46 protein-coding genes (1 of these 46 only partly in view) are annotated in these 57,441 nt (G+C 70.7%); 23 read left to right on the forward strand and 23 right to left on the reverse strand.

What is annotated here, in order from left to right:
- Positions 1–38: the beginning of a murein biosynthesis integral membrane protein MurJ gene (gene murJ / locus OG310_RS17995; protein WP_329456893.1), read on the reverse strand. It extends 2,158 nt beyond the left edge of the window; only the first 38 of its 2,196 coding nucleotides appear in the window; its start codon is at positions 36–38; the stop codon falls past the left edge of the window.
- A 46-nt stretch (positions 39–84) separates the two neighbouring features.
- Complete coding sequence (locus OG310_RS18000) at positions 85–2,469, reverse strand: DUF6049 family protein (RefSeq protein ID WP_329460236.1); 2,385 nt, start codon at positions 2,467–2,469, stop codon at positions 85–87.
- Positions 2,470–2,713: 244 nt separating this feature from the next.
- Between OG310_RS18000 and OG310_RS18005 the strand changes: the two genes are divergently transcribed.
- Positions 2,714–4,183 carry a CCA tRNA nucleotidyltransferase gene (locus OG310_RS18005; RefSeq protein ID WP_329456894.1) on the forward strand — a complete coding sequence of 490 codons (1,470 nt, stop codon included), beginning with the start codon at positions 2,714–2,716 and terminating at the stop codon, positions 4,181–4,183.
- Positions 4,184–4,477: 294 nt separating this feature from the next.
- Here the strand turns inward: OG310_RS18005 and OG310_RS18010 are convergent, their stop codons facing one another.
- Positions 4,478–5,560, reverse strand: a complete 1,083-nt coding sequence (locus OG310_RS18010; protein ID WP_329456895.1) for an inositol-3-phosphate synthase — start codon at positions 5,558–5,560, stop codon at positions 4,478–4,480.
- A 55-nt stretch (positions 5,561–5,615) separates the two neighbouring features.
- Entirely contained in the window at positions 5,616–6,371 is a 756-nt protein-coding gene (locus OG310_RS18015; RefSeq protein ID WP_329456896.1) for a PadR family transcriptional regulator, read from the reverse strand.
- Between the two features lie 447 nt (positions 6,372–6,818).
- Between OG310_RS18015 and OG310_RS18020 the strand changes: the two genes are divergently transcribed.
- Complete coding sequence (locus tag OG310_RS18020; RefSeq protein WP_329456897.1) at positions 6,819–9,557, forward strand: transglycosylase domain-containing protein; 2,739 nt, start codon at positions 6,819–6,821, stop codon at positions 9,555–9,557.
- A gap of 291 nt (positions 9,558–9,848) precedes the next feature.
- Positions 9,849–11,429 (forward strand): glycosyltransferase family 87 protein, encoded by a 1,581-nt coding sequence (locus OG310_RS18025; protein WP_443078674.1) that lies wholly within the window; start codon positions 9,849–9,851, stop codon positions 11,427–11,429.
- Positions 11,430–11,666: 237 nt separating this feature from the next.
- Here OG310_RS18025 and OG310_RS18030 read toward each other — a convergent pair whose 3' ends face one another.
- The 3 genes from OG310_RS18030 to OG310_RS18040 form a co-directional block, all read right to left on the reverse strand.
- Entirely contained in the window at positions 11,667–12,698 is a 1,032-nt protein-coding gene (locus OG310_RS18030) for an alanine racemase (protein ID WP_329456899.1), read from the reverse strand.
- Positions 12,699–12,873: 175 nt separating this feature from the next.
- Positions 12,874–14,010, reverse strand: a complete 1,137-nt coding sequence (locus OG310_RS18035) for a lipid II:glycine glycyltransferase FemX (protein ID WP_329456900.1) — start codon at positions 14,008–14,010, stop codon at positions 12,874–12,876.
- Between the two features lie 529 nt (positions 14,011–14,539).
- Positions 14,540–14,848, reverse strand: a complete 309-nt coding sequence (locus tag OG310_RS18040) for a hypothetical protein (RefSeq protein WP_329456901.1) — start codon at positions 14,846–14,848, stop codon at positions 14,540–14,542.
- A gap of 259 nt (positions 14,849–15,107) precedes the next feature.
- Here OG310_RS18040 and rpsF point away from each other — a divergent pair, with 259 nt between their 5' ends.
- From rpsF to rplI, 4 genes are all read left to right on the forward strand, one after another.
- Positions 15,108–15,398, forward strand: a complete 291-nt coding sequence (gene rpsF / locus OG310_RS18045) for a 30S ribosomal protein S6 (protein ID WP_225017753.1) — start codon at positions 15,108–15,110, stop codon at positions 15,396–15,398.
- A 131-nt stretch (positions 15,399–15,529) separates the two neighbouring features.
- Positions 15,530–16,138 carry a single-stranded DNA-binding protein gene (locus tag OG310_RS18050; protein WP_329456902.1) on the forward strand — a complete coding sequence of 203 codons (609 nt, stop codon included), beginning with the start codon at positions 15,530–15,532 and terminating at the stop codon, positions 16,136–16,138.
- A 70-nt stretch (positions 16,139–16,208) separates the two neighbouring features.
- Complete coding sequence (gene rpsR, locus OG310_RS18055; protein WP_003967857.1) at positions 16,209–16,445, forward strand: 30S ribosomal protein S18; 237 nt, start codon at positions 16,209–16,211, stop codon at positions 16,443–16,445.
- A gap of 16 nt (positions 16,446–16,461) precedes the next feature.
- Positions 16,462–16,908, forward strand: a complete 447-nt coding sequence (gene rplI / locus OG310_RS18060; protein WP_329456903.1) for a 50S ribosomal protein L9 — start codon at positions 16,462–16,464, stop codon at positions 16,906–16,908.
- Positions 16,909–17,176: 268 nt separating this feature from the next.
- Here rplI and OG310_RS18065 read toward each other — a convergent pair whose 3' ends face one another.
- Positions 17,177–18,526: an MATE family efflux transporter gene (locus OG310_RS18065; protein WP_329456904.1), complete on the reverse strand. Its 1,350-nt coding sequence runs from the start codon at positions 18,524–18,526 to the stop codon at positions 17,177–17,179.
- A gap of 422 nt (positions 18,527–18,948) precedes the next feature.
- Here OG310_RS18065 and dnaB point away from each other — a divergent pair, with 422 nt between their 5' ends.
- Complete coding sequence (gene dnaB / locus OG310_RS18070; protein WP_329456905.1) at positions 18,949–20,424, forward strand: replicative DNA helicase; 1,476 nt, start codon at positions 18,949–18,951, stop codon at positions 20,422–20,424.
- A 267-nt stretch (positions 20,425–20,691) separates the two neighbouring features.
- On the opposite strand, the gene OG310_RS18075 is transcribed toward dnaB, so the two are convergent.
- Positions 20,692–21,258 carry a dihydrofolate reductase family protein gene (locus OG310_RS18075; protein ID WP_329456906.1) on the reverse strand — a complete coding sequence of 189 codons (567 nt, stop codon included), beginning with the start codon at positions 21,256–21,258 and terminating at the stop codon, positions 20,692–20,694.
- Between the two features lie 622 nt (positions 21,259–21,880).
- Between OG310_RS18075 and OG310_RS18080 the strand changes: the two genes are divergently transcribed.
- The 3 genes from OG310_RS18080 (at position 21,881) to OG310_RS18090 (ending at position 24,772) form a co-directional block, all read left to right on the forward strand.
- Positions 21,881–22,462 (forward strand): GNAT family N-acetyltransferase, encoded by a 582-nt coding sequence (locus OG310_RS18080; protein WP_329456907.1) that lies wholly within the window; start codon positions 21,881–21,883, stop codon positions 22,460–22,462.
- Between the two features lie 113 nt (positions 22,463–22,575).
- Positions 22,576–23,103 (forward strand): maleylpyruvate isomerase N-terminal domain-containing protein, encoded by a 528-nt coding sequence (locus OG310_RS18085; protein WP_329456908.1) that lies wholly within the window; start codon positions 22,576–22,578, stop codon positions 23,101–23,103.
- A gap of 253 nt (positions 23,104–23,356) precedes the next feature.
- Entirely contained in the window at positions 23,357–24,772 is a 1,416-nt protein-coding gene (locus tag OG310_RS18090; protein WP_329456909.1) for a serine hydrolase domain-containing protein, read from the forward strand.
- Positions 24,773–24,948: 176 nt separating this feature from the next.
- Here OG310_RS18090 and OG310_RS18095 read toward each other — a convergent pair whose 3' ends face one another.
- Both OG310_RS18095 and OG310_RS18100 read right to left on the reverse strand, forming a co-directional pair.
- Positions 24,949–25,407: a GNAT family N-acetyltransferase gene (locus OG310_RS18095; protein WP_329456910.1), complete on the reverse strand. Its 459-nt coding sequence runs from the start codon at positions 25,405–25,407 to the stop codon at positions 24,949–24,951.
- Between the two features lie 123 nt (positions 25,408–25,530).
- A complete protein-coding gene (locus OG310_RS18100; protein WP_329456911.1) occupies positions 25,531–26,418 on the reverse strand; it encodes a GNAT family N-acetyltransferase in 888 nt (295 codons plus the stop codon).
- Between the two features lie 130 nt (positions 26,419–26,548).
- On the opposite strand from OG310_RS18100, the gene OG310_RS18105 reads away from it, so the two are divergent.
- The gene (locus OG310_RS18105; protein WP_329456912.1) at positions 26,549–27,184 is read left to right on the forward strand and encodes an HAD family hydrolase; all 636 of its coding nucleotides are present in this window, start codon (positions 26,549–26,551) and stop codon (positions 27,182–27,184) included.
- 27 nt (positions 27,185–27,211) lie between these two features.
- Here OG310_RS18105 and OG310_RS18110 read toward each other — a convergent pair whose 3' ends face one another.
- From OG310_RS18110 to OG310_RS18120, 3 genes are all read right to left on the reverse strand, one after another.
- Positions 27,212–27,697 (reverse strand): NUDIX hydrolase, encoded by a 486-nt coding sequence (locus OG310_RS18110; protein WP_329456913.1) that lies wholly within the window; start codon positions 27,695–27,697, stop codon positions 27,212–27,214.
- 52 nt (positions 27,698–27,749) lie between these two features.
- A complete protein-coding gene (locus OG310_RS18115; RefSeq protein WP_329456914.1) occupies positions 27,750–28,643 on the reverse strand; it encodes a LysR family transcriptional regulator in 894 nt (297 codons plus the stop codon).
- Positions 28,644–28,856: 213 nt separating this feature from the next.
- Positions 28,857–30,047 carry a cystathionine gamma-lyase gene (locus OG310_RS18120; protein ID WP_329460237.1) on the reverse strand — a complete coding sequence of 397 codons (1,191 nt, stop codon included), beginning with the start codon at positions 30,045–30,047 and terminating at the stop codon, positions 28,857–28,859.
- Between the two features lie 94 nt (positions 30,048–30,141).
- On the opposite strand from OG310_RS18120, the gene OG310_RS18125 reads away from it, so the two are divergent.
- The 4 genes from OG310_RS18125 to OG310_RS18140 all read left to right on the forward strand — a co-directional run bounded on the left by OG310_RS18125 (position 30,142) and on the right by OG310_RS18140 (position 32,381).
- The gene (locus tag OG310_RS18125) at positions 30,142–30,459 is read left to right on the forward strand and encodes a cupin domain-containing protein (RefSeq protein WP_329456915.1); all 318 of its coding nucleotides are present in this window, start codon (positions 30,142–30,144) and stop codon (positions 30,457–30,459) included.
- Positions 30,460–30,627: 168 nt separating this feature from the next.
- Positions 30,628–30,843 carry a DUF5326 family protein gene (locus OG310_RS18130; RefSeq protein ID WP_329456916.1) on the forward strand — a complete coding sequence of 72 codons (216 nt, stop codon included), beginning with the start codon at positions 30,628–30,630 and terminating at the stop codon, positions 30,841–30,843.
- Positions 30,844–31,032: 189 nt separating this feature from the next.
- A complete protein-coding gene (locus OG310_RS18135; protein WP_329456917.1) occupies positions 31,033–31,848 on the forward strand; it encodes an IclR family transcriptional regulator in 816 nt (271 codons plus the stop codon).
- Between the two features lie 98 nt (positions 31,849–31,946).
- The gene (locus tag OG310_RS18140; RefSeq protein ID WP_225014206.1) at positions 31,947–32,381 is read left to right on the forward strand and encodes an SsgA family sporulation/cell division regulator; all 435 of its coding nucleotides are present in this window, start codon (positions 31,947–31,949) and stop codon (positions 32,379–32,381) included.
- 223 nt (positions 32,382–32,604) lie between these two features.
- On the opposite strand, the gene OG310_RS18145 is transcribed toward OG310_RS18140, so the two are convergent.
- Positions 32,605–34,125: a YibE/F family protein gene (locus OG310_RS18145; protein WP_443078676.1), complete on the reverse strand. Its 1,521-nt coding sequence runs from the start codon at positions 34,123–34,125 to the stop codon at positions 32,605–32,607.
- Between the two features lie 200 nt (positions 34,126–34,325).
- Here OG310_RS18145 and thiC point away from each other — a divergent pair, with 200 nt between their 5' ends.
- Positions 34,326–36,089, forward strand: coding sequence for a phosphomethylpyrimidine synthase ThiC (thiC, locus tag OG310_RS18150; protein ID WP_329456919.1), 1,764 nt, complete (start codon positions 34,326–34,328; stop codon positions 36,087–36,089).
- Between the two features lie 370 nt (positions 36,090–36,459).
- On the opposite strand, the gene OG310_RS18155 is transcribed toward thiC, so the two are convergent.
- Positions 36,460–37,077, reverse strand: coding sequence for a DUF4291 domain-containing protein (locus OG310_RS18155; protein WP_329456920.1), 618 nt, complete (start codon positions 37,075–37,077; stop codon positions 36,460–36,462).
- Positions 37,078–37,103: 26 nt separating this feature from the next.
- Positions 37,104–38,075 (reverse strand): SDR family NAD(P)-dependent oxidoreductase, encoded by a 972-nt coding sequence (locus tag OG310_RS18160; protein ID WP_329456921.1) that lies wholly within the window; start codon positions 38,073–38,075, stop codon positions 37,104–37,106.
- Between the two features lie 263 nt (positions 38,076–38,338).
- Between OG310_RS18160 and OG310_RS18165 the strand changes: the two genes are divergently transcribed.
- Entirely contained in the window at positions 38,339–39,343 is a 1,005-nt protein-coding gene (locus tag OG310_RS18165; protein ID WP_329456922.1) for a helix-turn-helix transcriptional regulator, read from the forward strand.
- Between the two features lie 195 nt (positions 39,344–39,538).
- Here the strand turns inward: OG310_RS18165 and OG310_RS18170 are convergent, their stop codons facing one another.
- The 3 genes from OG310_RS18170 to OG310_RS18180 form a co-directional block, all read right to left on the reverse strand.
- Complete coding sequence (locus OG310_RS18170; protein ID WP_329456923.1) at positions 39,539–40,603, reverse strand: hypothetical protein; 1,065 nt, start codon at positions 40,601–40,603, stop codon at positions 39,539–39,541.
- A 156-nt stretch (positions 40,604–40,759) separates the two neighbouring features.
- Positions 40,760–42,016, reverse strand: a complete 1,257-nt coding sequence (locus OG310_RS18175) for a metallophosphoesterase (RefSeq protein ID WP_329460238.1) — start codon at positions 42,014–42,016, stop codon at positions 40,760–40,762.
- A gap of 553 nt (positions 42,017–42,569) precedes the next feature.
- The gene (locus tag OG310_RS18180) at positions 42,570–43,691 is read right to left on the reverse strand and encodes a LacI family DNA-binding transcriptional regulator (RefSeq protein ID WP_329456924.1); all 1,122 of its coding nucleotides are present in this window, start codon (positions 43,689–43,691) and stop codon (positions 42,570–42,572) included.
- A 612-nt stretch (positions 43,692–44,303) separates the two neighbouring features.
- On the opposite strand from OG310_RS18180, the gene hisC reads away from it, so the two are divergent.
- The 5 genes from hisC to OG310_RS18205 all read left to right on the forward strand — a co-directional run bounded on the left by hisC (position 44,304) and on the right by OG310_RS18205 (position 54,260).
- Positions 44,304–45,383 (forward strand): histidinol-phosphate transaminase, encoded by a 1,080-nt coding sequence (hisC, locus tag OG310_RS18185; RefSeq protein WP_329456925.1) that lies wholly within the window; start codon positions 44,304–44,306, stop codon positions 45,381–45,383.
- 619 nt (positions 45,384–46,002) lie between these two features.
- A complete protein-coding gene (locus OG310_RS18190) occupies positions 46,003–47,517 on the forward strand; it encodes a cytochrome ubiquinol oxidase subunit I (RefSeq protein ID WP_329456926.1) in 1,515 nt (504 codons plus the stop codon).
- A 14-nt stretch (positions 47,518–47,531) separates the two neighbouring features.
- Entirely contained in the window at positions 47,532–48,650 is a 1,119-nt protein-coding gene (cydB, locus tag OG310_RS18195) for a cytochrome d ubiquinol oxidase subunit II (RefSeq protein ID WP_329456927.1), read from the forward strand.
- A 19-nt stretch (positions 48,651–48,669) separates the two neighbouring features.
- The gene (gene cydD, locus OG310_RS18200) at positions 48,670–52,551 is read left to right on the forward strand and encodes a thiol reductant ABC exporter subunit CydD (protein ID WP_329456928.1); all 3,882 of its coding nucleotides are present in this window, start codon (positions 48,670–48,672) and stop codon (positions 52,549–52,551) included.
- A gap of 143 nt (positions 52,552–52,694) precedes the next feature.
- Positions 52,695–54,260 (forward strand): GAF domain-containing protein, encoded by a 1,566-nt coding sequence (locus OG310_RS18205; RefSeq protein WP_329456929.1) that lies wholly within the window; start codon positions 52,695–52,697, stop codon positions 54,258–54,260.
- A 181-nt stretch (positions 54,261–54,441) separates the two neighbouring features.
- Here the strand turns inward: OG310_RS18205 and OG310_RS18210 are convergent, their stop codons facing one another.
- The 3 genes from OG310_RS18210 to OG310_RS18220 all read right to left on the reverse strand — a co-directional run bounded on the left by OG310_RS18210 (position 54,442) and on the right by OG310_RS18220 (position 57,314).
- On the reverse strand, positions 54,442–55,326 hold the full coding sequence (locus OG310_RS18210) for a Cof-type HAD-IIB family hydrolase (RefSeq protein ID WP_329456930.1): 885 nt from the start codon (positions 55,324–55,326) through the stop codon (positions 54,442–54,444).
- A 76-nt stretch (positions 55,327–55,402) separates the two neighbouring features.
- A complete protein-coding gene (locus tag OG310_RS18215) occupies positions 55,403–56,242 on the reverse strand; it encodes a helix-turn-helix transcriptional regulator (RefSeq protein ID WP_329456931.1) in 840 nt (279 codons plus the stop codon).
- 250 nt (positions 56,243–56,492) lie between these two features.
- Positions 56,493–57,314 (reverse strand): SDR family NAD(P)-dependent oxidoreductase, encoded by an 822-nt coding sequence (locus tag OG310_RS18220; protein ID WP_329456932.1) that lies wholly within the window; start codon positions 57,312–57,314, stop codon positions 56,493–56,495.
- Positions 57,315–57,441: the final 127 nt, after the last annotated feature.

A 57,441-nucleotide genomic window follows, 5' to 3' on the forward strand; every position in this document is an offset into this window, starting at 1 on the left:
GTGCCCGGGCCACGCTCACCGTCGTACGGCGCGTTCATGGATTACCCCACCTCATCGTCCCCGGCCGACCGGCCACGACATCGCTCAACGGTCCACTTTCTCACCTGAGCCCGACGGCGCCGGGTTCCCCGGTCCGGTGTCCACTGCGGGGTCACTCGGCTGCTCGCCACCGGACCCGTTCCCCGGGCCGTCGCCGGAGCCGTCCGCGGGGCCGCCGTCCGGCCCGCCGTCGGGACCGTCGCCCCGCGCCGCTACGGCGGCCGCACGGCGGGCTGCCGTGCGCTTGCGCCTGCTGTACATCTTGACGCCCGCGAACACGAGCAGCAGCACACCGCTCGCGATGACGAGCATGGCGGTCGGGGTGATCTCGGAGACCCTGACCTGGAAGGTCATCTTCTGGCTGTAGGGGTGGCCGTCCTCGGTGAACAGCTGCGCGCTCACTTCGACCGGACCGTTCGCGTTGCCGGTCCCGGTGAACTTCACGGACTGACTGTGGCCGCCGCCGACCTTGATCGGCTGGTCCGCCACCGCCTTGTCACCGTCGAGCTTGAGACGGGTGGGCTTGCTCGACGAGAGTCGCAGCACCAGGTGCTGGACATCCTGCAGCAGCTTGTTCTGGACGGTGACCGGGATGGTCGCGCTGGCACCGGACAGGGTCAGGTCGGACTTCGGTACGAGCAGTACCTCGCCCTTCAGCCCGGTCAGGTAGTTCCTGACCGCCCCCCGGTACGCGGACGCGCCCACCTGGTCGCCGCGCCAGGACGTCGACATCGACCGTTCCTGGGCGTTCGCGAACGGGGCCTCGACCCGGTCGGGGGCGCTGAGGACGTCCGTGAACCTCGTCAGGAGGTCCTGGGTGTCCTGGATCTCCTGGAACGCCGAGGTCGGCAGCTCCTGCCTGCGCAGGCTCCGCGGGTAGTGGGACGCGGAGGGGATCCGGGTGTTCGCGTCGGGGTCGGGGGTGGCGGCGGCCGCGTCCGTCAGGTCCTGCGACTCGGTCCAGCGCTCCGGGTCCAGCCCGTGCAGCGCCGCGGCCATCGCCTGGACCTGCCCGGCGTTCGGCATCCGCTGCGGTGCGACGACGATGCTGCGTTCCTTGTCGGGCTCCTGCTGGGACAGGGCGAGCGACTGGGCGAGGAACCGCTGCACCGCGAGCGTGGAGGACGCCGCCGTCGTCAGGTCGCCCTGGAAGGCCGTGGAGAGCCTGCTGTCCGCGACGACGGCCGTGGTGCCGCCGCCGATGGGACGGGCGCCGGTGGGCGTGTAGGGGAGGTTGTCGCTGAGGCTGTCGCTGCGGGTGATGACCTTGTCGGCGCCCGCGGAGGTCGCCACGTCGACGATCGAGGGGTCGATGGCCCCGTTGACCGGCCAGGCGAAGTCAGTGGACGGCGTCACGTGGAGGATGGTGTCGACCGTGGTCGCGGCGACCTGGGTGGCCGGCTGGAGATGGCTCAGAGACCCGGACACGCTCCGCCCGGTGTGTGCCAGGGACGCCAGGTCGGGGTCGGCGAACGGGAGCGCCACCACCGGATGGTGCTGCACGGCCTTCTCCAGCGAGTTCAGCCACTGGTTGGCGAGCTGCTGGTTCTTGCCGGGGACGGTGGTGTTCCCCTTCTTGACGCTGTATTTGTGCGTCATCGCGTCGACCGTGGCCAGCAGGTCCGGGTCGATGACCCAGGTCACCGGCAGCTGACTGCCGAGAGACACCATCTGCTGGAGCCGTCCGCCCGGCGCCAGGTCGGCCGCGAGGTCGTCGTTGTCGAAGACCGGGGTCTGCTGCTCGTCGGCCCCCGTCTGCGCCGACAGGTGGATCTTCGAGATGAGCGGCCACAGGAAGGTGAGCTTGGTCTTCTTGTCGGCGGCATCGGGCTGCCAGGGCAGAAACGTCCGCTGTATCCCGAGCACGTGGTCCCAGGGTTCCTGCGCCGTCTCGCCCGAGAGGGAGACGCCGAGCTGGTACACGCCGTCCTCGTCCAGACCCAGGTCACTCACGGGCACCGAGAGGGCGAAGTCCTGGCGGGCCTTCGGGGCCAAGCGCGCGATCTTGACGCGGTACTTGCCGCCCAGCGGCGCGACCTGGACGGCCGTGCTCGCGGAGGCGGCCGCCGCGTCGTCGATGGCGCTGCGCCCCGCGAGGCGGGGGCCGACCCGAAGGTCGACGCCGGCATCCGTGACGGTCGCCCGGCTCCGGTTGGTGACGGTGCCGGAGATCGTCAGGGTGTCGCCCTTCACGGGGGCGCTCGGTGAGAGTGTGTTGAGCGCCACGGCGACGGTGCTGTCCCCGCTGGCCTTCGTCGGCGCGAACGCCTCCACGGCACCCGGCGAGGGCGCCGCCTGGGCTACCGGAGCCGCGGTGCCCGCCAGCAGACCCGCGAGGAGCGGGGCGCCCGCCACCACGGATGCCGTGCGTCGCAGCCACCGACGGGCAGCCCAGTGGCCCGTCCCCCGGATGTGTGCCGCATCGGCCACGCGCTCGTCCGTCCTTCGTCCTTGTTGCTTGCCGCTGGTGGTCAGTCGTTCGGTGCGTCCACGCATGGTAACGATGAGCGCTGTGGCGAAGTGCTGGGGACCGCTCCACCAGATCGTGAAGAGTCTCATGGACTGGCGGGGAACCTCACACCGGAGCCGTGGAGGGTGAATGAAACCTCCAGATGTCCGGGATGCCGGAAACCGGGGCGGCCCGCGCGGCCTGCGGCACGTACGCTTTCCTGTTGTGCCGAACGCCAACAATGACAACCCCAGTGCACTGAATCAGGTGCAGAGCCGCGCGGTCAGTGAACTGCTGCGGGTATCCCCCGTCGCCGACGTCCTCGCGCTCCGGTTCGAGGAGGCAGGCTTCTCGCTCGCCCTGGTGGGCGGGTCGGTGCGGGACGCACTGCTCGGCCGGCTCGGCAACGATCTGGACTTCACGACGGACGCGCGCCCGCAGGACATTCTCAAGATCCTCAGGCCTTGGGCGGATGCCGTGTGGGATGTGGGGATCGCGTTCGGCACGGTCGGCTGCCACAAGGACGCAGTCGTCGACGGCGTGGCCCAGAGCTTCCAGATCGAAGTCACGACCTACCGCTCCGAGGCGTACGACCGGACCTCGCGCAAGCCGGAGGTGTCGTACGGGGACTCCATCGAGGAGGACCTCGTGCGCCGTGACTTCACGGTGAACGCGATGGCGCTCGCCCTCCCGCGCAAGGAGTTCATCGATCCCCACGGGGGCCTCGGCGACCTCGCGCAGCGCGTCCTGAGGACGCCGGGCACGCCTCAGGACTCGTTCTCCGACGATCCGCTGCGGATGTTCAGGGCCGCGCGCTTCTCCGCTCAGCTCGACTTCGAGGTCGCTCCCGAGGTGGTCGCGGCCATGAAGGAGATGGCCGACCGGATTGAGATCGTCTCCGCCGAGCGGGTCCGGGACGAGTTCAACAAGCTTCTGCTGTCCCAGCACCCCCGTAAGGGACTCGCGCTGCTCGTCGACAGCGGCCTCGCCGCTCGGGTGCTGCCCGAGCTGCCCGCGCTGCGGTTGGAGAGCGACGAGCACCACCGGCACAAGGACGTCTACGAGCATTCGCTGACCGTCCTGGAGCAGGCCATCGACCTGGAGGAGGACGGCCCTGATCTGGTGCTGCGGCTGGCCGCCCTCCTGCATGACGTGGGCAAGCCGAGGACACGGCGCTTCGAGGGGGACGGCCGGGTGTCCTTCCACCATCACGAGGTGGTGGGCGCCAAGCTCGTCAAGAAGAGGATGACCGCGCTCAAGTACGCGAACGACATGGTCAGGGATGTCTCCCGGCTCGTGGAGCTCCATCTGCGCTTCCACGGTTACGGCGCAGGCGAGTGGACGGACTCGGCCGTGCGCCGCTACGTGCGGGATGCGGGTCCGCTGCTCGGCCGTCTCCACAAGCTGACGCGTTCGGACTGCACCACGCGTAATAAGAGGAAGGCCACCGCACTGTCCCGCGCGTACGACGGCTTGGAAGAGCGCATCGCGCAGCTTCAGGAACGCGAGGAGCTCGACGCGATCCGGCCCGATCTCGACGGGAACCAGATCATGGAGATCCTGGATATCACTCCGGGACCGGTGATCGGCGCGGCATACGCGTTCCTGCTGGAGCAGCGACTGGAGAACGGGCCCATGGAGTTCGATGACGCTGTCGCGGCGCTCAAGGAGTGGTGGGCCACCCAGGAGGCCTGAGGGGCGGTCCGGGTGGAGCGTTCGAAGCCGGAGCGCCGTCGGTGCGGTGATGTTTCACGTGAAACATCACCGCCGGCGGGAGGCGCGAGGTGTGACGTGCGAGGCGGTGTGAAGCGACGTCGGGCGTGAGGCGACGTCGATGTTTCACGTGAAACATGAGCTGGGACGACTGCGAGGCATGGCGAAGGCCCCAGGGACACTGTCCCTGGGGCCTTCGCCATGCATTCCCCCGTCCGAGTCCGAGCGGAAGCAGGTCCGCTCAGTCCCGGTCCGTCAGTCTGATCAAGCGCGGACTCAGCGCTCGACCTCGCCGCGGATGAACTTCTCCACGTTCTCGCGGGCCTCGTCGTCGAAGAACTGGACCGGCGGCGACTTCATGAAGTAGCTCGACGCGGAGAGGATGGGACCGCCGATGCCGCGGTCCTGGGCGATCTTCGCGGCGCGCACGGCGTCGATGATGACGCCGGCGGAGTTCGGGGAGTCCCAGACCTCGAGCTTGTACTCCAGGTTCAGCGGGACGTCGCCGAACGCGCGACCCTCAAGGCGGACGTACGCCCACTTGCGGTCGTCGAGCCAGGCCACGTAGTCGGACGGGCCGATGTGGACGTTGTCGGCGCCCAGGTCGCGGTCCGGGATCTGGGAGGTGACGGCCTGCGTCTTGGAGATCTTCTTGGACTCCAGGCGCTCGCGCTCCAGCATGTTCTTGAAGTCCATGTTGCCGCCGACGTTCAGCTGCATCGTGCGGTCCAGGACGACGCCGCGGTCTTCGAACAGCTTCGCCAGCACGCGGTGCGTGATGGTCGCGCCGACCTGCGACTTGATGTCGTCACCGACGATCGGGACGCCGGCCTCGGTGAACTTGTCCGCCCACTCCTTGGTGCCCGCGATGAACACCGGCAGAGCGTTGACGAACGCGACCTTCGCGTCGATGGCGCACTGGGCGTAGAACTTCGCGGCGGCCTCGGAGCCCACCGGCAGGTAGCAGACCAGGACGTCGACGTTGCGGTCCTTGAGGGTCTGGACGATGTCGACGGGGGTCGCGTCGGACTCCTCGATGGTCTGGCGGTAGTACTTGCCCAGACCGTCCAGGGTGTGACCACGCTCGACCGTGACGCCCGTGGACGGCACGTCGCAGATCTTGATGGTGTTGTTCTCGCTGGCACCGATCGCGTCCGCGAGGTCGAGGCCGACCTTCTTCGCGTCGACGTCGAACGCGGCGACGAACTCGATGTCCCGTACGTGGTAGTCGCCGAACTGCACGTGCATCAGACCCGGCACTTTGCCCGCCGGGTCGGCGTCCTTGTAGTACTCGACGCCTTGCACCAGCGACGAGGCGCAGTTGCCGGCGCCAACGATGGCTACGCGAACCGAACCCATTCCGGTTGCTCCCTGTTGATCTCGATGTTCCGTTGAGGCCGCCGTGAAGCGGGTCTCACTTGGTCCTGTCGTCGGACGGATCCGGCGTGGCGGGGTGCCGCGAGGGCGAACCCTCGGCAGTTGCGGCACCCCCGCGCCGGGGCAGACCGTCCATGTGGTCGGTGTCGTGGGGCGTCCGGTGCTCGGCGGCCGGTGGGCCGGGGTCGCCGGCTCGCTCGGTGTCGCCGGGCTCGGACGTACCCCGCCGGTCCCGCCCGGCCCGCTCGCTCTCGATGAGCTCGTTGAGCCAGCGCACCTCGCGCTCCACGGATTCCATCCCGTGGCGCTGGAGCTCCAGCGTGTAGTCGTCGAGACGCTCGCGGGTGCGGGCGAGTGAGCCGCGCATCTTCTCAAGGCGCTCCTCAAGACGGCTGCGGCGGCCTTCGAGGACGCGCATCCGTACGTCGCGCTCGGTCTGCCCGAAGAAGGCGAACCGTGCAGCGAAGTGCTCGTCCTCCCAGGCGTCGGGGCCGGCGTGGGCGAGTAGCTCCTCGAAGTGTTCCTTGCCGTCGGCCGTCAGCCGGTAGACGATCTTGGCCCGCCGTCCGGCGAGGGACGCCGCGAGGGCGTCCTCCGGGGCACTGCCCGGCTCCTCGATCAACCAGCCCGTGGCGACCAGCGTCTTCAGGCACGGGTACAGCGTCCCGTAGCTGAAGGCCCGGAAGATGCCCAGTGACGTGTTGAGCCGCTTTCGCAGCTCGTACCCGTGCATCGGGGACTCGCGCAGCAGGCCGAGTACGGCGAACTCAAGGATTCCCGAGCGCCTGCTCATCCTTGCCCCTTTCGCCGTCCTCTGTGGCTGTCTGTCCGGCTCACTGTGTGCTTATCTCGCGTTGACATGTCGCGCTGATGTATCGACTCGATACATCACGACGATAGAGGTGTGGGGCGGTTGCGACAAGAGGGGAACTCGTGAACGCCATCACATCCTCAATTCACAGCAGGCAAGTTGCCTGATTTGGGGTGAACTTCGGGCCTCAGAGGGTTTTGACCGTGCGTAGTCTGTGCGGCATGCAGACCACCGGGAGCCCAGTGACGCAAGGGGCGTCGAGCATGTGGGCCTATCAAAGCCCTGGGGACCACGGCCACGGGAGTCACGAGAGCAGCGGCAGCCGCGTCGAGCGCGCTCCGCTGCCAGGGCTCCCCGAGGCCAGCACGGGGGACCGGAACTCACCTGCCGCTTCCAGGCGCCCGCGCCTGCCCGAGGAGTAGTCGTTCGATGAGCGAGCACCGTCGCAAACTGCCACCGCCGCAAGGCGGCGGACGTGCCGCGTCCCGGCGGGCAGCCCAGCAGCCGCCCGGCCGCCGCGCTGCCCCCTCCCGAGGCGACGCCTCGGGATCACACACAGACCCCGCCGGAGATACGGGCGCCACGAGCCGCTCGGGTCCGCACGGCGAGGACGAGCAGTCGTACGGCGGCCGCGCGGCCGCCCGCAGAGCCGCCCAGCGCGGCGGCCGCAGGCGCGGTGCCGAGCCGGCACCGGGCGGCGGGCGGGGGCGTGGGGGCGGCGGCCGGGGACCCGGCAAGAAACGCTTCATCGACTACCCGCGGTTCGACAAGTACGGCTGGCGCCGCTGGGTCCCGTCCTGGCGCCTCACGAGCGCCCTCACCGTCGCGTTCCTCGGTTCGCTGCTGGCCGCCGGGTCCGTCGCGTACGCGCTCGTCCAGCTGCCGGACCCGAGCCTGGCGTCCAAGGCGGAGAACAACGTCTACTACTGGTCGGACAAGACTCCGATGGTGTCGACCGGTGGCGAGAACAACGTCAATCGGCAGATCATCTCCATCGACCAGATCCCCAAGGCGATGCAGGACGCGGTCGTCTCCCAGGAGAACAGGTCCTTCTACACGGACTCGGGCATCGACCCGCAGGGCATCGCGCGCGCCGTGGTCAACATGGCGAAGGGCCAGGAGACGCAGGGTGGCTCCACCATCACCCAGCAGTACGTGAAGAACGCGCTCCTCGGTGACCAGAGCCAGACCGTGGACCGCAAGGTCAAAGAGATCTTCATCGCCCTCAAGGTCGGCACGAAGCAGTCCAAGCCGAAGATCCTTGAGGGATACCTCAACACCTCGTACTTCGGCCGTGGTGCGTACGGCATCCAGGCGGCGGCTCGTACGTACTTCGGGGTGGACGCGAAGCAGCTGAATCCGAGCCAGTGCGCGTTCCTCGCCGCACTGCTCAAGGGCGCCACGCTGTACGACCCCGCGGGCAACACGGACCTCAACGCGCAGGCCACCCCGCAGGCGAACACCGCGCGCATCACGTTCCGCTGGAAGACGACCCTGGACCAGATGGTGAAGGACGGCCATCTCTCCGCGACGGAACGCGCCAAGTACAAGACGCTGCCGGTATCGCAGCCGCTGAAGAAGTCCGCCCAGCTCAGCGGGCAGGTCGGCTACCTGGTCGACCTCGCCAAGTCGTACTTCGCGAACAACAACTCCGAGGGCATCACGTCGGACGACCTCTCGAAGGGCGGTTACGAGATCTACACGACCTTCGACAAGAAGAAGGTCAATCAGCTCTCCGCCGCCGTCGAGAAGGTGCGCAAGGAGAACATCAGCACCAAGAAACGGCCGACGAAGGACTCCTTCGTCCAGTTCGGCGGCGCGTCGATCGAACCGCAGAGTGGGAAGATCGTCGCGATCTACGGCGGTGAGGACGCGACCAAGCACTTCACCGACAACGCCGACGTCACGGGCGCCCAGGTCGGTTCGACGTTCAAGCCGTTCGTCCTGGCCGCGGCAATGGAGCACGGGAAGCGCGATCCGAACCTCGGGATCGACCAGCCGGACTCCGAACGCACGGCGGTCAACCCCGACACCAGCCGCTACCCGGGCAAGAACAACCTGAAGATCAAGGACTACACCGGCCAGGTCTGGATGGACAAGGAGGGCAAGGAGTGGCTGCAGCCGAACGACGAGGGGTACAACCAGCCCTCCATCACGCTGCGTGAGGCGATGCGGGAGTCCGTGAACTCCGCGTTCGTCCAGCTCGGCATGGACGTCGGCATCCCGACCGTCCGTACCGAGGCGGAGAAGGCGGGCCTCTCCTCCGACCAGCTGATCAAGTCCGACGTGCCGTCGTTCTCCATCGGCATCTCCGACCCGAGCGCCATCCGCATGGCGGGCGCGTACGGGACCTTCGCTCAGCACGGCGAGCAGCGCGACCCGTACTCGGTCGAGAAGGTCCTCCGGAACGGCAAGGAGATCTTCAAGCACGACGACAAGGTCACGCGGGCCATGCCGGCCCAGGTCGCCGACAACGTGACGGACGTCCTGCGGACCGTCGTCACCAAGGGCACCGGCACGAACGCCCAGGTGGCGGGGCACGAGGTCGCCGGTAAGACCGGTACGACCGACGAGAACAAGTCCGCCTGGTTCGTGGGCTACACCCCGCAGTTGTCGACGGCCATCGACATGTACCGGCTGGACGACAACGCGAAGAGCAAGGACCGCAAGTTCCTGTCGATGTACAACACCGGCGGGCAGAAGACGATCCAGGGTGCTTCGTTCCCCTCGTCGATCTTCAAGGACTACATGACGGCCGCGCTCAACGGGCAGCCCGCCCTGACGTTCACGAAGCCCGAACCGATCGGTAAGGCCGTGTTCGGAGGCGGCCTGCACTCGCCGGCGCCCTCGCCGTCCGTGACGCCTTCGAACTCCCCGTCGTCGTCACCGTCCACTTCGCCGAGCCCGTCGAACACGCCGCAGCCGCCTCCTTCGCCGAGCGACTCCTGCTCCTCGTTCTTCGGCTGCTCCGGCGACGGCGGTCAGAACGGCGGCAACAACACCGGCGGTGGCAACGGAGCCGGGGGGGCCGATACCGGCGGCACCGACGCGGGCACCACCGGCGGCGAGTCGCCGTCCTCCTCGCCGGGCACCGACGCCGGCACGACGAACGGGAACGGCAACGGAGGGACCGATACCGGCGGAGGCTTCATCGGCGGCCCCGGCTAGCAGGACCGTGGCGCCCGTGTCCGTCTCCGGGCCGGGCGCCACGCCGGGGCCCGACGCCGGGCCCGGGTGCCGGAACTCCCGCAGAGCGGGAGGCGGGCTCCTGGGCCGGTCGCCCCGCAGAATCCGAGGCAGGTCCATGGGCCGGTCTTCGCGCAGCACCCGGGATCGGCCCCGCGCCGACCTCGACGCGGACCCTGACGGGGGCCGTCGCACCGGTTCCGTACCCCAGGTACGGGCCCGGATGCGGCGGCCCCCGTCGCGTTGCCAGTTCCGTACGGCAGGATGGGCGCCATGCCGAGCGCAGAAGACACCTCCGTACCCCCCGGTACGTCCCTCGGGCCCCAGGAGACGCCGGACGTCGCTCCCACGCGCCGTGACCGGATCTCCGCGGCGGGCAGCGAGCTGATCGGCGGCCCGCTGGGACGCTGGGCCCTGTCCGGGACGAGCCGGCTCACCCCGGTGCGGGTCATCGCCCTGGTGGCGATCGGCATGTTCGCGCTCGGTATGGCGCAGAAGCTCCCCTGCTACGACTGGGCGTGGTTCCGCGGCGCGAGCTCCCAGTACACCCGCGCCTGCTATTCGGACATTCCGCATCTCTTTCAGGCCCGCGGTTTCTCCGACGGCCTCGTGCCGTACTTCGACCGTCTCAACGGCGACATGGACTACCTGGAGTACCCGGTACTCACCGGCCTCTTCATGGAGGTCGCCTCCTGGATCACGTCCCTGTTCACGTCCAGCAACGGGGACCTGATGGGCCGCGAGCAGGCGTACTGGATGGCCAACGCGGCCATGCTGCTCGTCTGCGCCGTGATCATCGCCGTGTGCACGGCCCGCACCCACCGCCGCCGTCCCTGGGACGCGCTGCTGGTCGCCCTCGCCCCGGCGTTCGTGCTGACCGCCACGATCAACTGGGACCTGCTGGCGGTCGCCCTGACCGCGGCGGCGATGCTGATGTGGACCCGGGGCAGGACGCTCGCCTTCGGCATCCTCATCGGTCTCGCGACCGCCGCGAAGCTGTACCCGGTGCTGATCCTCGGCCCGTTGCTCGTGCTGTGCTGGCGGGCCGGCAAGATGCGCGCGTTCGGATCGGCTCTGCTCGGCGCCGCCTGCGCCTGGCTCGTGGTGAACCTGCCGGTGATGCTGCTGGCGCCTGAGGGCTGGAAGAAGTTCTACACGTTCAGTCAGGTACGGCCGGTGGACTTCGGCTCGTTCTGGCTGATCATCAGCCAGCGCACGGGCGCGTTCAGCACCGATGTGCACCCGGTCAACACGTACTCCATCGTGCTGATGGCGCTGGCCTGCGCGGGTATCGCGGCGCTGGCGCTGATGGCCCCGCGCCGGCCGCGCTTCGCGCAGCTCGCGTTCCTCGTCGTCGCCGCGTTCATCCTCACCAACAAGGTCTACTCGCCGCAGTACGTGCTCTGGCTGGTGCCGCTCGCGGCGCTCGCCCGGCCGCGCTGGCGGGACTTCCTCGTGTGGCAGGCGTGCGAGGTCATGTACTACCTCGGCATCTGGATGTACCTCGCGTACACGACCAGCGGTGACGCCCACAAGGGGCTGCCGGCCGAGGGCTACCAGCTGGCCATCGCGCTGCATCTGGCGGGCACGCTGTACCTGTGTGTGCTGGTGGTGCGCGACGCGATGCTGCCGGAGCGGGACCCGGTACGGGCCGACGGCGCGGACGACCCGTCAGGCGGCGTCCTGGACCACGCGCCCGACGTGTTCGTCCTGGGCGAGGCGGCGCGCTCCAAGGCCGTCGGGGACGGCTCCGCAGCCGAGGGGAGGGGCGGCGGGCGGGTCACGTGGGGCAGCGACGAGTGGGAGCCGGAGACGGACCCCGAGACGGTCGGGGACCGGCGCCACGGCGCTTAGCGGTCAGCTCGGGGCCTTCCGGCCGCGGGGCCGGAGTCCGGCGGGGGTCCCGGTCTGGCCGGTCGGGCCCCGAGAGACACCGGGGCGGGCCCGCCGGGGAGCGGTCCGGGGCCCGCGCTGACCGGAGCCCGGTCCGGCCGTCACGTGCCCCTGTGCGCGGGACGCGGACACGCCGGCGTGCCCGGGGCCCCGCCCCTGCCCCGTTCGAGGGCCGGGCGAGAGCCGCGGACAGGTTGCTCAGCGGTCGACGATCCGGTCGAACTGGGTCGTGGTGTGCCGCAGGATCGCCACCAGTTCGTCGCCCACCTTCGGCTCCTCGGCCTCCGACGGGACGAACAGGATCGACACCTGCATGTGCGGCGGCTCCGCGAACCACCGCTGCTTGCCGGACCAGACGAACGGCGACAGGTTGCGGTTGACCGTCGCGAGACCGGCCCGTGCCACGCCCTTCGCACGGGACGTCATGCTGTGCAGCGCCTTCGGCGCCTCCAGTCCGACACCGTGCGACGTACCGCCCGCCACGACGACGAGCCAGCCGTCGGACGCGGCGCGCTGCTGCCGGTAGCCGAACCGGTCGCCCTTGACGACCGGGGTGACGTCGAGGACCGCGCCCCGGTACTCCGTCGCGTCATGGTCACCGAGCCACAGCTTGGTGCCGATGCGCGCCCTGAACCGGGTCTGCGGGAACTGCTGCTGGAGCCGCGCGAGCTCGTCGGCCTTCAGGTGGCTCACGAACATCGTGTGGAGGGGGAGCCGGGCGGCGCGCAGCCGGTCCATCCAGGCGATGACCTCCTCGACCGCGTCCGAGCCGTCCGTACGGTCCAGCGGAAGGTGCAGCGCGAAGCCTTCGAGCCGTACGTCCTCGATGGCGGCGTGCAGCTGGCCGAGCTCCTCCTCCTTCACGCCGTGGCGCTTCATGGAGCTCATGCACTCGATGACGACGCGTGCGCCGACCAGCGCGTACACGCCGTCGACGGACGAGACGGAACGGATCACCCGGTCCGGCAGCGGCACCGGCTCCTCGCCGCGTCTGAAGGGCGTCAGGACCAGGAGGTCGCCGCCGAACCAGTCCTTGATCCTGGCGGCCTCGTAGATCGTGCCGACGGCGAGCATGTCGGAACCGAAGCGGGTCGTCTCGTCGGCGAGCCGCTCGTGCCCGAAGCCGTATCCGTTGCCCTTGCAGACGGGGACGATGCCGGGGAACTGGTCGATGACCGACTTCTGGTGCGCCCGCCAGCGCGCGGTGTCGACGTAGAGGGAGAGCGCCATGCCGGTCCTGAACCTTTCTCGCGGCTGCCGTTGCCGTCAGCTGATCCCGATGAAGCATATGAACGGCTCGTAGGGTTTCGAACGCGCGGGGGTCCGGAGGGCCGCGGTACGCGTCGTGCGCCCGCATGCCCGCCCGGAGGCCGGCCGACGCCTCCCGGCGCCCGCCGATCCGCCCTCAGCGCCGCGACATATACATGTCGAGCGCCTTGTGGAGCAGCTTGTTCAGGGGGAAGTCCCACTCGCCGATGTACTCGACGGCCTCGCCGCCCGTGCCGACCTTGAACTGGATGAGGCCGAAGAGGTGATCGGTCTCGTCGAGCGAGTCGGAGATGCCGCGCAGGTCGTAGACCGTCGCACCCATCGCGTACGCGTCCCGCAGCATCCGCCACTGCATCGCGTTCGAGGGCCGCACCTCACGCTTGTGGTTCGCGGAGGCACCGTACGAGTACCAGACATGGCCGCCGACGATCAGCATCGTCGCCGCCGCCACGTTCTCGCCCTCGTGCCGGGCGAAGTAGAGCCGCATACGGTTCGGGTCCTCGGTGTTCAGGACCGTCCACATACGTTCGAAGTACGACTGCGGGCGCGGCCGGAAGTGGTCGCGCTGGGCGGTGACCTCGTACAGCCGCTGCCACTCGGCGAGGTCGTTGTAGCCTCCCTGGACGACCTCGACGCCGGCCTTCTCGGCCTTCTTGATGTTGCGGCGCCACAGCTGGTTGAAGCCCTTGAGGACATCGTCGAGTGAACGGTTCGCCAGCGGGACCTGGAAGACGTAGCGGGGCTGCACGTCGCCGAAGCCCGCGCCGCCGTCCTCACCCTGCTGCCAGCCCATCTTGCGCAGCCGGTCCGATACCTCGAAGGCGCGCGGCTCGATGAGCGTGGCCTCCACGTCGCGCAGCCGCTTGACGTCGGGGTCCTGGATACCGGACTTGATCGCGGCCGCGTCCCAGCGGCGGATCACCACCGGCGGGCCCATCTTCACGGAGAAGGCGCCCTGCTGCTTGAGGTGGGCGAGCATCGGCTGGAGCCACTCGTCCAGGTTCGGCGCGTACCAGTTGATGACCGGGCCCTCAGGCAGGTACGCGAGGTAGCGCTTGATCTTGGGCAACTGCCGGTACAGCACGAGCCCCGCCCCGACGAGCTGGCCGCTCGCGTCGAACCAGCCGAGGTTCTCCGAGCGCCACTCCGTCTTCACGTCAGCCCATGCGGGGACCTGGCAGTGGCTGGCGGACGGCAGGCTCTGGACGAACGCCAGATGCTGCTCACGGCTGATGGTCCTGAGGACCAGGCTCTTGCTCTGCGGCAGACTCATGCGGGGGCGCTCCTCGGCGGGTGTGTCCCCAGCGGGTATGTGGGGCTCCGGGTCACGCGCCGAAGCCTACTGCGCCCGGGGAGCACCCCGACTGGGCCGTGTCCCGTAGGCCGCGCGTCGGGGGCCGCGTCACGCGAACGGTCCGTACCCGGGCGGGGTACCGGTTCACGCCCGCGCGGGCCGTGTCGCGTCCCGGCAGCGCGCCGGACCCGGACCCGGACGGGCGCACCAAAGGGACCCCGGGAGCCCTGTGCGGCGCCGCACAGGGCGCCGGAGCGGGCGGGCAGGGCCGCCGTGGGTGCCGCGGGGGTATGCGGCGGCCCCGCCGTGTGCAAGGGACCTCGCGGTCCTGGGGCCGGGGCCGACCCCGCGGCGAAGGCCGCGAGGTACGAGCCCGGTCGGCCGCCCCGCCCGGCCCGGAACAAGGGCCGGTCAGGCCCGGCCAGACCCGGGACGGGCCGATCCGGGCCGGGGAGAGGCTGGTCCGGGCCGGGGAGAGGCCGGTCCCAGGCCCGGGGAGGGGCGCTGGTCAGGCCACGAAGAGCCCGCCGTGCGCCATACCGAGGAAGAAGCCGACCGCGGAGGCGCCGAGACCGAGAATGGTCAGGAAGCGTTCTCGGGTCGTCACGGAGATGTACTGCGTGTACGCGCCGACGAGGATGCCGACGAGGCCGACCCACGACGTCGCCAGGCTCAGGCTGTGGAACCAGCACGTGACGAAGGCGAAAATTCCCAGCACCAGGGTCGCGACCATCAGGCCGTCCTGGAGCGGGTGGCTCTTTCCGTCCGAGGCGAAGAGGGAGCCGCCCGACGTCTTCGGATGCATTGCCTGTGCCATGAGGTACCTCCTGGCTGACGGGCGGCGCATCGTAGCGCCGCACGTACCCGATGTACTCAGATTGTGCCCGCGGACGGGCGGATTTCAACCGGACGCATATGTCCGGGTAGCCTGTACGGTCTGCGGCGGTGTCTGCCCAGGTCTGCCCGAGCCGGTTCCCCGGCCGATTGTCAGTGGCGGCCGATACCGTTGCTACGCATCACGACCCTCCTGCCACGGAACGACCGTGGCCGCTGAGTCCAAAGGAGGTGGGTTTTACATGCGTCACTACGAGGTGATGGTCATCCTCGACCCCGATCTCGAGGAGCGAGCAGTCTCCCCGCTGATCGAAACGTTCCTTTCTGTTGTCCGTGAGGCCAACGGAAAGGTCGAGAAGGTCGACACCTGGGGCCGTCGTCGTCTCTCCTACGAGATCAACAAGAAGCCCGAGGGCATCTACTCGGTCATCGACCTGCAGGCCGAGCCTGCGGTCGTCAAGGAGCTCGACCGGCAGATGAAGCTGAACGAGTCGGTCCTCCGGACCAAGGTCCTCCGCCCCGAGACCCACTGAGCCACGGCTCAGCAGGTCCGGCCCGCTGAGTCCGGCCACCGGCCGGGTTCGAAGGCCCATCGGGAGCGAGCAGTACACGAGTAGCAGCACGCCAAGCAATCCCGCTCAATCCCCGCCGAGAGGTTCCATCCATGGCAGGCGAGACCGTCATCACGGTAGTCGGCAACCTTGTCGACGACCCCGAGCTGCGTTTCACGCCGTCGGGTGCCGCGGTCGCGAAGTTCCGCGTCGCGTCGACGCCCCGTATGTTCGACCGCCAGACCAATGAGTGGAAGGACGGCGAGAGCCTGTTCCTGACCTGCTCGGTGTGGCGTCAGGCTGCGGAGAACGTCGCCGAGTCGCTGCAGCGCGGCATGCGCGTCGTCGTCCAGGGCCGCCTGAAGCAGCGGTCCTACGAGGACCGTGAGGGCGTCAAGCGGACGGTCTACGAGCTGGACGTCGAGGAAGTCGGCCCCAGCTTGAAGAGCGCCACGGCCAAGGTCACCAAGACCGCGGGTCGTGGTGGCCAGGGTGGTTACAGCGGCGGGGGCGGCGGTCAGCAGGGTGGCGGCGGCGGAGGCGGTGGCTGGGGCGGCGGCTCCGGCAGCGGTTCCGGCGGCGGCGCTCCTGCCGACGACCCCTGGGCGACCAGTGCGCCGGCCGGCGGTGGCCAGCAGGCGCCGCAGGGCGGCGGAGGCAGCTGGGGCGGTAGCTCCGGCGGTGGCTCCGGTGGCGGCTACTCGGACGAACCCCCCTTCTAGAAAACCCCGCTTCGGGGTCTTCGAGGAGAGGGTTCGTACCCACACTTCTTGATCACACAGGAGAAACACCATGGCGAAGCCGCCTGTGCGCAAGCCTAAGAAGAAGGTCTGCGCATTCTGCAAGGACAAGACCCAGTACGTGGACTACAAGGACACGAACATGCTGCGGAAGTTCATTTCCGACCGTGGCAAGATCCGTGCCCGCCGGGTCACCGGCAACTGCACTCAGCACCAGCGCGATGTCGCCACGGCCGTGAAGAACAGCCGTGAGATGGCGCTGCTGCCCTACACGTCCACCGCGCGATAAGGGAAGGGTGACCGCAATGAAGATCATCCTCACCCACGAAGTCAGTGGTCTCGGTGCCGCGGGCGACGTCGTCGACGTCAAGGACGGCTACGCCCGTAACTACCTGGTCCCTCGCGGGTTCGCGATCCGCTGGACCAAGGGCGGCGAGAAGGACGTGGCGCAGATCCGCCGCGCCCGCAAGATCCACGAGATCGCCACGATCGAGCAGGCCAACGAGATCAAGGCCCGCCTCGAAGGCGTGAAGGTGCGCCTCGCTGTTCGCTCCGGCGACGCGGGCCGCCTCTTCGGCTCCGTGACCCCGTCCGACCTCGCTTCGGCGATCAAGTCGGCCGGCGGCCCCGAGGTCGACAAGCGTCGCATCGAGCTCGGCACCCCCATCAAGACCCTGGGCTCGCACCAGGTCTCGGTGCGGCTGCACCCCGAGGTCGCCGCGAAGCTCGGCATCGAGGTCATCTCCGCCTGATCGGCGGCGATGTCTCGGGGCGCGGAACGTGCCTGTGCATTGTGCTGCGTGACTGTCGTACGTGAAAGGGCCGTGTCCCCTCGGGGACGCGGCCCTTTCGCATGCGGTACTTCCACCGGTGGCCGGAGGCTCCTGTGCCGGCGGGGTGTTGTTCTGTGTGCCGGCGGGCTGATGGTTCCCCTCCCGTGGCTGACGACGGCGATGTTTCACGTGAAACGGAAGCATCCACCGCGAGCGGTCATCGCCGGTGGGCCGGTGGATCAGCGGGTCAGCGGGCGGCGCCGGTCACCAGCCAACGGCCTGAACGCATGCGCAGGGACAGCGTGATCAGACGCATCAGCATCATCAGCCCCATCGCCCACCAGAGTGCTGTGAGCCCGCCGCCGAGCGACGGAACGGCCAGCGCGACGGGTGCGAAGACGGCCAGGGTCACCACCATCGCTCCGGCGAGATAGACGCCGTCCCCCGCGCCCATCAGCACGCCGTCCAGAATGAAGACGATCCCGGCGACAGGCTGGATGAGCGCCACGACCAGCAGGGCGGGAAGCATCGTGTGCCGGACGACCGGATCGCCGGTGAACAGGGGGATGAACAGCGGGCGGGCCAGGACGATCAACGCGCCGATCACCACGCCTGCCAGCACGCCCCACAGGATCATCCGGCGGCATGCCTGCCGCGCGCCCAGGGAATCCTCCGCCCCCAGGTAGCGACCGATGATCGCCTGCCCCGCGATGGCGATGGCGTCCAGGGCGAAGGCCGTAAGGCTCCACAGCGAGAGCACGACCTGATGCGCGGCGATGTCCACGTCGCTGAGGCGTGCGGCGACGGCCGTCGCGATCAGCAGCACCGCGCGGAGGGAGAGGGTTCGTACCAGCAGGGGCACACCGGCACGGGCGCTCGCCCGGACCCCCGCCGCGTCGGGACGCAGGGCGGCCCCGTGTTTCCGGGCACCGCGTACGACCACCACCAGGTAGACGACGGCCATGGCGTACTGCGCGATGACCGTGCCCCAGGCGGAGCCGGCTATGCCGAGCCCCGCGCCGTAGACCAGGGAGACGTTGAGGCCGGCGTTGGCGGCGAAGCCGCCGACCGCGACGTAGAGAGGGGTCCGGGTGTCCTGGAGGCCGCGGAGCACTCCGGTGGCGGCGAGCACCATCAGCATCGCGGGGATGCCGAGGCTGGAGATGCGGAGGTAGGTGGTGGCGTAGGGAGCCGCGGTGTCCGATGCGCCGAACACGTTCACCAGCCAGGGGGCGGTGGGGAGGGTGACCACGATGACGGCGGCGCCGAGCAGGATCGCCAGCCAGATCCCGTCCATCCCCTGCTGGATGGCGGCTCTCAGGTCGCCGGCGCCGACCCGCCGTGCGACGGCTGCCGTGGTGGCGTACGCGAGGAAGACAAAAATACTCACCGCCGTGGTGAGGAGGGCCGCCGCGATGCCCAGCCCCGCGAGTTCCCGGGTTCCCAGGTGGCCCACGATCGCGCTGTCGGCCATCACGAAGAGGGGCTCGGCCACCAGCGCCCCGAAGGCGGGAACGGCGAGGGAGACGATCTCGCGGTCATGGCGGCGGCGATCGCGGCGCAGGGTCGTCCTGGGCACGGCGGGGACCTGTGTCATGCCGCCAATCTAGTCTTCCACAGGTAAGAGGTGCAACGGAGTTGGGGTACTTACAGCGCTCCGCGGGCCCCAGCCGTGGACGCGGTCTTTGCCCGGATCTTGGTCCGTCTGCAAAAGTTTTTCTCCCCCACAGCCAGTGGATGGCAAAGGTGCAGGTCAACTGTGGTCGAGGGGAAGAGGTCCGGTCTTGTCCACAGAGCTGTCCCCCGCTTCGTGCACAGGAACGGTGAGGTTCTCCACAGCATTGGATCGGTCATCCACATGGCCTGTGGATAACCAGATTGGCTGACGGTGCCGGGGGGCCTACCGTGGACCGACGTCCGACGCGCCGAGACCGGAGCCAGCCCTCCCGTTTTGTCAGTGTCGTGCCGTAGAAAGAGTGGCACGGCGAGGTCCGCGGAGCGGATGTGAGGAGGTGGCCGGTGAGCATTCCCGAGCCATTGGACAACCCCTGGACCGACGCCGGTCCCGACGAGCGTCCCGCCATGTCGCGGCAGCGGCGGGGCGGCGACCGCGGGGGCCGTGACGAGCGGCACGACCGCGGGGCGGACAGCGGCTGGGACAGCGGTCCCGGCTTCGAGCGGGTGCCCCCGCAGGACCTCGATGCGGAACAGTCCGTTCTCGGCGGCATGCTGCTGTCCAAGGACGCGATCGCGGACGTCGTGGAGATCCTCAAGGGAAATGACTTCTACCGGCCGGCCCACGAGACGGTCTATCTGGCGATCCTGGACCTCTACGCGAAGGGCGAGCCCGCCGACCCCATCACGGTGGCGGCGGAGCTGGTCAAACGCGGCGAGATCACCCGGATCGGCGGGGCTTCCTACCTGCACACCCTGGTGCAGTCGGTGCCGACCGCGGCGAACGCCTCGTACTACGCGGAGATCGTCCACGAACGGGCCGTGCTGCGCCGCCTGGTGGAGGCAGGCACCAAGATCACGCAGATGGGATACGCGGCGGACGGTGATGTCGACGAGATCGTGAACTCGGCACAGGCCGAGATCTACGCCGTCACCGAGCAGCGCACCAGCGAGGACTACCTGCCGCTCGGCGACATCATGGAGGGCGCGCTCGACGAGATCGAGGCCATCGGGTCACGCGGCGGCGAGATGACGGGGGTGCCGACGGGGTTCACGGACTTCGATTCGCTGACCAACGGGCTGCACCCTGGTCAGATGATCGTCATCGCCGCCCGTCCCGCGATGGGCAAGTCGACGCTCGCGCTGGACTTCGCGCGCGCAGCGTCGATCAAGAACAACCTCCCCAGCGTTATCTTCTCCCTGGAAATGGGGCGCAACGAGATCGCGATGCGCCTGCTGTCCGCGGAGGCACGGGTCGCCCTGCACCACATGCGTTCGGGCACGATGACCGACGAGGACTGGACCCGGCTGGCCCGCCGCATGCCGGACGTGACACAGGCCCCGCTGTACATCGACGACTCGCCGAACCTGTCGATGATGGAGATCCGCGCCAAGTGCCGCCGCCTGAAGCAGCGTAACGACCTGCGGCTTGTCGTCATCGACTACCTGCAGCTCATGCAGTCCGGCGGCTCCAAGCGGGTAGAGAGCCGCCAGCAGGAGGTCTCGGACATGAGCCGTAACCTCAAGCTGCTGGCGAAGGAGCTGGAGCTCCCCGTCATCGCTCTCTCTCAGCTGAACCGTGGCCCGGAACAGCGCACCGACAAGAAGCCGATGGTCTCCGACCTGCGTGAATCGGGTTCCATCGAGCAGGACGCGGACATGGTCATCCTGCTCCACCGTGAGGACGCCTACGAGAAGGAGTCCCCGCGCGCGGGTGAGGCGGACCTGATCGTGGCCAAGCACCGAAACGGCCCCACGGCCACCATCACGGTCGCCTTCCAGGGCCACTACTCCCGATTCGTCGATATGGCGCAGACCTGATCGACGCGGGTGCGGGGTCTCGGATTTCGTGGCCACATCTCACGAGCGATGGCCAAGCGATGGCATATCTGCCACGAATCCGAGACCTGCAGGTCAAGCCGCCCACTCGCGTGGGGAATTGGGCTCTGAGCTGGTGCCCTGGTAGAAGCCCGCTGACCCGTGGGCGCACGGGGCATCGCTCGTATGCTTGGGGGCGTGTGATGGGGGAGCTCGCCGCGACGGTGCGAAGGAAACACCCATCCATGCCGTGAGACAGCGGGAAGCTGCTCAGCGCCTCGTCTCATACCTGGTCAGGACCACGCCGCCGGGAAACGTCCGTGTCTCCACCAGGTTCAGGTTCACCCAGCTGTCCAGCGCGGTGAAGAACCGTGTGCCGCCGCCGACCAGGACCGGATGGGCGGCGATCACGTACTCGTCGATCAGTCCGGCGCGCATGGCCGCCCCGGCAAGCGTTGCGCCCCCGATGTTCATCGGGTCGCCGTCCTCCGCCTTGAGCCGGCTGATCTCGGCGATCGCGTCGCCGGTGACCAGGCGGGTGTTCCAGTCGACCGTGTCGATCGTCGAAGAGAAGACCACCTTCGGGGTGTCCCGCCAGTTCCGCGCGAACTCGATCTCCGCCGGGGTGGCCTTGGGCTGCTGGTCGCCGGTCGGCCAGTAGGAGCTCATCGCCTCCCATAGCTTGCTCCCGTACAGCGACAGACCACTCGCCTGCTCGTGGTCGAGCCACCACTGGAACAGCTCGGGGCTCGGTGGTCCGCTCCAGCCGATGTCGTCGCCGGGCGCGGCGATGTAGCCGTCCAGGGTCAGGTTCATGCCGTAGACCAGTTTCCGCATCGCCTTGCCTTCCGTCCGTGGGGGTCCGGTCGTACAGACCAGCGTGGCGCGGGAAACCTGTCGGTGCGCGATCTGGGCTCGCTGGTAGTCCTGGTTCGGGGCTCGGTGTGGCGTCCTCGGCCGGCACGGGCAAGCCGCCTGATCTCGGCCTCGCCCTCGCGCGAAATGCCACGGATTCAAGACTGATCGTGGGTGACAGGCCGTGAGACAGCCAAGAACGCCCAGGTCACGCAGGATCGACATGTCACGAACGGCGAGATCCGGCAGCGGGCGCGGGGTCGGTCCGGGATTTACTTGCCGGTCTTACGGCCGGCCATGTTCTGGCGAGGCTGAGGCGGGCCGGTGGCGGCGGGGACCGGTGAACGTCCGTCGGCGGGCAGGAGGATTGGGGCCCCGATGGAGGATCGGGGCCCCGAAGTGGTCGGCGGTCTGACGCGGTTGTCCGTGTCCGGGAGTCCCGCTCCGAGGGTTCCGGGCCGTTCCGCGAGCGGGCCGGACCTGTTCGCTCTGCTGCTCGGCGGACCGTTCGTGGATGCGGTCGGGGCACCTCGTTCCGAAGCGGGTCGGCCGGAGCCCCTCGTGGCGCGGGGGTACGGGGTGGCTGTCCGCCATAGTGCTCTGCATGGACGATCCTTCCGTTTCGGCTGATTTCCATGCCCGGCCGAGACTGCCGAAGGGCGGGGAGTTGCGGACCTCGCGGCTCCTTCTGCGGCCCGCGCGTGCGGACGACGTCGACGTGTACACCCGGCTGTGGACGGACCCCGAGGTCCGGCGTTTCCTCGGCGGGCCCGTCGACAGTGACCGGTTGCGGCTGCGGCGGCAGAGGTTCGACTCGCGCCCGCATGTGTTCAGCGTGACGGCGGCCGAACGGGCCGAGGTGATCGGCACGGTGTCGGTCGACGTCGCGGAACGTCACACCGGGCGGTGGGAGGTGGCCTACTCGTTCCTGCCGGAGCACTGGGGGCGCGGTTATGGGCGCGAGGCCGTGGCCGCAGTCGTCGGGTGGGTGTTGGAGACCGCTCCGGCCCGCGACGCGTCCGTGATCGCCGTCACTCAGGAGGCGAACGTCCGCTCCCGACGCTTGCTGGAGGCGGTAGGGATGCGGCTGCGGGAGCGGTTCGTGGAGTTCGGCGCGCCGCAGGTGCTGTACGGCGTCGAACGCGGTGACCGGCGTGAGCAGCGGAGGACGACGGGATCGGACTGATCCCCCGTGTCCTGATCTCCTCGCACTTCGTGAAGCCGACTGACGGGCCGTCGCCTCCCCCTCCAGGAAGCAGGTGTGACCGCTCCCTTGCTTTCGCGAGGCTGCTTGTGCTGGTGGCTGACCGGAGCGCTGCGCTGCGCGCGGCCGTGGCGGGCTCCAGCGACACCGCGGTCCGGGTCCCCTCATGTCCCGTCTGTTCACTGGCCGACCTGGTCGAACACATCACGCAGGTGCACTTCTTCTGGGCCGGGGTGGTGGCGGGGCCGTCGGAGGAGCCGCCCACGGGACGGATCACCGGTGCGTCCGCCGATCTGCTCGGCCGATCGGCGGAGGCGACCGGGGCCCTGCTGGCGGCGCTGCGGGATGCCGGGCCCGACCGGGGCCCGCTGGGCGTGGTGGGGCAGCTCGGACGTGCCGATGACCTCGGGCGCGGTGGCGCGGCACCAAGTGCAGGAGGCTGCTCTGCAGGCCTACGAACTCCAGGAGACCGCGGCCGTCCGGAGCCACTGCCGGGCGACGTCGGTCCCGACGGTGTCGGCGAACGGGCGGGCCTCTCCTTCGGCACGGCGGGTGCGTGGTCCGGCAGGCCGGCCCGGATCGTGCCGTACGCGACGGAGGGCGCCTCCTGGGTGGTCGCCTGACGGAGGCGGGCGCCAGTGACGCGTCCTGCGACGGTCCCGTCGACGCCGCGCTGCGCGGCTCGGCGAGCGACCTCGTGCCGGCGCTGTACGGGCGCGTGCCGGTGGACGACCCCCGCGTCGGGGGCGACCGTGCCCTTCTGGCACGGCGGATCGCCTGTCCGGACGAGGACCGACGGCCTGGCGGCTCTCAGTGAGTGCGGCCGGGCCGGGGAATGGACTCGACCGGCGGGTGACGGAAGGGTAGGTGTGGGGCATGACCTCATCTTTTGAGACCGATCCCCTGGTGGAAAGCCTGTTGCCCACCACTCGGCGCGCGCTCCTGCAGCGCGTCGCCGTCGGCCAGTCCCAGGGGCGAGCCCCTTCCCTCGTCGGGGCGGTGGGGCGGGACGGACACCTGCTCTGGGAGGGATCGCGCAGCTGCGTGGACGGGCACGCGCCGGACTCCGACACCCAGTTCAGGATCGGATCCATCACGAAGACGTTCACGGCCGTCCTGGTGATGCGGCTGCGGGAGGAGGGCCTGCTCGATCTGGCCGATCCCTTGGAGAAGCATGTGCCGGACACGGGTGTGGGGGAGCTGACGATCGCTCATCTGCTGGGCCACGGCTCGGGGCTGCGGGCCGAGCCGCCCGGGGAGTGGTGGGAGCGCACACCCGGAACGCAGCGTCCCGGGTTGTCCGAGATCCTCGGGCAGGACGCGGCGCTGCATCCGGCGGGCCGGCGCCACCACTATTCCAACCCCGGCTACGCGTTGCTCGGCGCGGTCGTGGAACGGCTCCGCGGGGAGCCGTGGGAGGACGCGTTGCGGCGGGAGGTACTCGAACCCCTGGCTCTCGACCGTACGACGTACGGGCCGGTCGCCCCGCACGCGGGAGGCTGGGCGGTACACCCCTGGGCCGATGCGATGCTGCCCGAACCCTCGCACGATCTGGGCGCGATGGCCCCGGCCGGGCAGCTCTGGTCGACGGCCGGGGACCTCTGCCGGTTCGGAGCGTTTCTCCTACAGGGCGACGAGCGGGTGCTGAATGCCGCCGCTGTCCGGGAGATGAGGACGCCGTCCGTACCGCCCGAGCCCGACGACTGGGCCGGTGGGTACGGACTGGGTGTCCAGCTCGCGCGACGTGGTCGCCGCACGCTGGCGGGCCACACGGGCTCGCTGCCGGGCTTCGTCGCCTGTCTCTGGACGCATGCGGAGGAGGGGCTCGTCGCGGTCGCGCTGTCCAATGCCACGTCGGGCCCGGGCATCGGTGGGATCACCGCCGATCTGGTGACCATCGTCGCGGATGCCGAACCGCGCCTCCCCGCGCCATGGCGGCCCATGGCGTCATTCGACAAGGGGCTGCTGGAGCTCGCGGGGCAGTGGTACTGGGGGACCAACGCGTTCGGAGTGAAACTCGTCGCCGGAAACGGGCTGGAGCTGTATCCGCTGCGCGGTGGTGGGCGCGGTTCGCGCTTCGTGCCCACGAGGGATCACGGTACGGGTGGCGCACTCGGCGAACGCAGTTGGCGCGGCCTCGACGGCTACTACGCGGGGGAGACGCTGCGTGTGGTCCTGCGGGCGGACGGCACCGTCAGCCACCTCGACCTGGGTACGTTCGTCTTCACACGACAGCCGTACGATCCGGTCGACGCCGTCCCCGGCGGGGTGGACCCCGACGGTTGGCGCTGACCCCGGTCATGGACGACGGACGATGAACCGGCGTGGCGGCGGACGGCACCAGCCCCTGACTGCTTCGCTGACCCGGTCTGACCGTCCCCGATGAGCGCGCGCCGGGAGAGGACGTTTCACGTGAAACACCCGCTCCCGGCGCATGGCGGTGGTGGCGCGGCCTGTGGCCGTCCCGTTCAGAGGTTCATCTTGAAGCCCACATGCGAGGCCGTGAAGCCGAGCCGCTCATAGAAGCGGTGAGCGTCGATGCGGGTCGCGTCCGAGGTGAGCTGGACCAGCCGGCATCCCGCCCGCCGGGATTCCTCGACGGCCCAGGTGATGAAGCGGGTGCCCAACCCGCTTCCGCGTTCGTCCGCGTGCACTCGCACGCCCTCGATGATCGAGCGCGAGGCGCCCTGCCGGGACAGGCCGGGCACGATGGAGAGTTGCAGGGTGCCGACGATCCGGCCCGCGCGTGCTGCCACCATCAGGTGCTGGTTCGGATCGTCCGCAAGCCGCTGGAACGCTTCGGCGTAAGGGGCGAGGTTGCTGGGATCCTCGCGCTGCGCGCCGAGCACGTCGTCGGCGAGCATCGCCACGATCGCGGCCAGGTCGTCCAGGGTGGCGGGTCGTATCGCCAGGTCGTCGTCGCTCATGGGCTTCACCCTAGGCGGGGACTAGCGCTGCACCGCGGGGCGGCTACCGGAGCGGGCCCGCGGCGTTGCCTGCGGCCTGCCGTCACCGTTGACCCTTCCGGTGGACCGGCGCTCCCCGGCCGCTCAGCACGTCGCCATGGTCAGCGGTGCGAATCGTCGCTCAGGATCGCCGGGCAGGTTCTGCGTGTCCCGGACCATGACCGGGGTGGTGAGCACCGCGTCCATGCCCTGTTCCTTGAGCCAGCTGAGCAGGTCCTCATGGCGCGCGTCGATGTCCGTACGCAGCGGCCGCCGGGTCGCGTGGGCGAGTGCGCCGAACAGTGCCTTCGCGGTGGCCGTGTCGCGGGCGATCAGTGGACCGATGACGTCGGAGGAGGCGCTGGACCAGGTGGCGCCGTAACCGATCACCGTGGATCCGTCGAGGGCGACCCGCAGCTGATCGGCGAAGGCCGGGAGGCGAGTGATCATCAGCGTGCGGTCGACGCCGAAGACATCGGCGTCGAGCCGGACGACGGTCGACAGGTCCTCCGCGGTCGCCGTACGGACGGTGATGCCTTCCGGGGAACACCCCGTCGGCGCAGGGGCGCGCAGCCGTCCCTTCACCGTGATGTTCTGGCCGACCGTCGTGAAGCCGAGCCGCTCGTACAGGGCCTGGCCGAACCGCGTCGCGTAGAGCGCCAGTGGCGCGCCGTCGGCCTCGCGCAGTACGTGGTGCATCAGCCGTTGGCCGATTCCCTGCCGCTCGTGGCGCGCCGCGACGAGCAGCATGCCGATCGCGGACAGTTCTCGGGTGTGACCGGCGCCCGGGGTTCCGTACCGGGTGAGGACGCATACCCCTGCCAGACCCGTTCCGCTCGGATCGTCGATCCCGTATCCGTTCCCCGCCGTGAGCAGGAGCCGCCACTTGCGCTCGTCGGGCGGCCACCCGCGGTCCACCGCGACCGCGACGCAGGACGACAGGTCGTGCACGGTCAGAGGCCGGATCGGGAGCTCGGCGAGCGGTGTCGGCATGCGCCCAGGCTGACGGAGCCGGTGATCGTTCGTCCACCGCTTTAGGCAAAGTGGCTACAAATCCCGTGTCGTGTTTCACGTGAAACACGACACGGGGACCGGGCCGCCCGTGCGTATTACTGTCCCTTCCATGGCGACCACACGCAGACTGCACCTCTTCGACGTCGACGGCACGCTGATCAGGGGTTCTGCCGCAGCCGTGGAGATATCCCGCCAGCTGGGGGTGATGACGGAGATCGCGGAACTGGAGCGGGAATTCGTCACTCGTGGCCTGCCGGCGGACGAGTTCGCCGTGCGAGCGAGGGAGCTGTGGGTGGATCTCACGGTGGACCAGGTGTCGGCAGCCTTCGAGCAGGCGCCCTGGCTGGACGGGATCCGGGAGGTCTGGGCGGACATCCGGGCCGAGGGGGACCACTGTGCGGTGATCTCGCTCGGCCCGAACTTCTTCGTGGAGCGGTTGCTGGAGTGGGGCGTACAGGCGGCCCACGGCTCGCTCTGGCCCGCTGTGCCGTTCACCCAGCCGATCGTGCGTTCCGGCATCCTCGGCCCCATGGCGAAGGTGCATACGGCCCGGCAGCTCTGTGCGGAGCTCGGGCTGGAGCTGGAGCACTGTGTGGCGTACGGCGATTCGATATCGGACGCGGAGCTGTTCCGGGTCGTGGGGAGCGCGGTCGCCGTCAACGGTGACCACCATGTCGCGAGCATCGCCACCCACGCGTACAACGGCGGCGACTTGCGGGGTGCCTACGCGCTGGCGCGTGGCTGACCGTACGGACTCGGACAGCGCCGGCTGTCAGCCCAGATCCGGTGCGTGCATCGCCCGTACGCCCTCGATGTTGCCGTCGAGGTAGTGCCGGAGCGACAGCGGTACGAGGTGGACCGCTGCGATCCCGACGCGGCTGAACGGCACCCGGACGATCTCGTACTCGCCGCGCGGCGCGTCGACCTCGGGTCCATGCCGCAGTGAGGGGTCCATCGACTCCAGACGGCAGACGAAGAAGTGCTGGACCTTGACGCCGGAGATGTCCGCGGCGCCTTCGGCGGCATGCTCGACGGTGTCCACGAAGCAGGGCACCACGTCGGTGATCTTGGCGCCGAGTTCCTCGTCGACCTCACGGTGCAGCGCGTCAACGACGGTGGCGTCGCTCTCCTCCACGCCTCCGCCCGGTGTGACCCAGTAGGGAGGCACTCCTGGTCTGGTGCGTTTGATCAGTATCAGATCGTCGCCGTCGAGCAGGATGGCGCGTGCGGTGCGCTTGACCACTGGACTTTCGGTCATGGGAAGAGGTTGGCCCGTGAGACGCCCCTCGAAACGCCTGTCGTCCCCGCTCTCACCAGTCCCCGGCAGCACGCAGCAGCCACTCGTGCGCCCGCGCGATCGGCGGCAGCGTCAGCGTGCCGGCGCGTGCGACGAGGAAGTACGTGCGCAGGGAGGGTACGGGCGGGTCGAGCAGCGCCACGACCTCCCCGCGGTCGAGCGCCCCCTGGCAGAGGTAGCGGGGCAGTACCGCGAGTCCCGCGCCCGCGACGGCGCACTCGAGCACGGCGCGCAGATCGGGAACGATCACGGAGCCCGCCTTCGCGGGTGGGGAGTCGAAGACGGCAGTCCAGTAGCGGGACACGAACGGCAGGGACTCGTGCACCTCGATGACCGGCAGTTGGGAGAGCACGAGGTGGCCCTCCCGCAGGACGGCCGGGCCGAGCCGTGCGGCCCAGCGGGGTCCGGCGACCAGGACGTGTTCCTCGTCGCAGAGGGGGACGGCGCTGAAGAGTTCACCCCGTGGCCGGGCCGTGGCGACTGCCAGGTCGTGGTGGCCCGCGGCGAGCGAATCGAGGGTCTCTCCGGCGTTCCCGAAGAAGGACGTGCGCAGCGCGAGGCCCTGGGAGGTGAGCGGGACGAGCGCGGGCAGTACCCGCAGCGAGACGAATTCCGGAGGTCCCGCGAGGTGCAGCGTCCGGACGCCGGAGTCGTCGCCGAGATCCGTCTCGGTGATCTCGATGAGCGCGTCGAGGTGGGGTGCCGCCCGGTGGGCGAGTTCGTCCCCGACCGTCGTGGGCGTGACACCACGCGCCTGACGCAGGAACAGCGGCCTGCCGAGCTGGCGTTCCAGCGTCCTTATCTGGCTGGTGACGGCCGGCTGGGACAGCCCGAGGAGGGCGGCGGCGCGGGTGAAGGAACCCGCGCGGTGCACGGCGACGAAGGTGCGCAACAGCGCGAGGTCCATGTGCCGCGCCTCCCCCGAACGTCGCCTTCTCCCGTGACCCGACCATCGGGTGACCAACTATAAATTTGTCGATACCTCGGTGCCTGTCCTGTGATTGGACACTGACGCAGAGTCAACTAGCCTTATGCGCGTGGTTCTTCACGCGTGGAACCCGAGGACGGTCCGAGCCACGAGGGGGGAGGCTCGGACCGTCCGCTCCTGTGCGGGCGGCCGTCAGCCCGTGCGCCTGTTTCCCGTGAAACCAAGGCCGTCCAGGGAGTGCAGGACGTCCGCCACGAGATCCTCCGGGTCCTCGGCGCCCACCGAGAACCTGACGAACCCCTCCGGCACGGCGTCGCCGCCCCACCGTCCGCGCCGTTCCGCGGTGGACCGTACGCCTCCGAAGCTGGTCGCGTCATCCACCAGGTGCAAACCGTCCAGAAAACGCTCCGCGTGCTCGCGGTCGGGCAGCGTGAAGGACAGCACGGAGCCGTACCGGCGCATCTGGACCGACGCCACCCGGTGCGACGGGTCGTCGGGCAGTCCCGGGTAGCGCAGGCCGCTGACCTCGGGTCGCTCACGCAACGCGTACGCCAGCGTGAGCGCGGTGGCGCACTGCCGGTCGTTGCGGAGCTGGAGTGTGGCGAGGGACCTGTGTGCGAGCCAGGCCTCCATCGGGCCCGGGATGGCGCCCGCGATCTTGCGCCACCGCCGTACGGAGGCCGCGAGTTCGGCGTCGGCGGTCGTCACATGGCCGAGCAGCAGGTCACCGTGGCCCGTCATGCCCTTGGTGTCGCTGGCGACCGAGAAGTCCGCGCCCAGGTCGAGCGGGCGCTGGCCGAGCGGCGTGGCGAGCGTGTTGTCGACGGCGACGAGCGTGCCGGCGCTGTGGGCCTCGCCTACCAGTGCCCGGATGTCGCACACGTCGAGCCCGGGATTGGACGGGGTCTCCAGCCACAGCAGCTTCGCCCCGCTCAGCAGTTTCCGCTGCGCGTTGCCGCCCGTGGGCGCGGTCCGCACCTCGACGCCGTACGCCCTGAGCTGGTCGTGCAGCAGCGGCAGCGCCTGGTAACCGTCGTCCGGGAAGACGGCGACGTCGCCGGCGCGCAGCTGCGACAGGGCGACGGCGGAGATCGCGGCCATGCCCGAGGCGAAGACGACGCTCTCCACGGGGCGCCCCGGGGCCTCCAGCTCGCTGATGGCCCGTTCCAGATGCGTCCAGGTCGGGTTCTCGTCACGGCCGTACGTATAAGGGCCGGTCGGTTCGCCCGGCAGGTGGTAGTGGGCAGCGAAAACCGGGCCGGGCAGGGTCGGCTCGTACTTCAGCGGCTCCGGCAGACCCGCTCGTACCGCGCGTGTCCCCTCGCCCGTCTCGCGTCCCGTGGCCGTGCCCTGGAGGCCACCCTCGTGTCCCGAGGCTGGGATGGCGCCGGGTGCCGTGTCGTCATGGCCGGTCACGGCTTCGCCTCACCGGCGGCGATCGTCTTGACTGCGCAAATCTTCATGGTCTGATCGTGGCATGAAGGCATTTCGACTGGACGAGCTGGAGGCGGAGCGTGCCGCCAACGACGGCGCGTACCTGCAGTTCCTGCACGCGCAGACCATGTCGCTCGGGCTCTACGCGCTGGACGCGGGCGAGGCGGACCGACAGCGACCACACCAGCAGGACGAGGTGTATCTCGTGGTGAGCGGCCGTGCGTCGATCACCGTCGGGATGGAGACGACGCAGGTGGCCAGGGGGAGCGTCGTCTTCGTGCCGCGCGGCACCGCGCACAAGTTCCACCACATCACGGAGGACCTCCGGGTCATGGTCGTCTTCTCTCCCCCGGAGAGCTGAGCGTCACCCCTAGCCCGGACTCAGGGTCGGGTCAGGGGAGAGCGAGGGGTCGGAGCCCCCCGTTTCGTCGCGCCGGGTTCTAGCATCGAAAGCGTCACACGGACGCGCCCGCCGAAGTCGGATGCGCCGGACGGAGCCGGAGCGGTCCGGAGGAGTGAGGTCGAGGCGATGGCAAGGCGGGAAATTTTCGCGGGGCTGCCCTGGTGGGTCAAGTGGGTCGCCATACCCCTGATCGTCCTCTTCGTGTTCGGCGGGCTGATCACCACGATCGTGGGGTTCGTGATCGGGTTGCTGTTCAAGGCTCTGATCCTGGTCGCCCTGGTCGGTGGACTCATCTTCCTCGTACGCAAGTTCACGTCATCGTCGTCGCGGGACGGCTGGTAGGCCGGTCTCCCCGTGAGGCCGGTTAGCCCGCGCGGGGGAAAGCCGTACGGGAAACCATCCTGGGGCCGGATGTGCCTTTAGAGTGACTGGTCTCTGCCGCGCCCTGGCGGTTCCCGCGGGGTGCGGCGGGTGCGCGGGGGCGGCCCCCGCGGGCGGGCGGCTGCCCGTCAGCACCCCTGGGGGTGACCCATGGCCACAGCACCATTCTCCGCCGTGAACGCCCCGGCTGCCTCACGCGCCGGGGCGCCCACGCTGATCGGCTCCGTGCAGCGAGCGCTGCGCCTGCTGGAGTCGGTGGCCTCCCATCGGGACGGCGCCCCGGCGAAGCAGCTCGCCCGGGAGGCGGGACTCCCCCTCCCCACCACGTACCACCTGCTGCGCACCCTGTGCCACGAGGGATACCTCCGCCGGGAGAACGGCGTGTTCCTGCTGGGCGCCGCTGTGCCCCGGCTGGCGAGGGACGAAGCCCTGCAGAATCGTCGCAGCAAGATCGTCGAGATGCTCAGGTCGCTGTGCGACCACCTCGGCGCACCCGTCTACTTCGCGGTCTACCGCGATGGCGAGATCGAACTCGTCTCCGTGGCCGACTCCCCCGAGACGCCGGCCGTCGAGGAGTGGGCCGATTTCCGTGCGACCGGCCACGCGCACGCGCTCGGCCAGTGCCTGCTGAGCCAGCTGGACGGTGCCGCGCGCCGCGACCACCTGGACCGGTATCCCGTCTCGTCGCTGACGCCCCACACCGTACGCAGCACCGGGGCGCTGCTCACCCGTCTCGCCGCGCTGGACCGTACGGCCCGTGATCCGCTGCGGCCGGTGATCGAGCGGCAGGAGTACGCGCTCGGCACCGCCTGCGCCGCCCTGCCGATATCGGTCGGGCCCGCTGCCGCCGCTCTGGCCATTTCTGTGCCCCTCGCGAGGGAGGAGCAGCTCCTCCCGACGGCCGAACGGTTACGCAGAGAGATCAGCACGCTGCTGACCTCGGGAACCTTCTCTATCAGTATCTGAAAAATTACTCCTTGTGATCTGTTAGCGCTTCGAGGACGATTGCGTCAAGGGGGGCAAGGGGATCATTCCTAGCCGTATCTACTCCGGAGTGGTGCATGATGCGCGAATCGGTACAGGCCGAGGTCCAGATGAGCTTCCTCGTCTCCGAGGAGCTTGCCTTCCGGATTCCGGTGGAACTCCATTACGAAACCGAAGATCCCTACGCGGTGCGCATGACGTTCCACCTGCCCGGTGACGCGCCCGTCACGTGGACGTTCGGTCGCGAGCTGCTGCTCGACGGAATCAATGTCCCGAGCGGGGACGGGGATGTGCATATCGCCCCGACCACGCCCGAGGATCTTTCTGACGTGCACATCCGGCTTCAGGTCGGCGAGGACCACGCACTGTTCCGCGTGAGTGCCGCGCCGCTTGTCGCCTTCCTCGACCGCACAGACAGACTGGTGCCACTCGGTCAGGAGCAGGCGGCCGGTGATTTCGAGGGATCGCTGGAGAAGGAACTCGGCCGGATCCTGGCCGAGGAGAACGCGGGCTGAGAGCGGGCCGGGCCCGTCGTGGCACGACGGTGGACCAGGCGCGGGCCCTGTCGGGCGCGGGGCGCGGCAGGGTCCGCACCCTGGGCCGGCGGCCGGGTCGACGGGAGAGCCGGCCGGTACAGGGCCGGGTGCATGTCCTTCGGGGCAGGCGGCGTGAGGGCTCTCGGCGCGTGGCGGTCGTACGCGGCCGGGGCGCGGCCAAGGGTGCGGTGCTCGCGACGGTTCAGTGCTTGCGGCGGCGGCCCCGGCCGCCGGGGCCGCGCGTGGGCGCAGGGTCCGCCGGGCCCTGCGCCGGCACCGCAGCGGATCCCGTGCCGTCCGCCGCTGCTCCGGCGCGCGGCGATGGCGCCGTGCGGTCCGCCGAGACCACCAGGGCGGCCAGCGCCGTGGTCACGGGCACCGAGGCCACCAGACCGATGGAGCCGACCAGCGTCCTGACGATCTCCTCCGCGACCAGCTCACTGTTGGCGACGGTCCCCACACCCGAGTCCGCGATCGTGAACAGCAGCAGGAGCGGCAGGGCGGCACCCGCGTACGCCAGGACCAGCGTGTTGACGACCGAGGCGATGTGGTCGCGGCCAATCCGGATGCCCGCGCGGTACAGTCCGCGCGGCCCCAAGGACGGGTCCGCCTGGTGGAGTTCCCATACGGCGGAGGTCTGGGTGACCGTCACATCGTCGAGGACGCCGAGCGATCCGATGATCACTCCGGCCAGCAGCAGACCGCTCATGTCGAGGCCCGGATACAGGCCGTGGATCAGTCCGGTGTTCTCGTCGGTGTTCCCGGTCAGGCTCGTCCAGTGGATGAACACCAGGCCCAGCACACCCGTCAGCAGCAGGGAGACCAGCGTACCGAGCACCGCGACGGAGGTACGGGCCGTCAGTCCGTGGCACAGGTAGAGCGCGATGAGCATGATCGCGCCGGCCCCGATCACCGCGACGAGCAGCGGGTTCGATCCCTGGAGCACGGCCGGAAGGATGAACAGCGTCAGGACGCCGAACGAGACGGCGAGCGCCACCAGCGCCATCACACCCCGCATCCGGCCGACGACGACCACCGCCAGTGCGAAGACGGCGGCCAGCAGATAGAGCGGGAGCTTGCGGTCGACATCGGTGACGGAGTACTGGAGGTCATGCGGCGCCTGCGGCGCGTACGCCAGGACGACTCCTTGTTTCACGTGAAACTGCCGCGGTGCGTCCGGCTGGACCACCTGGTCGAACTGCCTGCCCTTGTCCTTTCCGGTCTCCACCTCGACCGTGGCCTTCTTGCAGCCCCCGTCGTCCGGTGACGACGACGAGGCGGGCGCCGACCCACTTCCCGAACCGCCCGAAGAGGAGGCCGTGCCGCCCGCCGAGGGGAGTTGCGCCGCCTGGGCGTCGCCGCAGGCCATCGGCACGATCCGGGTCACCAGGCCCTGCTGCGTCTGCTGATCGAAACCCACCCCCGAACGTTGGTGGGCGGGTGTCCCGCCCGGCCACATCACCACGAGCCCCACGACGACGGCGGCGGTGAAGGGGATCAGCACCGCGGCGATGACGGTACGAAGATGCCGGGAGACGGGCGCGGCTGGGCCGTGGTGGTGCGTGTGGCCGCCCGCATGGCCGCCCTGCTGGTGTCCGTGGCTGTCGGAGTGGCCGCCGCGGTGACCGCTCGACGGCCCGGGCGGCTGTTCCGGCCGCCGCTCAGGCCGTTGCTCCGGCGGCTGTTCGGCGGGCTGCTGAGGTCGGGTCACAGGCCAGATCATGCCAAGGGCACGGGGAGGCCCTCTGGTCTTCGCGCCGGACATGGCGTTAGCGTGGTCAGGCATTTGCACACGCGGGAGCTCGGAGCACCGGGCTGAGAGGGCGCTGACGTGTGGTGACGTGGGTTCTGACCCCGCACCCCCACGCTGCGCCGACCGCCGAACCTGTTACCGGGTAATGCCGGCGTAGGGAGTTTGGTCTCATGACCGTTCAGGACACACACGCGTCTGCCATCGGCTGGCACAAGGGATACGTGCAGGGTTCGCGCCCCGACCTCCAAGTGCCCGTACGGCGGGTGCACCTGACCAACGGCGAGGACGTGACGCTGTACGACACGTCGGGTCCGTACACCGATCCGGGTGTCGAGACGGACGTACGGCGCGGCCTCGCGCCCCTCAGGGAGAACTGGATCATCGCCCGCGGCGATACCGAGGAGTACGCGGGGCGGCCCGTGCGGCCCGAGGACGACGGCCTCAAGCACACCGCGCCGCGCGGTGGACTGCGCAACCTCGACGCGGTCTTCCCGGGTCGGCCCCGACTGCCGCGCCGCGGCAGGGACCACGGCGCGGTCACGCAGCTCGCCTACGCGCGACGCGGCGACATCACGCCCGAGATGGAGTACGTCGCGATCCGGGAGGGCGTCCCGCCCGAGACGGTGCGCGACGAGATCGCAGCGGGGCGGGCCGTTCTGCCGGCGAACGTCAACCATCCGGAGATCGAGCCGATGGTCATCGGCAAGAAGTTCCTGGTGAAGGTGAACGCCAACATCGGTAATTCGGCCGTCACCTCCTCCATCGAGGAGGAGGTCGACAAGATGACCTGGGCGACCCGGTGGGGCGCCGACACGGTCATGGACCTCTCGACCGGGCGGAACATCCACACCACCCGTGAGTGGGTGCTGCGCAACTCACCCGTGCCGATCGGGACGGTGCCGCTGTACCAGGCACTGGAGAAGGTCGACGGCAAGGCCGAGGAGCTGACCTGGGAGATCTACCGGGACACGGTGGTCGAACAGGCCGAGCAGGGCGTCGACTACATGACCGTCCACGCCGGCGTGCTGCTGCGGTACGTACCGCTGACCGCGCGCCGCAAGACGGGCATCGTCTCGCGCGGCGGCTCGATCATGGCGGCGTGGTGCCTGGCGCACCACCAGGAGTCCTTCCTGTACGAGAACTTCGAGGAGCTGTGCGCCATCCTCGCCTCGTACGACGTGACGTACTCGCTCGGCGACGGGCTGCGGCCGGGCTCGATCGCGGACGCGAACGACGAGGCGCAGTTCGCCGAGTTGCGCACGCTCGGCGAGCTCAACACGATCGCCAAGCGGCACGGCGTCCAGACCATGATCGAGGGGCCCGGCCATGTGCCGATGCACAAGATCAAGGAGAACATCGATCTCCAGCAGGAGATCTGTGAGGAGGCGCCGTTCTACACGCTGGGTCCGCTGACGACGGACGTGGCTCCCGCCTACGACCACATCACCTCCGGCATCGGTGCCGCGATGATCGCCTGGTGGGGCACCGCGATGCTCTGCTACGTCACCCCGAAGGAACACCTCGGCCTGCCGGACCGCGACGACGTGAAGACCGGCGTCATCACGTACAAGATCGCGGCCCACGCCGCCGACCTGGCGAAGGGGCACCCGGGGGCGCAGGAGTGGGATGACGCGCTGTCCGAGGCCCGCTTCGAGTTCCGCTGGGAGGACCAGTTCAACCTGGCCATGGACCCGGACACGGCCCGCGCGTTCCACGACGAGACGCTGCCTGCGGAGCCCGCGAAGACGGCGCACTTCTGCTCGATGTGCGGTCCCAAGTTCTGCTCGATGAAGATCAGTAGGAGTATCGCCGAGCAGTTCGCCCCCGACCTCGCGTCCTCGGCGTCGGCGGAGGAGATCGAGGAGGGGATGCTCGCGAAGTCGAAGGAGTTCGCGGCGGCGGGGAACCGGGTGTACCTGCCGCTGGCTGATTAGCCTCCGGCGCTGTCGGGTTTTCGGGGGGCTGAGGGGCCCTGGTGCGGTGGGGCCCCTCAGCGCGGGCGGCGTTACGGGGACGGACGGACGGCCGGGTGACGGCCCGGCACGTGCGCGGGGGCGGCACGTGCGCGGGGCGGCAGCCCGGGTACGGGTCCCGTCGTCCGGGGGCCGCCCCGTTCGGCGCGATCGACCAGTGCGTCAGCGGCACCGACGTCACTGACGGCACCGACAGCTGCGACCTCCGGTTCGTGCGGCGCCGACCCGTGTGGCGCCGACCCGTGTGGCGCCGACCCGTGTGGCGCCGACCCGTGTGGCGCCGACCCGTGCGGTGCCGACCCGTGCGGTGCGGGTCGGCCGGGTGGGCTCTCTACCCGTTCGCGATCCGCGCGGAGGGCACCGCCGGGTACGGGCGTTCCGGTGGGAGCAGATCGGCCGCCGCCGCCGTGTCGCCTGCGCGGACGAGGGCGTGGATCGTGTGCGCGAGGAGCGTGACGTCCGTGATCGAGCACACCCACGTGTCCGCGTACTGCTTCGCCAACGGTCCCGACAGGCCGAGTTGGAGCGAGCGGTGGGGCAGCGAGCGCAGGTGGAAGTCACGCTCGGGGTCCCACTGGACGCGGGCGGGGGACCGCCTGAGGTCCCGCCGCCACGCGTCGTGGTTCGCGTGTGAACCGGGAACGTAGTGCGAGAGGCACGCGTTCTCCAGCGCCCCGTCGAACCCCTCGCGGGTGATCTCCACCGCGAGGACCGTCTCCTGGCCCTCTTTGGTGCCCCAGCCGCAGCGGTACATCATCCACAGGAAGGACGGTTTGATCCACGTCATGCGGTCCCGTTTCCAGGCGGCGGGGAACCTGCCGTCGCGTGCCGCGGGTCCCCCGATCCCCGGCGCGTAGGCCTGGTAGACGGTGATCGTGGTGTCCGTGAAGCGCGCTCTGATTTGCTGAGCGGGTATCCCCCGGGCGGGCGTTGACGTGGTGGCGGGCATGCCCGCGAGTATCCGGTCGCGGACGCTCAGAGGGCCAGGAGTTTTTCCGAGACCTCCCACAGCCGCTCCGCCGCCACCGGGTCGAGGGCGAACGCCGCCACGCCGGGGGCGTCCTGCCATGCGGGCTCGACCTGCGGGTCGTAGGGCAGCGCCTGGACGCAGTTCTCGAAGTAGCGCCCGCCCACGCCCTGGACCAGCGGCGAGGCCGCCAGCAGCGTCGACGTGGCGGCGCCCTGCTCGGGGGAGCGCCACGGGTAGGTGGCCTCGACGGAGCGCAGGGCCTCGCTCATCCGGTCACCCGCCTGGTGGCGCTGGAGGTTGGTGCGGATGCCGCCCGGCATGAGGGCGTTCGCCAGGATCCCGTCGGCCGCCCACCTCTTGCTCGCCTCGACCGCGAACAGCACGTTCGCCGTCTTCGACTGCCCGTACGCCGACCAGGCCTCGTACGGGCGGTGCGTGAAGTGGATGTCGTCGAAGACGACCGGCGAGGACAGGTGACCGCTGGAACTGACGGAGACGATCCGGGCGCCGCCCTCGCGTCCCGCCGTGGCGAGCGCGCCGTGCAGTGCCACGGCCAGGCCGAAGTGGCCGAGGTGATTGGTCGCGAACTGGAGCTCCCAGCCCTCCTGGGTGCGGTGCAGGTCGGGCAGCGCCATCACTCCGGCGTTGTTGACCAGCATGTGCAGGGGGCCCTGCCATCGGGCGGCGAACGCGGCGACCGATGCGGGGTCGGTGAGTTCGAGCCGCTCGACCGCCACGGTGTTCCTGCCGGCGGTCGCCGCGATGTCCGCGGCGACGCGCTCGCCGGCGTCCGTATCGCGTACGGCGAGGGTCACCCGGGCGCCCGCGGCGGTCAGCGCGCGGGCCGTCTCGACGCCGATGCCGGAGGCGCCGCCGGTGACGACGGCCCGCCGGCCGGTGAGGTCGACGCCGGCGAGCACGTCGGCGGCGGTGGATTCGCGGGTGAAGGGCGTGGTGACGCGGTGCGGTGCGGTCATGGGTCTCGTTCTTCCCGTGCGGTGTGCGGTGTGCGGTGTGCCGTGTGCGGTCCGTGCGGTGTCCGCGAAAGGCGGCTGCCGGGAGGCCGGGGTACGCGTCGTGGGTAGCCCGGCGGCCTTCGGAGCGGACCGTCCTTCGGGGAGTCGTCCTCCAGAGCGTCGCGCGGTGTGGGGTACGGGAGCCAGATCCCCCGTTGTCCTGGTAGTGACGGGGCCCCCGCTCAAGGGCGACCCGCCGGGGCCGGCCGATCTACCGTGGACGTATGAGCGTGAGCAGTGATCTGGGGGTCTACCTGCGGGCCCGGCGCGACCTGGTGTCGCCGGGGGACGCGGGCATCGACGTGAACGGCGCGACCGGAACCGGCCGCCGGCGGCGCGTGCCGGGGCTGCGCCGCGAGGAGGTGGCGCTGTTGGCGGGCATCTCCGCCGAGTACTACCTGCGCCTGGAGCGCGGGCGGGACCTGCATCCCTCGCCCCAGGTCGTGGACGCGCTCGCCCGGGTCCTGATGCTGGACCGGGACGCCACCGCCTACCTGAGCACGCTCGCCCAGCAGCGGCCCCGTCGCCGTCCCGCCCGCCGGCGGCCCGAGCGCGTCGGCCCCGGTCTTGAACAGCTCGTGCTGAACCGGTCCGACGTGGCCGCGTTCGTGCAGGGCCGCTACCAGGACGTCCTGGTGGCCAACGCGTTGGCGACCGCGCTCAGCCCCTGGCAGGCCAAGGGCGTGAACCTTTTGCAGGCCACCTTCCTCGACCCGGGCGTGCGCGCCATGTACGGGGAGGCCTGGCCGCGCATCGCGGAGGGTGTGGTCGCCTCGGTCCGCGCGCTCGCGGGCCCGGAGAACCGGGACGCGTACCTGGCGGGCCTCGTGGGGGAGCTGTCCGTGCGCAGCGAGGAGTTCCGGGCGCTGTGGGCACGGCACGACGTGAGGCCGCGCACCAGCGGATCGGCCGTACTGCGCCACCCCCTGATCGGTGACACCCTGCTGCAGTTCGAGAAGCTCGCCGTGCCCGGGGCGGACGGGCAACTGCTCGTACTCTTCCACGCTGAGCCCGGCAGCCCGGCGGCGGACTCGCTCGCGCTGCTGTCGCAGCTGGCGTACGAGGGGTCGGCGGCGCCGCGCACGGGGGCCGCCCCGCAGGGGGAAGCCGCTCGTGAGGGGGGCGTCGTGGACGCCGGGTCAGGGAGGGACACGGGCGCCGGGTCGGGCCGGGACACGGGCGCCGGCGGCGGTGCGGGCGGCGGCCACGGCACGGGTCCCGGCGTCTGAGCCGGACCGTACGCGGCCGGCCGCCGGTCACTCGGGCTGCTGGACGGACACCCGCGGCTGACGGGCCACCGGTTGCTCGGGTCGGTGGTCAGGGCGCCCGGCGCCTGAGCGGCGCTGTACGCGGCCGCCGGTCACTCCGGCTGGTGGCCGGGACGCCAGGCGCGTGAGCCGTGCCGTGCGTCGGTGGGCCGCCGGTCACTCCGGCTGGTGGTCGGGGCCTCCGTAGTCCGGGCTGCTGAAGTCCGGGCTGGAGTAGCGCGGCCGTCCGCTGCTGCCCGTGCCCTCGCTGGGACTGGAGAAGTCGGGCCGGCTGTAACCCATCTTCGGCAGCTGGTGCCCCCGCGTCCGGCCCTGGTTCTGGCTCCCGTGCCCACCCGGGCTCTGCCCGTAAGCGGTCCGGCCCTGCCCCCGGCCGTCCTGGCCCGGGGCCGGCCGGTCGTCCTGGCCGGCCGTCCCGGAGCCGCGGGACGGCTCGGATGAGGGCGCTGTCGACCCCTCGGCCTCGCGCAGTGTCCGCCGCAGGTACGGCACGATGCCGCGCTCCAGCAGCGCGGTCCGCCACTCCTCGCGCGCGTCGGCGAGTTCGTTCGGCTCGCCCGTCGCTGTCCCCGGGGAGCGGATCTGTGTCGAGCCGTTGCGTACGGCGGTGATCAGCAGGCCGACGCCCGCCGCCAGAATGCCCAGCGCCATGACGGAGGCGAAGAACCAGCCGAAGGCGATCAGGGCGTCGGCCAGGGGAGGTGTCGGGCCGAGTGCTTTGAGCAGATACCCGGCCAGCAGAAAGATCACGGCGGCGATCGCGGCGAGCACCGGGACCAGGACGGCGATCACGGCCAGTATCCCCGCGCCGGTCGCCGCGGGATCCCCGAGTACGGACGTACGCGGCAGGCGTGCGGCCGATGCGGCGGACGGGGATGAGGCGGAAGGGGCCGCGGAGCCGGAAGGTCCGGCCGGGGACGCGAGTGCGGAATCGGCTGCCGCGGGGCCGGAAGGCGCCACGGGTGACCGCTTGTCGCGAAACGGCGAGGGCCGGGGCCCGCGCGATTCCTCGCGCACTTTCCGGTAGTGCTCGTATTCCGGGGCGGCGGCCTGCGCGATCAACGACCGGGCGTCGAGCGCCATACCGCGCAGCTGCCGCGCCGTCAGGTTATCTCCCACGGCGGCGAGATCCGGGCGTTCGTGCGCGGTGCGCAGCGCCTCGTCGAGGATCCGCTCGAATTCCGCGCGGTCCTCGCCCAGCAGGTGCGAAGCGCTTTTCATGGTGCATCCCCCGATGCTCCGTGGGGCCGGCCCGCCCGTTGCAGAAACGGGCGGCGGACAGAAACGGAGGAGAGTCTGCTACGGATACGCCGATGGTAGAGCGGTTTCGGCCCACCGTGACAGGGACTTATCCGAAATCACCTGCCAGGACAGGGTTCAGTCGTGCAGGGGGAGTTGGACGACCAGCAGTTTTCCGGCCATGGTCACGCCGCCGTCCATGGCGACGGCCAGCCCGTCCGCGTAGACGTGCGGACCCTCCACCACCGGCCCGGAGCGGCCGCCCTCGTCGTCGGGGTCTTCCGCGCCGACCTCGCCGAGCAGGTACGGGATGGGGCTGTGGCCGTGCACGACACGCGTCCCGCCGTAGGAGCCGAGGAGTTCCCGGGCGGCGTCGGGGCCGTCGTCGCGGAAGGCGAAGCGCTTGGTCAGCTTGCGGAACAGGTCCCAGCACTCGTCGGCGTCGTTGCGGGTGATGATCTGGTGGACGGTGTCGTTGACGTCGTCGATCGTCGTCCCGTAGTCCAGGTACGCCGTGGTGTCGGAGTGCATCAGCAGATGCCCGTCCTCCTCGGCCACCGCGTCGAGCCGGGACATCCACTGCAGGTGGACGTCCTGGAGTCGCTCCATGTCGTGCTGCTGGCCGCCGTTGAGCAGCCACGCGGCGTGGAACGTCGCGGTGCCGGCGCCCGAGCTGACCGGGGTGGGACCGAACCGCTTCGCGCCCAGCAGAAGCAGTTCGTGGTTGCCCATGAGGGCCTTGCAGTAGCCGCCGGCCGCCGCGGCCTCGGCGGACAGCCGCATGACGAGGTCGATGACGCCGACGCCGTCGGGCCCCCGGTCGGTGAAGTCGCCGAGGAACCAGAGGCGTGCGGTGCCCGCGGACCACCGGCCCTCCGCGTCGACGAGGCCCTGCTCGCCGAGTGCGGCGAGCAGTTCGTCGATGTATCCGTGCACGTCGCCGACCACGTACAGCGGGCCGAGAGCCGGCTGCACGTCCTCGGCCTCCGTGACCTGCATACGGAGGGTGGGCGCGGGGCCGCGGTCGGAACCGATCACCGGGAGGTCCCGTTCGGTGGGGGTGTAGCCGTCGGGCAGCTCGTCGTCCGGGATCGCGTTGCCCGGGTGTACGGGCGCGACGGACTGCTCGGCCTGGAAGAGCCGCTCGTCGACCGGCGGTAGCTGCGACGCCCCGGGGGCGAGAGGCGCCTGAGGCACCTGAGAGATCTCGGGCGCCTGGGGCGCCCCGGCCGCCGGGGGCACATGCGGTGCGGGTGGCACCGGCTGCCCTGGCGTCACCGGCTGGGCGTCCGGCGCCTCGCCGGTCCCTACGGGAACCTGCGCGTAGGGCGGCACGCGGAAGTCGCGCAACGTCGCCGTACGCACTACGGGTTCCTCGTCGGCCCCCTGTGTCATCGACCCCTCCACCACCGTCGCGCCGCCGCCGTACACCACGCGGACCGTACCGGTCGGGTGGGGGTCTGCCCACCTGAGGAAGGAAAAGGCCTGCGGTGTCGTGGGCCCATCATAGGAATGCCGCTCCTCCTGTGTGATGCACCAGGGGTGGTGAATCCTCATGGGATGCCGGTCGACCGGCTCTTTTCGCGCTGATCGCCCCAAATGGAGAGGTCTGGACCTGTGTCCCGACCCCGTGACGACCGCGAGGATCGGTCGCCCGACGGCGGCGCCGACCGTCGGGAACGGCCTTCGCCGCCACCGGCTGTCCCGCGTGAGCTCCCACGGGAGCACGGACCCCGGCCCGAACGGTGTCCTGCGGGTGGTTCCGCACGGACCTGGCGGCTGCCCCGGCACCGGGCGCGTCGGCTGCCGGATCGGGCCCCGACCGCGACCCCGGTCGCGAGGGCGGGCACTGCCCGCCCTGTCGCGGCGGGACGGGGACCGTACGGCTCCCGGCCGTGCGAGGAGCCCGCATGCCTCCCGGCCGACGCGTCCAGGGCGGGCCGGAGGGTCAGGGCCGGTCGCTCGACGGGGAGCGGGGCGCGCTCACCGTCGTACGCGGCGGGCGGCGCTGCGAGGACGTCCGCACGATCAGCTCCGTCGGTATCACCCGCTCCAGCGGTCCGTCCGTCTCGACCCCTTCGATCGCGTCGATCAGCAACTGCACGACGGCGGTGCCAATACGGCGCGGCTTGAGCGAGAGCGTGGTGATCGGCGGTTCGGTCGCCGCGTAGACCGTCGACTCGCTGCAGCACACCAGCAGCAGGTCGTCGGGGACCCGCAGCCCGTAGCGCCGGGCGGCGGCCAGCAGGTCGGTGCCGTTGGGGTCGAACAGGCCGTAGACGGCGTCCGGCCGGTCCGGCCGGGCCAGCAGCCGGTCGGCGGCGACGGCGCCCGCGCACGGGTCGTGCGCGGGGTAGGACTCGTAGACCGGATCCTGGCCGACGCGCTCGCACCAGCGCAGGTACGCGGTGGTGGAGAGGCGGGTGTAGGTGTCGGTGGTGGTGCCGGTGAGCAGTCCGATGCGGCGGGCGCCGGCCTCGGCCATGTGGTCGAGCAGGTCGAGCACGGCGGCCTCGTGGTCGTTGTCGACCCAGGCGGTGACCGGCAGCGTGCCGGCGGGCCGGCCGTCCGAGACCACGGGCAGTCCCTGGCGGACGAGTTCGGTGACGACGGGGTCGTGGTCGGACGGGTCGACGACGACGGTCCCGTCGAGCGCGACGTTGGACCAGACGTCGTGCTGCGAGGTGGCCGGAAGGATCACGAGGGCGTAGCCGCGGGCGAGTGCCGCCGAGGTCGCCGCTCGCGCCATCTCGGCGAAGTAGGCGAACTCGGTGAAGGTGAAAGGTTCATCCCCGTACGTGGTGACGGTCAGGCCGATCAGCCCGGACTTCCCGGTACGGAGTGTTCTGGCGGCGGCCGACGGGCGGTAGCCGAGGCGCTCCGCGACCTCGCGGACGTGGCGGCGGGTCGCGTCGGGTAACCGTCCCTTGCCGTTGAGCGCGTCCGAGACGGTCGTGATGGAGACACCGGCCGCGGCGGCCACGTCCCGGATACCGGCTCGACCACCCTGCCGGCCTCCCCTGCGCGTTGTGTCCGTCCGGCTCACCTGGTGTTTCCCTGCTGCTGTCATGGCGAGCCGATAGTAGGGCGCGGGACAGGGGTGGGGCGTGTCGCAAATGCACTACTTGGCAGGCACGTTTCTGCATGATCATTAACGGCTGAAGCCCTGGGAAGCCAAGGCAGTTGACGGTGTGTTCGACGATCTTCCATGCGACGAGCGGCATCTGCCTGGGGCGGGGGTCATGTCTCGAAGAGGTCTCAACTCACCACTACGAGGGACGCGCGCCACGGCGCGAGCCACCCGCGCTCGCCTGGGAGAAGTGCGCCCCCTGGGGATCGGGCCCCTCACGCGGACGGCAGAGGGTGTTCCGCCCGCGTCCGGGCGCCGGGTGGCGCTCGTGTCCCGGACGGCGCGACGGCGCGACGGCCGGCAGGGCGGTGCTCGGGCTCCGAGCGCCGGACCTCGCTCCCACGGACGGTCCGGCCGTCGGGCGTCAGGCACGCGGCCGGTCACCGGCCCCCGGAGGCCCCCGACCGATGCCGTCCCGGCGCCGGGCGTGGCGGTCGTCACGTGGGCCCGGGCTCTCCGGCCGTTCGCAGTGGCGCCATCTGCTCGTAGGGTGAGGTCACCGGATCGGCGGAGCCGTCGGCCCGGTCGTATGGACGGCGAGGAGGAACACCGGTGAGCGAGACGGGCCCCAGGCTGCGCGCGCAGTTGGACGGCATCCCCACCTACAAGCCGGGTAAACCGGCTCCGGCGGGCGGGGCCACCATGTACAAGCTGTCCTCCAACGAGAACCCCTACCCGCCGCTGCCCGGAGTGATGGAGCAGGTCGCCGAGTCCGCGCGGAACCTGCACCGCTACCCGGACCTGGCGTGCACCGCCCTGACGGGCGAGCTGGCCGCGCACTTCGGGGTTCCCGCGTCGCACGTGGCCACCGGCACTGGATCGGTGGGCGTCGCCCAGCAGCTGCTGCAGGCGACCTCGGGCCCCGGTGACGAGGTCATCTACCCGTGGCGCTCGTTCGAGGCGTACCCGATCATCGTGCAGATCTCCGGGGCGACCTCCGTGCAGGTGCCGCTGGCCCCGGACGAGGGTCATGACCTGGACGCGATGGCTGCGGCGATCACCGACCGGACGCGGATGATCTTCGTCTGCAACCCCAACAACCCGACCGGCACCGTGGTGCGCCGGGCCGAGCTGGAACGGTTCCTCGACCGGGTCCCCGCCGATGTGCTCGTCGTACTGGACGAGGCGTACCGCGAGTTCAACCGCGACCCGGCGGTGCCGGACGGCGTCGAGATCTACCGGGACCGGCCCAACGTGGCGGTGCTGCGCACCTTCTCGAAGGCGTACGGGCTGGCGGGGCTCCGCGTGGGCTTCGCGATCGCCCACGAACCCGTGGCCGACGCGCTGCGCAAGACGGCCGTGCCCTTCGGCGTGAGCCAGATCGCGCAGGACGCGGCTGTCGCCTCCCTGCGCGCCGAGGACCAGTTGCTCGTCCGTGTCGACGCGCTCGTCGGGGAGCGTGACCGGGTGGTCCGGGAGCTGCGGGGCCAGGGCTGGACCGTGCCCGAGACGCACGCGAACTTCGTCTGGCTGCGGCTCGGGGAGCGCACGCTGGACTTCGCGGCGGCCTGTGAACGGGCAGGTGTGGTCATCCGGCCGTTCGCGGGCGACGGCGTGCGGGTCACCATCGCCGAGACCGAGGCCAACGACCTGTTCGTACGGGCGGCGGGGGAGTTCCGCAAGGAGCTGTAGACGCACCGAGGATCGCGGCGGGCCGCCCTGGACATCACGTCCCGGGCGGCCTTGTGCGTGGGGAGGACTTCCGACTTCCCCTTCCGCGGGCGGGGCGGCCCACCGTCGTCGGATCACCGCGAGGGGCGAGCGCCGAGGAGCCGAGGTGCGGTGCCGCGACGTACGGCGCCGGCGTGCGGTGCCGGGTGGGCCGATGTGCGGGGCCGGCATGCGGTGCCGGGGGTCCTGGGCCGATGCGCGGGGCCGGCGTGGGGGCTCGTCCGCGCGTCCGGGGGTCCGCACGCCCCTCCAGGGTGTCCGCACGCCCCTCCTCTCCCTGTCGCTCCGTGTCGTACGTCCGCGTCTCGCCGCACCGGGCCCCCGTCCGTGCGCTGTTCGGCGTTATGTATGTCTTTGGGCGTATTTTCACTGCGCATTTCCGGCAATACGGGTGCTGGCGGTGTGACACGGATCAGGTGTGATTTAGGTGACGTACCCCCGCGTGATGATCCGACGAACGGCTGCGCAATACTGTTCTTGTGAATGTGAACGCATTCACAAGCTCGCCTGGTTCGTAGGGGTATGGCCTGTCATGGGCCAGCGCGAGTCGTGTGACCACGGCGATGTAAGGAGAGACGACGTGGATCTCGCTATGGCGCAGGACACCCTGGCGCGCTGGCAGTTCGGCATCACCACCGTCTACCACTTCCTCTTCGTACCGCTCACGATCTCCCTCGCCGCCATCACGGCGGGCCTGGAGACCGCGTGGGTCCGGACCGAGAACCCGAAGTACCTCACGGCCACGAAGTTCTGGGGAAAGCTCTTCCTGATCAATATCGCGATGGGCGTCGTCACCGGCATCGTGCAGGAGTTCCAGTTCGGCATGAACTGGTCGGACTACTCGCGCTTCGTCGGTGACGTCTTCGGTGCCCCGCTCGCGTTCGAGGCGCTGATCGCCTTCTTCTTCGAGTCCACCTTCGTGGGCCTGTGGATATTCGGCTGGGACAAGCTTCCGAAGAAGATCCACCTGGCCTGTATAGGCATGGTCTCGCTCGGCACGATCCTCTCCGCCTACTTCATCCTCGCGGCGAACTCGTGGATGCAGCACCCCACCGGGTACCGGATCGACCCGAAGACCCACCGCGCCCAACTCACCGACTTCTGGGCCGTGCTGACACAGAACACGGCGATCACGCAGTTCGCGCACACGCTCACGGCGTCCTTCCTCGTGGGCGGCGCGTTCATGGTCGGCATCGCCGCGTACCACCTGGCGCGCAAGAAGCACGTTCCGGTGATGCGCACCTCGCTGCGACTCGGCCTGATCACCGTGGTGATCGCGGGACTGCTCACCGCGCTCAGCGGTGACCAGCTCGGCAAGGTCATGTTCAAGCAGCAGCCCATGAAGATGGCGTCGGCCGAGGCGCTGTGGAACGGCGAGTCGCCGGCGCCCTTCTCGATCTTCGCCTACGGCGATGTCGCCAAGGGTCACAACAGCGTCGAGCTGGAGATACCCGGGCTGCTCTCCTTCCTCGCCGACGACAACTTCTCCTCGCACGTCCCCGGCATCAACGACGTCAACAAGGCCGAACAGAAGGAGTTCGGCCCCGGTGACTACCGGCCCAACATCCCCGTCGCCTACTGGGGCTTCCGCTGGATGATCGGGTTCGGCATGGCGTCCTTCACCCTCGGCATGCTCGGTCTGTGGCTGACCCGGAAGAAGTTCATGCTCCCGGCACGGCTGCGGACCGGCCCCGACGAGGTGCCGCACCTGGTCCTCTTCCGCAACAAGGTGCTGAGCCCGAAGCTCGCCCGCTGGTACTGGATCGCCGCTCTGTGGACGATGACCTTCCCGATGATCGCCATGTCCTGGGGCTGGATCTTCACCGAGAACGGACGGCAGCCCTGGGTCGTGTACGGGGTGCTGCGCACGTCCGACGCGGTCTCCCCCGGTGTCTCGACCGGTGAGGTCCTCACGTCCCTGATCGTCTTCACGCTGCTCTACGCGATCCTCGCGGTCGTCGAGTGCAAGCTGATGGTGAAGTACGTCAAGGCGGGGCCGCCCGAGCTCACGGACTCCGATCTCCACCCGCCCACCCGGATCGGGGGCGACCGCGACGAGGCGGACGCCGACCGGCCGATGGCCTTCTCGTACTGAGGGGCAGGTCAGCCATGCAACTCCATGACATCTGGTTCGTGATCATCGCCGTCCTGTGGACCGGCTACTTCTTCCTCGAAGGCTTCGACTTCGGCATCGGGGTCCTGACCAAGGTGCTCGCCCGCGACCGCGCGGAGCGACGTGTCCTCATCAACACGATCGGACCGGTCTGGGACGGCAACGAGGTCTGGCTGATCAGCGCGGCGGGCGCCACGTTCGCGGCCTTCCCGGACTGGTACGCCAGCCTGTTCTCCGGCTTCTATCTGCCGCTGCTGCTGATCCTCGTCTGCCTGATCGTGCGCGGGGTCGCCTTCGAGTACCGGGCCAAGCGGCCCGAGGAGCGCTGGCAGCGCAACTGGGAGCACGCGATCTTCTGGTCGTCACTGCTGCCGGCCATCGTGTGGGGCATCATCTTCGCCAACCTCGTGCACGGGCTGCGGATCGACGCGCACGGCGACTACGTCGGGAGCCTGGGCGGTCTCCTCAACCAGTACGGCCTGCTCGGCGGGGCGGTGACGCTGCTGCTGTTCACCTTCCACGGCGCGGTGTTCGCGGCGCTCAAGACAGTGGGGGACATCCGGGCGCGGGCCCGGAGGCTGGCCACGGTGCTCGGGACGCTCACGGTCGTCCTCGTGGCGGGCTTCCTGGCCTGGACCCAGGTCGACAGCGGGGACGCGGAGTCGCTGTTCGCCGCCGTCGGGGCGGAGGTGGCCCTGATCCTCGCCGTGACGGCGAACAGCCGGGGACGCGAGGGGTGGTCGTTCGCCCTGTCGGGACTGACGATCGTGGGCGTGGTCACGATGTTCTTCCTGACGCTGTTCCCCGACGTCATGCCGTCCTCGCTGGACCCCCGTTGGAGCCTGACGGTCTCCAACGCGTCGTCGGCGCCGTACACGTTGACGATCATGACGTGGTGCGCCGGATTCGCGACACCGCTCGTCATGCTCTACCAGGGCTGGACGTACTGGGTGTTCCGGAAGCGGATCGGGACGCAGCACCTTGCTGTCGCCGCAGGTGGCTCCGGTGGCTCCGGTGGCTCCGGTGGCTCGGGCGGTTCGGGGAGCGCGGGCGCCGGTGGTCCGGGTGGCCAGGGGGACCCGGGGCCGTCCGTCCGTCCCGCCGACGCGTACTGAACGGGAGCGGGTGTTTCACGTGAAACCAATTGATCCCCGACTGCTGCGCTACGCACGGGCGACCCGGTTCTTCCTCGTCGCCACGGTGGCCCTGGGGGCACTGGGCGCCGGGCTGATCATCGCGCAGGCGATGCTGATCGCGGAGGTCGTGGTGGGCGCGTTCCACCACGGTGCGGGGCTCACATCCCTCCGCGACCCCCTGCTGCTCCTCGGGGCAGTCGCTCTGGGGCGGGCGCTGGTCGCGTGGCTGACCGAGCTGGCCGCCCACCGGGCCAGCGCCGCGGTCAAGTCCGAGCTGCGCGGACGCCTGTTGGCGCGGGCCGCCGAACTGGGGCCGGACTGGCTGAGCGGACAGCGCACCGGCTCGCTGGTCACGCTGGCCACCCGCGGGGTGGACGCGCTGGATGACTACTTCGCGCGGTACCTGCCGCAGCTCGGCCTCGCGGTCGTCGTACCGGTGGCGGTGCTCGCGCGGATCGTCACCGAGGACTGGGTCTCCGCGGCGATCGTCGTGGTCACCCTGCCGTTGATCCCGCTGTTCATGGCGCTCATCGGCTGGGTCACCCAGTCGCGGACGGACCGCCAGTGGCAGCTGCTGTCCCGGCTGTCCGGCCATTTCCTCGATGTGGTCGCCGGGCTGCCGACGCTCAAGGTCTTCGGACGGGCCAAGGCGCAGGCCGAGTCGATTCGCGCGATCACTTCCGAGTACCGGCAGGCGACGCTGCGGACACTGCGCATCGCGTTCCTGTCGTCCTTCGCCCTGGAACTGCTGTCGACACTGTCGGTGGCGCTCGTCGCGGTCGGGATCGGTCTGCGGCTGGTCCATGGCGACCTGGATCTGGACACGGGGCTGGTCGTCCTGGTCCTCGCGCCCGAGGCGTATCTGCCGATCCGGCAGGTGGGCACCCAGTACCACGCGGCGGCCGAGGGCCTGTCGGCCGCGGGGGAGATCTTCGCGGTTCTGGAAAGCGATTCGCCGCGCGGTGGGGGCACGGTGGCGCCCGCCTCGGTCCGCCTCGAACTGCGCGACGTGACGGTACGCCACGAGGGCCGCTCGGTCGCTTCGTTGGACGCGGCGACACTGACCGTCGAGCCCGGTGAGACCGTGGCGCTGGCGGGGCCGAGCGGTGTCGGGAAGTCCACGCTTCTCGCCGTGGTGCTGGGCTTCACGCGTCCGACGGAGGGTGGGGTGCGCCTCGGCGGGGCCGACCTCGCGGACGTGGACCTGGGCGCGTGGCGGGAACAGGTGGCGTGGGTCCCGCAGAACCCGTACCTGTTCGCGGGCAGCATCGCCGAGAACGTGCGCCTCGCACGGCCCGACGCCGACGACGCGGCGGTGTGGGCGGCGCTTCGGGAGGCCGGGGCGTACGACTTCGTCGCGGCGCTCCCCCAAGGTGCGGAGACCGGACTGGGTGAGGACGGAGCGGGCCTGTCCGCCGGTCAGCGGCAACGGCTGGCGCTGGCACGCGCGTTCCTCGCGGACCGGCCGCTGCTGCTGCTCGACGAACCGACCGCGGCGCTGGACGGCGCGACGGAGGCGGGGATCGTGGACGCCGTGCGGCGCCTCGCGGCCGGCCGCACGGTCCTGCTGGTGGCGCACCGGCCCGCATTGCTCGCGGCGGCCGACCGGGTGGTGACACTGACGACGACGGAGCGGACGGGGACCGCACAGACCGTGGTCGGGACGGCGGTGTCGGCCGCGACGGCACCGGAGGCGCGGGCGACGGCGCCCGGGGCCGGGACGGTGTCCTCCGTGGTGGAGGCGGCGCCCGTACGGGCCGCACTGCCCGTTCGGCCCGTACGGTGGGGACGGCCCGCGATCGCCACGGCCGGCGAGCCGCGAACCGGTCTCGCGGCCGGCGGCACAGGTGGACACGCCACCGCCGACACGGCACGCGTCCTGGCCGGGCTGCGTGCCGCGCAACGCGGCACGACGCAGGAGCACCTGACGCGCCAGGCCCTGGGGGAGCGTTCGGAAGGCACACCCGTGCCCACGACCACGCCCGCACCCGTGACCCCGAACGGGGCCCTGACCGAGGCGGATGCTGGGGCCGGGGCCGGGGCCGGATTCGGTTCGGCCGTCGGTCCCGATCCTGCCCCGGCTGCGGAGTCGCGCCCTGAGCACCCGCTGTCCGCATCCGCAGTCGGACCCGCGCGGAGGCCGCTCGCCCGGGTGCGGACCGCCGCGGGTCCGCTGCGGGGCAGGTTGCTGCTCGCGCTCCTGCTCGGCAGCCTCGCGCTCGCCTCCGCCATCGGACTGCTGGGGGTGTCCGGCTGGCTCATCTCGCGCGCCTCCCAGCACCCGCCCGTCCTCTACCTGATGGTCGCTGTCACCGCCACGCGCACCTTCGGGATCGGCCGGGCCGTCTTCCGGTACGCCGAGCGCCTGGTGTCGCACGACGCGGTGCTGCGGCTGCTCGCGGGGGTCCGCGTCGGCGTCTACCGGCGTCTCGAACGTGTCGCGCCCGCCGGGCTGCGCACCACCCGCCGCGGGGATCTGCTGACCCGGCTCGTCTCGGACGTGGACCAGCTCCAGGACTACTGGCTGCGCTGGCTGCTGCCCGCGGGGTCCTCGCTTCTGGTCTCCGCCGCGACCGTGGCGTTCACTGCCTGGCTGCTGCCCGCGGCGGGCGCTGTGCTCGCCGGGGGACTGCTGCTCGCCGGGGTCGCCGTGCCCGCGCTCAGCGGCGCGGTCGCCCGCCGTGCGGAGCTGCGGCTCGCTCCCGCGCGCGGCGCTCTCGCGGTCCGGGTCGCGGAACTCCTGCGCGGTCTCGGCGAGATCACCGTGGCCGGTGCGCTGCCGCGTCGGCTGCGCGGGGCCCGTACCGCCGACGGGGAGCTGACCTCACTGGTGTCGCGGGGGGCCGTGGCCACCGCACTCGGCGCCGGGCTCTCGGCCCTCGTCTGCGGCCTGACGGTGGCCGCCGCGGCGGCCGTCGGCGCCCAGGCGGTCCGCGAAGGGCGGCTGCCAGGCGTCCAGCTCGCGGTCGTCGTACTGACTCCGCTCGCCGCCTTCGAGGCGGTCACCGGGCTGCCGCTCGCCGTGCAGTTCCGGCAGCGGGCGCGACGCAGTGCCGAGCGCGTGTACGACGTGCTCGACGCGCCCGTGGCGGTGGCGGAGCCCGAGCGGCCCGCCGCGCTCCCCGACTCGCCGTTCCCGCTGCGCCTCGACGGGGTGAGCGCCCGGTACCCGGACGGCACCCGCGACGCGCTCACCGGCTTCGACCTGACGCTGACAGCGGGCCGTCGCGTCGCCGTCGTCGGCCCCTCGGGGTCCGGCAAGACGACCCTCGCACAGGTGCTGCTGCGCTTCCTCGACACCCGCGAGGGCGGCTGGCGGCTCGGCGGAACCGCCGCGAACACACTCGACGGGGACTCCGTGCGGCGCTTCGTCGGCCTGTGCGCACAGGACGCGCACCTCTTCGACAGCTCCGTACGGGAGAACCTGCGCCTCGCCCGTACGGACGCGACCGACGAGGATCTTCGTGCCGCGCTCGGGGCGGCACGGCTGCTGGACTGGGTGGACGCGCTGCCGCGGGGCCTCGACACCCTCGTCGGCGAACACGGAGCCCAGCTCTCCGGCGGCCAGCGGCAGCGGCTCGCGCTGGCCCGCGCGCTGCTCGCGGACTTCCCGGTCCTGGTGCTCGACGAGCCGGCGGAACACCTGGACCTGGCGACAGGCGACGCCCTGACGGCGGATCTGCTGGCCGCCACCGAGGGCCGGACGACCCTGCTCATCACGCACCGGCTGCACGGCCTCGACGCGGTGGACGAGGTGATCGTGCTGGACGAGGGCAGGACCGTGCAGCGGGGCCCGTACGCACGGCTCGCCGCCGTCGAAGGGCCACTGCGCCGGATGATCGAACGTGAGAGGGCGGGGGACCTGCTGGCCGCGGGGTGATCGTCCCCCCGGCGGCAGCCGGCGGCCCGGGCCCGGTGCGCCCCGGTGCGCGGTTCGCCGGTGCACCGCGCACCGTTCGTCGGGGGCGATATCCGGGTGAAGGTCGACTTTCTCCGGCAATTCGACCTGATTAGTCTCGGTTCATGACGTCCGAACCCCCCACCGAACCCCCCACCGAACCCCCCGTCGAGTTCAGCGCCGGGGTGCCGCGGCTCCTTGAGGCCATGCGCTCCATCGGCACGGACCTGGAGCTGCGCTCCACCCTGGACCGCATCTGCGCCACGGCGGCCGAGCTGTCCGGTGCCCGGTACACGGCGATCGGCGTCATGGACGAGGCCGGCGACGACTACAGCGAGTTCGTCACGTACGGCGTGGCGGAGGACCTCATGGAGCGGATCGGCGTGCCGATCCGCGTGCAGGGCCGGATCTTCGGGCACCTCTACCTCGCGGACCGGCGGGACGGCGCCGAGTTCAGCGGCCAGGACCTGCACATGACGCGCGTCCTGGCGACGGCCGCCGGGATGGCGATCGGCAACGCCCGTCTGTACGAGGCGGCCAGACAGCGCGAACGGTGGATCGACGGGTCGGTCGCCGTCACGACCGCCCTGCTGTCCGGCGGTGACGCCGGCGACACCGCCGACCCGCTCTCCGTCGTCGCGGAGCAGGCCAGGCGGCTCGCGGGCGCCGACGCGGGGATCGTCCTGGTGCCCGCCGAGGGCGGCGGGCTGGAGATCGTGGCCGTGTGCGCCGACACCCCGAGCAGCCGGCTGGGTGTCGTCTTTCCCGCCACCAGCCCCGTGGTGGCGGCGCTGCTGGACGGCGAGTCGGTGTTCATGGACGACGCGGCGACGGAGTCACCCTCGTCCTCGTCGGACCTCGCGGACTCGTACGGCCCGCTGATGCTGCTGCCGCTGGAGAGCGGCGGCCGGCTGCTCGGGGCGCTCGCCACCCCCCGGGCGCGGGGGGCGCGGCGCTTCACCGAGACGGAGCGGATCCTCGCCGCGCAGTTCGCCTCGCAGGCGGCGCTCGCGCTGGTGATGGCGGAGGCGCAGCGCGACCGCGAACGGCTCGCGGTGCTGGAGGACCGCGACCGTATCGCCCGCGACCTGCACGATGTCGTGATCCAGCGGCTGTTCGCGACCGGGATGATGCTGGAGGGCGGGCGGGCGCGGGGGGTGGCCGCCGAGGTCCGTACGGGCATCGGCAGGGCGATCGACGAGCTGGACGTGACCATCCAGGAGATCCGTACGGCGATCTTCGCGCTGCAGCAGGCACCGACGGAGGAACCCTCGGGGCTGCGGACGCGCGTCCTGCGGGAGATCAAGATGGCGGCGGTCCCGCTGGGGTTCGTGCCCGGATCCCGCTTCGTCGGGGCCGTCGACTCGGCCGTGGGCGAGCTGACGGAGAAGAACCTGATCGCCGCGCTGCGCGAGGCGCTGTCCAACGCCTTCCGGCATGCGCACGCGAGCCGTATCGATGTCGTCGTGGATGCCACGGCCACACTGCCCGACGGGACGGACGCGGTACGGCTTTCCGTCGCGGACGACGGCGTGGGGGTACCGGAGGGCGGGCGGCGAAGCGGCCTGCGGAACCTGAGCAGACGGGCGGAGGCGCTGGGCGGTTCGAGCCGGGTGGAGGGCGGCATCGGGGCGGCCGGCGGCGGCACCACCGTGGTGTGGCAGGCGCCCCTGGACCCGGAGCTGTCCTAGCGGGTCCGGGCTGGAGGCCCGACGGCGGACCGGCCGCCGCACGACCGGTGCCCGCCGCGCGGCCTCAGCCGGTTCGCGCTCCCGCGGCCGGTGCGGACCGCGGCCGGCCGCCCGGTCGTGGCCGATCCGTCCTCGCCGTTCCGGTCCCGGTCCGCCCCGGCCGCCGCTCGGTGAGGCGGGGTCAGCCGTGGCGCGCGATGATCTGCTCGATGACGACGGCCACGCCGTCCTCCTCGTTGGTGACCGTACGGGCGGACGCGGCGGCGATGACGTCCGGGTGGGCGTTGCCCATCGCGTAGGACGTACCCGCCCAGGTCAGCATTTCCAGGTCGTTGGGCATGTCCCCGAACGCGACGACCTCGTCGGCGGAGATGCCGCGTTCGGCGCAGCACAGCGCGAGGGTGCTCGCCTTGCTGACGCCGAACCCGCTGACCTCGACGAGCGCCGACGGGCTCGACCTGGTGAAGGTCGCCCGGTCGCCACCGACGGTGCGCGCCAGCGTGAGGAAGCCGTCAGGCGTGAGGTCGCGGTGGTGGGCGAGGAGCTTGACGACCGGTGTCAGGGTGCCGTCGGCTCGCCCGGCCGCGACGCCGTCCTCGTCCAGCAGCTTCTCCGCGGGTGCGAGGAGGCTGCCCGGGTCGAGGGGGAAGCGCGGGTACTCCGGCTCGTAGGTGATGCCGTCGGCGAACTCCACGGCGAACGACGTGCCGGGCGCCGCCACCCGCAGTTCGCGGACGACGTCGAGTGCCACGGCGCGCGGCAGGGGCCGCACCTCGACGGCCACGCCGGTGTGGAGATCGACCACCACCGCGCCGTTCCCGCAGATCGCGAGGCCGTGCCCGTGGACGTGGTCGCGTACGACGTCCATCCAGCGCGGGGGCCTGCCGGTGACGAAGAACACCGTGATGCCGGCGTCCTCCGCGGCGGCCAGCGCGGCGATCGTGCGGTCGGAGACCGACTTGTCGTCGCGCAGCAGGGTGCCGTCCAGGTCGGTGGCTATCAGCCGGGGACGGGCGGGAAGCGGCGACTCGGTCGCGTCGGTCGGGAGCGCGGGGCGGGAGATCACCCGGCCATTGTCCCGTACGCGGAGCTCGGGCGGGCCCTGACAGCCGGCCGGATCGGTCCGATGGCCGAGGGCCGGCTCAGCGGACCGGGCTGCGGTCGCCCGTCACGGACAGCAGCCGCAGCTTCTCGTGGCTGTCGGAGCCCGGTGTCGCGGTGAAGACCAGGAGAGCCTGGGACTGGCTGTCGTCGTGCAGCACTTGGCAGTGCAGCTCCAGGATGCCGAGGTCCGGATGGGACAGGCGTTTTCGCGCGGTGTGGGACAGGCCGATCTCGTGGGCGCTCCAGACCGTGCGGAACTCCTCGCTCGTCGCGAGCAACGAGTCCACGATCTCCCCGGCGCGGGAGTCCGCACCGTGGTGGGAGTACGCGGCGCGCAGCTGTGAGGCGAAGACCCTGCTGTGCCGGGGGTGATCCGCCGGCGGATACACGCGCCGGGCCAACGGGTCGCTGAACCAGCGGTGGAAGGTGCTGCGGTCGAGGCCCGTGAAACCGGTCTCGTCACCGAGGAGGGCCACGGCGAGCCGCGTCTGCCGGAGCGTCTCGCCCATCGCGTTCAGGACCAGGGCGGGGGTGTCGTCCAGGCGGTCGAGGATCCGCATGATGCCCGGATTGACGTGGTCGGCGGCGAGGACGCGGCGCGGGGTGCTGTGACCCGCCAGGCGGAACAGGTGGTCGCGCTCCTCCAGGGAGAGGTGGAGGCCCCGGGCGATCGCGGCGAGCATGGGCTCCGAGGGCTGCGGTCCGCGCTGCTGCTCGATGCGGGTGTAGTAGTCGGTGGACATGCCGCTCAGCGCGGCCACCTCCTCGCGGCGCAGGCCGCGGGTACGGCGGCGCGGGCCGCGCGGCAGGCCCACGTCCTCCGGCTGGAGCGCCTCCCGCCTCGTGCGCAGGAAGTCCGCCAGTTGCGTCCGGTCCATGCGGTCGCTCCCCTCTCTCGGTGACCTCGGTGACCTCGGTGACCTCGGTGACCTCGGTGACCTCGGTGACCTCGGTGATTCCCGACCGACTGGGCCGGCTGTCTGTCCGTCTCTCCGGCCGCTGGTCTGCCTCCGCCTGCCTCCGCCTGCTTCCGACGCCGGGATCCAGGGGTTCCCTGCCCTCCGGCTCACGCGTTCCGCGCGATGGTCCCCCAGGGGTGCGGGCGCGGACCCTTAAGCCGCGGTCCCCTCAGAGCAGGGTGCCGCCGGACGCCTCGACGCGCTGGCCGTTGATCCAGCCCGTACGGGGGTCGAGCAGGGAGGCGATCACGCCGCCGATGTCCTCGGGTTCGCCGACCCGGCCGAGCGCGGTCTGGCTGCCGAGCGCGGCCCGGGTGGCCTGGTCGTCGCGGACGGAGCCGCCGCCGAAGTCGGTGGCGATCGGGCCGGGCGCGACGGTGTTGGCGGTGATGCCCCGCGCGCCGAGTTCCTTGGCGAGGTAGCGGGTGAGGACCTCGACCCCGCCCTTCACCGAAGCGTACGCGGACATGCCGGGCAGGGTGAAGCGGGCGAGGCCGGTGGACAGGTTGATGATGCGTCCGCCGTCGGCCATCAGCGGCACCAGCGTCTGGGTCAGGAAGAACACGCCCTTGAGGTGGACGTTCACCATCAGGTCGAACCCCTCCTCGGTGATCTCGGTGAAGGGCCCGGCGACGGCGGAGCCGGCGTTGTTGACGAGGAAGTCGAAGTCCGCGCGTCCCCAGTGTTCCTTGAGCAGCGCGCGCACGGCGTCGGCGAAGGCGGCGAAGCCGGTGACGTCGGCCGTGTCGAGGCGCAGGACATGGGCGGTGCGGCCGAGCGCGGTCAGCTCCCCGACGACCGCGGCGGCCTCCTCACCGTGCGAGCGGTAGGTGATGATCAGGTCGGTACCGGCCTCGGCCAGCCGCAGCGCGGTGTCGCGGCCGAGTCCCCGGTTGGCGCCGGTGACGATCGCGATCTTCGGGTTCCGTACCGGCGCGGGGTCCTTGGACCCGGAGGCGGACGGGGACGGGGACACGGACGCAGTGGTCATGGAGGTTTCTCCCTCATACCGGGAGGCGGCCCGTGTGCCGGTCACACGGTCCCTACGACCTCCCCTGCACCCCACTCTCAGCGGATCCGTGAGGCGGATGAAGGACTCACTTGTCCAGGGATTCCGG

The organism is Streptomyces sp. NBC_01497, from assembly GCF_036250695.1.
Taxonomy (GTDB): domain Bacteria; phylum Actinomycetota; class Actinomycetes; order Streptomycetales; family Streptomycetaceae; genus Streptomyces.

Bases quoted from the DNA above. Each gene is read 5' to 3' on its own strand.
- OG310_RS18010 (WP_329456895.1), bottom strand. From the start codon at position 5,560: ATGGGTTCGGTTCGCGTAGCCATCGTTGGCGCCGGCAACTGCGCCTCG.
- OG310_RS18015 (WP_329456896.1), bottom strand. From the start codon at position 6,371: ATGAGCAGGCGCTCGGGAATCCTTGAGTTCGCCGTACTCGGCCTGCTG.
- OG310_RS18020 (WP_329456897.1), top strand. From the start codon at position 6,819: ATGAGCGAGCACCGTCGCAAACTGCCACCGCCGCAAGGCGGCGGACGT.
- OG310_RS18025 (WP_443078674.1), top strand. From the start codon at position 9,849: ATGCCGAGCGCAGAAGACACCTCCGTACCCCCCGGTACGTCCCTCGGG.
- OG310_RS18030 (WP_329456899.1), bottom strand. From the start codon at position 12,698: ATGGCGCTCTCCCTCTACGTCGACACCGCGCGCTGGCGGGCGCACCAG.
- OG310_RS18035 (WP_329456900.1), bottom strand. From the start codon at position 14,010: ATGAGTCTGCCGCAGAGCAAGAGCCTGGTCCTCAGGACCATCAGCCGT.
- OG310_RS18040 (WP_329456901.1), bottom strand. From the start codon at position 14,848: ATGGCACAGGCAATGCATCCGAAGACGTCGGGCGGCTCCCTCTTCGCC.
- rpsF (WP_225017753.1), top strand. From the start codon at position 15,108: ATGCGTCACTACGAGGTGATGGTCATCCTCGACCCCGATCTCGAGGAG.
- OG310_RS18050 (WP_329456902.1), top strand. From the start codon at position 15,530: ATGGCAGGCGAGACCGTCATCACGGTAGTCGGCAACCTTGTCGACGAC.
- rpsR (WP_003967857.1), top strand. From the start codon at position 16,209: ATGGCGAAGCCGCCTGTGCGCAAGCCTAAGAAGAAGGTCTGCGCATTC.
- rplI (WP_329456903.1), top strand. From the start codon at position 16,462: ATGAAGATCATCCTCACCCACGAAGTCAGTGGTCTCGGTGCCGCGGGC.
- OG310_RS18065 (WP_329456904.1), bottom strand. From the start codon at position 18,526: ATGACACAGGTCCCCGCCGTGCCCAGGACGACCCTGCGCCGCGATCGC.
- OG310_RS18075 (WP_329456906.1), bottom strand. From the start codon at position 21,258: ATGCGGAAACTGGTCTACGGCATGAACCTGACCCTGGACGGCTACATC.
- OG310_RS18080 (WP_329456907.1), top strand. From the start codon at position 21,881: ATGGACGATCCTTCCGTTTCGGCTGATTTCCATGCCCGGCCGAGACTG.
- OG310_RS18090 (WP_329456909.1), top strand. From the start codon at position 23,357: ATGACCTCATCTTTTGAGACCGATCCCCTGGTGGAAAGCCTGTTGCCC.
- OG310_RS18095 (WP_329456910.1), bottom strand. From the start codon at position 25,407: ATGAGCGACGACGACCTGGCGATACGACCCGCCACCCTGGACGACCTG.
- OG310_RS18100 (WP_329456911.1), bottom strand. From the start codon at position 26,418: ATGCCGACACCGCTCGCCGAGCTCCCGATCCGGCCTCTGACCGTGCAC.
- OG310_RS18105 (WP_329456912.1), top strand. From the start codon at position 26,549: ATGGCGACCACACGCAGACTGCACCTCTTCGACGTCGACGGCACGCTG.
- OG310_RS18110 (WP_329456913.1), bottom strand. From the start codon at position 27,697: ATGACCGAAAGTCCAGTGGTCAAGCGCACCGCACGCGCCATCCTGCTC.
- OG310_RS18115 (WP_329456914.1), bottom strand. From the start codon at position 28,643: ATGGACCTCGCGCTGTTGCGCACCTTCGTCGCCGTGCACCGCGCGGGT.
- OG310_RS18125 (WP_329456915.1), top strand. From the start codon at position 30,142: ATGAAGGCATTTCGACTGGACGAGCTGGAGGCGGAGCGTGCCGCCAAC.
- OG310_RS18130 (WP_329456916.1), top strand. From the start codon at position 30,628: ATGGCAAGGCGGGAAATTTTCGCGGGGCTGCCCTGGTGGGTCAAGTGG.
- OG310_RS18135 (WP_329456917.1), top strand. From the start codon at position 31,033: ATGGCCACAGCACCATTCTCCGCCGTGAACGCCCCGGCTGCCTCACGC.
- OG310_RS18140 (WP_225014206.1), top strand. From the start codon at position 31,947: ATGCGCGAATCGGTACAGGCCGAGGTCCAGATGAGCTTCCTCGTCTCC.
- OG310_RS18145 (WP_443078676.1), bottom strand. From the start codon at position 34,125: ATGATCTGGCCTGTGACCCGACCTCAGCAGCCCGCCGAACAGCCGCCG.
- thiC (WP_329456919.1), top strand. From the start codon at position 34,326: ATGACCGTTCAGGACACACACGCGTCTGCCATCGGCTGGCACAAGGGA.
- OG310_RS18155 (WP_329456920.1), bottom strand. From the start codon at position 37,077: ATGCCCGCCACCACGTCAACGCCCGCCCGGGGGATACCCGCTCAGCAA.
- OG310_RS18160 (WP_329456921.1), bottom strand. From the start codon at position 38,075: ATGACCGCACCGCACCGCGTCACCACGCCCTTCACCCGCGAATCCACC.
- OG310_RS18165 (WP_329456922.1), top strand. From the start codon at position 38,339: ATGAGCGTGAGCAGTGATCTGGGGGTCTACCTGCGGGCCCGGCGCGAC.
- OG310_RS18170 (WP_329456923.1), bottom strand. From the start codon at position 40,603: ATGAAAAGCGCTTCGCACCTGCTGGGCGAGGACCGCGCGGAATTCGAG.
- OG310_RS18175 (WP_329460238.1), bottom strand. From the start codon at position 42,016: ATGACACAGGGGGCCGACGAGGAACCCGTAGTGCGTACGGCGACGTTG.
- OG310_RS18180 (WP_329456924.1), bottom strand. From the start codon at position 43,691: ATGACAGCAGCAGGGAAACACCAGGTGAGCCGGACGGACACAACGCGC.
- cydB (WP_329456927.1), top strand. From the start codon at position 47,532: ATGCAACTCCATGACATCTGGTTCGTGATCATCGCCGTCCTGTGGACC.
- OG310_RS18205 (WP_329456929.1), top strand. From the start codon at position 52,695: ATGACGTCCGAACCCCCCACCGAACCCCCCACCGAACCCCCCGTCGAG.
- OG310_RS18215 (WP_329456931.1), bottom strand. From the start codon at position 56,242: ATGGACCGGACGCAACTGGCGGACTTCCTGCGCACGAGGCGGGAGGCG.
- OG310_RS18220 (WP_329456932.1), bottom strand. From the start codon at position 57,314: ATGACCACTGCGTCCGTGTCCCCGTCCCCGTCCGCCTCCGGGTCCAAG.